At 67.9% G+C, this 56855-nt stretch carries 52 protein-coding genes (1 of these 52 only partly in view); 12 read left to right on the top strand and 40 right to left on the bottom strand.

What is annotated here, in order from left to right:
• The 9 genes from AAF604_03085 to AAF604_03045 all read right to left on the bottom strand — a co-directional run.
• Window positions 1–313: the 5' portion of a hypothetical protein gene (locus AAF604_03085; GenBank protein ID MEM7048612.1), read on the bottom strand. It extends 218 nt beyond the left edge of the window; 313 of the gene's 531 nt are visible here — the first part of the coding sequence; the start codon lies at window positions 311–313; its stop codon lies off the left edge, out of view.
• Window positions 313–750, bottom strand: a complete 438-nt coding sequence (locus AAF604_03080; GenBank protein MEM7048611.1) for a DNA cytosine methyltransferase — start codon at window positions 748–750, stop codon at window positions 313–315. The genes AAF604_03085 and AAF604_03080 overlap by 1 nt, the downstream gene beginning before the upstream one ends.
• Window positions 751–979: 229 nt before the next feature.
• Window positions 980–1906, bottom strand: a complete 927-nt coding sequence (locus tag AAF604_03075) for a PDZ domain-containing protein (GenBank protein ID MEM7048610.1) — start codon at window positions 1904–1906, stop codon at window positions 980–982.
• 30 nt (window positions 1907–1936) lie between these two features.
• Entirely contained in the window at window positions 1937–2404 is a 468-nt protein-coding gene (locus AAF604_03070) for a hypothetical protein (protein ID MEM7048609.1), read from the bottom strand.
• Entirely contained in the window at window positions 2401–2931 is a 531-nt protein-coding gene (locus AAF604_03065) for a sigma-70 family RNA polymerase sigma factor (protein ID MEM7048608.1), read from the bottom strand. Before AAF604_03065 ends, AAF604_03070 begins: the two co-directional genes overlap by 4 nt.
• Before the next feature lie 92 nt (window positions 2932–3023).
• Complete coding sequence (locus AAF604_03060) at window positions 3024–3752, bottom strand: ZIP family metal transporter (GenBank protein ID MEM7048607.1); 729 nt, start codon at window positions 3750–3752, stop codon at window positions 3024–3026.
• Window positions 3749–4483 (bottom strand): ZIP family metal transporter, encoded by a 735-nt coding sequence (locus tag AAF604_03055; protein ID MEM7048606.1) that lies wholly within the window; start codon window positions 4481–4483, stop codon window positions 3749–3751. The genes AAF604_03060 and AAF604_03055 overlap by 4 nt, the downstream gene beginning before the upstream one ends.
• Before the next feature lie 21 nt (window positions 4484–4504).
• On the bottom strand, window positions 4505–5059 hold the full coding sequence (locus AAF604_03050; GenBank protein MEM7048605.1) for a hypothetical protein: 555 nt from the start codon (window positions 5057–5059) through the stop codon (window positions 4505–4507).
• 30 nt (window positions 5060–5089) lie between these two features.
• Window positions 5090–6106 carry a D-glycerate dehydrogenase gene (locus AAF604_03045; GenBank protein MEM7048604.1) on the bottom strand — a complete coding sequence of 339 codons (1017 nt, stop codon included), beginning with the start codon at window positions 6104–6106 and terminating at the stop codon, window positions 5090–5092.
• Between the two features lie 161 nt (window positions 6107–6267).
• On the opposite strand from AAF604_03045, the gene AAF604_03040 reads away from it, so the two are divergent.
• The 5 genes from AAF604_03040 to AAF604_03020 all read left to right on the top strand — a co-directional run bounded on the left by AAF604_03040 (window position 6268) and on the right by AAF604_03020 (window position 10457).
• Window positions 6268–6642 carry a VOC family protein gene (locus AAF604_03040; protein MEM7048603.1) on the top strand — a complete coding sequence of 125 codons (375 nt, stop codon included), beginning with the start codon at window positions 6268–6270 and terminating at the stop codon, window positions 6640–6642.
• 235 nt (window positions 6643–6877) lie between these two features.
• A complete protein-coding gene (locus AAF604_03035; GenBank protein ID MEM7048602.1) occupies window positions 6878–7636 on the top strand; it encodes a hypothetical protein in 759 nt (252 codons plus the stop codon).
• Window positions 7637–8019: 383 nt separating this feature from the next.
• On the top strand, window positions 8020–8781 hold the full coding sequence (locus AAF604_03030; protein MEM7048601.1) for a hypothetical protein: 762 nt from the start codon (window positions 8020–8022) through the stop codon (window positions 8779–8781).
• A 70-nt stretch (window positions 8782–8851) separates the two neighbouring features.
• Window positions 8852–9610 (top strand): hypothetical protein, encoded by a 759-nt coding sequence (locus AAF604_03025; protein MEM7048600.1) that lies wholly within the window; start codon window positions 8852–8854, stop codon window positions 9608–9610.
• A gap of 88 nt (window positions 9611–9698) precedes the next feature.
• Window positions 9699–10457 carry a hypothetical protein gene (locus tag AAF604_03020; protein ID MEM7048599.1) on the top strand — a complete coding sequence of 253 codons (759 nt, stop codon included), beginning with the start codon at window positions 9699–9701 and terminating at the stop codon, window positions 10455–10457.
• A 320-nt stretch (window positions 10458–10777) separates the two neighbouring features.
• On the opposite strand, the gene AAF604_03015 is transcribed toward AAF604_03020, so the two are convergent.
• Complete coding sequence (locus tag AAF604_03015) at window positions 10778–11881, bottom strand: zinc metalloprotease (protein MEM7048598.1); 1104 nt, start codon at window positions 11879–11881, stop codon at window positions 10778–10780.
• Window positions 11882–11992: 111 nt separating this feature from the next.
• Here AAF604_03015 and AAF604_03010 point away from each other — a divergent pair, with 111 nt between their 5' ends.
• On the top strand, window positions 11993–13054 hold the full coding sequence (locus tag AAF604_03010) for a N(4)-(beta-N-acetylglucosaminyl)-L-asparaginase (protein ID MEM7048597.1): 1062 nt from the start codon (window positions 11993–11995) through the stop codon (window positions 13052–13054).
• 26 nt (window positions 13055–13080) lie between these two features.
• On the opposite strand, the gene AAF604_03005 is transcribed toward AAF604_03010, so the two are convergent.
• Genes AAF604_03005 through AAF604_02985 form a run of 5 tightly spaced genes read right to left on the bottom strand, consistent with a single transcriptional unit; the run spans window position 13081 to window position 20357 of the window.
• On the bottom strand, window positions 13081–14151 hold the full coding sequence (locus tag AAF604_03005) for a peptidyl-prolyl cis-trans isomerase (GenBank protein MEM7048596.1): 1071 nt from the start codon (window positions 14149–14151) through the stop codon (window positions 13081–13083).
• Window positions 14141–14977, bottom strand: a complete 837-nt coding sequence (locus AAF604_03000) for a peptidylprolyl isomerase (GenBank protein MEM7048595.1) — start codon at window positions 14975–14977, stop codon at window positions 14141–14143. The genes AAF604_03005 and AAF604_03000 overlap by 11 nt, the downstream gene beginning before the upstream one ends.
• Window positions 14974–18420: a transcription-repair coupling factor gene (gene mfd / locus AAF604_02995; GenBank protein MEM7048594.1), complete on the bottom strand. Its 3447-nt coding sequence runs from the start codon at window positions 18418–18420 to the stop codon at window positions 14974–14976. Before mfd ends, AAF604_03000 begins: the two co-directional genes overlap by 4 nt.
• Before the next feature lie 12 nt (window positions 18421–18432).
• Window positions 18433–20040, bottom strand: a complete 1608-nt coding sequence (locus AAF604_02990; protein MEM7048593.1) for a glycosyltransferase family 39 protein — start codon at window positions 20038–20040, stop codon at window positions 18433–18435.
• An 11-nt stretch (window positions 20041–20051) separates the two neighbouring features.
• Window positions 20052–20357: a septum formation initiator family protein gene (locus tag AAF604_02985; protein MEM7048592.1), complete on the bottom strand. Its 306-nt coding sequence runs from the start codon at window positions 20355–20357 to the stop codon at window positions 20052–20054.
• 135 nt (window positions 20358–20492) lie between these two features.
• Here AAF604_02985 and AAF604_02980 point away from each other — a divergent pair, with 135 nt between their 5' ends.
• Together AAF604_02980 and AAF604_02975 are read left to right on the top strand one after the other, a co-directional pair.
• Window positions 20493–21650: an aminotransferase class I/II-fold pyridoxal phosphate-dependent enzyme gene (locus AAF604_02980; GenBank protein MEM7048591.1), complete on the top strand. Its 1158-nt coding sequence runs from the start codon at window positions 20493–20495 to the stop codon at window positions 21648–21650.
• A 38-nt stretch (window positions 21651–21688) separates the two neighbouring features.
• A complete protein-coding gene (locus tag AAF604_02975; protein MEM7048590.1) occupies window positions 21689–22279 on the top strand; it encodes a hypothetical protein in 591 nt (196 codons plus the stop codon).
• On the opposite strand, the gene AAF604_02970 is transcribed toward AAF604_02975, so the two are convergent.
• From AAF604_02970 to AAF604_02915, 12 genes are all read right to left on the bottom strand, one after another.
• Window positions 22276–24339, bottom strand: a complete 2064-nt coding sequence (locus AAF604_02970) for a dehydrogenase E1 component subunit alpha/beta (GenBank protein ID MEM7048589.1) — start codon at window positions 24337–24339, stop codon at window positions 22276–22278. The genes AAF604_02975 and AAF604_02970 overlap by 4 nt on opposite strands.
• Before the next feature lie 48 nt (window positions 24340–24387).
• Complete coding sequence (locus AAF604_02965) at window positions 24388–26388, bottom strand: protein kinase (protein ID MEM7048588.1); 2001 nt, start codon at window positions 26386–26388, stop codon at window positions 24388–24390.
• 61 nt (window positions 26389–26449) lie between these two features.
• Complete coding sequence (locus tag AAF604_02960; GenBank protein ID MEM7048587.1) at window positions 26450–27043, bottom strand: hypothetical protein; 594 nt, start codon at window positions 27041–27043, stop codon at window positions 26450–26452.
• Entirely contained in the window at window positions 27040–28047 is a 1008-nt protein-coding gene (locus AAF604_02955; GenBank protein MEM7048586.1) for a hypothetical protein, read from the bottom strand. The genes AAF604_02960 and AAF604_02955 overlap by 4 nt, the downstream gene beginning before the upstream one ends.
• Entirely contained in the window at window positions 28047–28802 is a 756-nt protein-coding gene (locus AAF604_02950; protein MEM7048585.1) for a hypothetical protein, read from the bottom strand. The genes AAF604_02955 and AAF604_02950 overlap by 1 nt, the downstream gene beginning before the upstream one ends.
• Window positions 28803–28874: 72 nt before the next feature.
• A complete protein-coding gene (locus AAF604_02945; protein MEM7048584.1) occupies window positions 28875–29936 on the bottom strand; it encodes an SPFH domain-containing protein in 1062 nt (353 codons plus the stop codon).
• 94 nt (window positions 29937–30030) lie between these two features.
• Window positions 30031–30558: a hypothetical protein gene (locus AAF604_02940; GenBank protein MEM7048583.1), complete on the bottom strand. Its 528-nt coding sequence runs from the start codon at window positions 30556–30558 to the stop codon at window positions 30031–30033.
• Between the two features lie 200 nt (window positions 30559–30758).
• The gene (locus tag AAF604_02935) at window positions 30759–31727 is read right to left on the bottom strand and encodes a hypothetical protein (protein MEM7048582.1); all 969 of its coding nucleotides are present in this window, start codon (window positions 31725–31727) and stop codon (window positions 30759–30761) included.
• Window positions 31728–31955: 228 nt separating this feature from the next.
• Window positions 31956–32363, bottom strand: coding sequence for a DUF4332 domain-containing protein (locus tag AAF604_02930; protein MEM7048581.1), 408 nt, complete (start codon window positions 32361–32363; stop codon window positions 31956–31958).
• A gap of 46 nt (window positions 32364–32409) precedes the next feature.
• Window positions 32410–32883, bottom strand: a complete 474-nt coding sequence (lysM, locus tag AAF604_02925) for a peptidoglycan-binding protein LysM (GenBank protein MEM7048580.1) — start codon at window positions 32881–32883, stop codon at window positions 32410–32412.
• 71 nt (window positions 32884–32954) lie between these two features.
• Complete coding sequence (locus tag AAF604_02920; GenBank protein MEM7048579.1) at window positions 32955–33560, bottom strand: DUF937 domain-containing protein; 606 nt, start codon at window positions 33558–33560, stop codon at window positions 32955–32957.
• Between the two features lie 248 nt (window positions 33561–33808).
• Complete coding sequence (locus AAF604_02915) at window positions 33809–35116, bottom strand: sigma-54 dependent transcriptional regulator (protein ID MEM7048578.1); 1308 nt, start codon at window positions 35114–35116, stop codon at window positions 33809–33811.
• A 94-nt stretch (window positions 35117–35210) separates the two neighbouring features.
• Here AAF604_02915 and AAF604_02910 point away from each other — a divergent pair, with 94 nt between their 5' ends.
• From AAF604_02910 to AAF604_02900, 3 genes are read left to right on the top strand one after another with little or no spacing between them, the layout of a single operon-like run.
• Window positions 35211–37145 (top strand): serine/threonine protein kinase, encoded by a 1935-nt coding sequence (locus AAF604_02910; GenBank protein ID MEM7048577.1) that lies wholly within the window; start codon window positions 35211–35213, stop codon window positions 37143–37145.
• Window positions 37084–38196 carry a hypothetical protein gene (locus AAF604_02905; protein ID MEM7048576.1) on the top strand — a complete coding sequence of 371 codons (1113 nt, stop codon included), beginning with the start codon at window positions 37084–37086 and terminating at the stop codon, window positions 38194–38196. The genes AAF604_02910 and AAF604_02905 overlap by 62 nt, the downstream gene beginning before the upstream one ends.
• Window positions 38193–39590: a hypothetical protein gene (locus AAF604_02900; GenBank protein ID MEM7048575.1), complete on the top strand. Its 1398-nt coding sequence runs from the start codon at window positions 38193–38195 to the stop codon at window positions 39588–39590. The genes AAF604_02905 and AAF604_02900 overlap by 4 nt, the downstream gene beginning before the upstream one ends.
• A 77-nt stretch (window positions 39591–39667) precedes the next feature.
• Here AAF604_02900 and AAF604_02895 read toward each other — a convergent pair whose 3' ends face one another.
• The 10 genes from AAF604_02895 to AAF604_02850 all read right to left on the bottom strand — a co-directional run bounded on the left by AAF604_02895 (window position 39668) and on the right by AAF604_02850 (window position 52499).
• Complete coding sequence (locus AAF604_02895) at window positions 39668–40195, bottom strand: hypothetical protein (GenBank protein ID MEM7048574.1); 528 nt, start codon at window positions 40193–40195, stop codon at window positions 39668–39670.
• Window positions 40196–40221: 26 nt separating this feature from the next.
• Window positions 40222–40761: a hypothetical protein gene (locus AAF604_02890; protein ID MEM7048573.1), complete on the bottom strand. Its 540-nt coding sequence runs from the start codon at window positions 40759–40761 to the stop codon at window positions 40222–40224.
• 115 nt (window positions 40762–40876) lie between these two features.
• Window positions 40877–43705 carry a S8 family serine peptidase gene (locus tag AAF604_02885; protein ID MEM7048572.1) on the bottom strand — a complete coding sequence of 943 codons (2829 nt, stop codon included), beginning with the start codon at window positions 43703–43705 and terminating at the stop codon, window positions 40877–40879.
• A gap of 582 nt (window positions 43706–44287) precedes the next feature.
• The gene (locus tag AAF604_02880) at window positions 44288–47182 is read right to left on the bottom strand and encodes a CHAT domain-containing tetratricopeptide repeat protein (protein ID MEM7048571.1); all 2895 of its coding nucleotides are present in this window, start codon (window positions 47180–47182) and stop codon (window positions 44288–44290) included.
• 36 nt (window positions 47183–47218) lie between these two features.
• Window positions 47219–48019 carry a hypothetical protein gene (locus AAF604_02875; GenBank protein ID MEM7048570.1) on the bottom strand — a complete coding sequence of 267 codons (801 nt, stop codon included), beginning with the start codon at window positions 48017–48019 and terminating at the stop codon, window positions 47219–47221.
• The gene (locus AAF604_02870) at window positions 48016–48645 is read right to left on the bottom strand and encodes a sigma-70 family RNA polymerase sigma factor (protein MEM7048569.1); all 630 of its coding nucleotides are present in this window, start codon (window positions 48643–48645) and stop codon (window positions 48016–48018) included. The genes AAF604_02875 and AAF604_02870 overlap by 4 nt, the downstream gene beginning before the upstream one ends.
• A 91-nt stretch (window positions 48646–48736) precedes the next feature.
• Entirely contained in the window at window positions 48737–50827 is a 2091-nt protein-coding gene (locus AAF604_02865; GenBank protein ID MEM7048568.1) for a hypothetical protein, read from the bottom strand.
• A 58-nt stretch (window positions 50828–50885) separates the two neighbouring features.
• Window positions 50886–51278, bottom strand: a complete 393-nt coding sequence (locus AAF604_02860; protein MEM7048567.1) for a RidA family protein — start codon at window positions 51276–51278, stop codon at window positions 50886–50888.
• A 193-nt stretch (window positions 51279–51471) separates the two neighbouring features.
• The gene (locus AAF604_02855) at window positions 51472–51909 is read right to left on the bottom strand and encodes a hypothetical protein (GenBank protein MEM7048566.1); all 438 of its coding nucleotides are present in this window, start codon (window positions 51907–51909) and stop codon (window positions 51472–51474) included.
• Window positions 51910–51914: 5 nt separating this feature from the next.
• Window positions 51915–52499 carry a TetR/AcrR family transcriptional regulator gene (locus AAF604_02850; protein ID MEM7048565.1) on the bottom strand — a complete coding sequence of 195 codons (585 nt, stop codon included), beginning with the start codon at window positions 52497–52499 and terminating at the stop codon, window positions 51915–51917.
• Between the two features lie 79 nt (window positions 52500–52578).
• Here AAF604_02850 and AAF604_02845 point away from each other — a divergent pair, with 79 nt between their 5' ends.
• Window positions 52579–54906 (top strand): S8 family serine peptidase, encoded by a 2328-nt coding sequence (locus AAF604_02845; GenBank protein ID MEM7048564.1) that lies wholly within the window; start codon window positions 52579–52581, stop codon window positions 54904–54906.
• A 207-nt stretch (window positions 54907–55113) separates the two neighbouring features.
• On the opposite strand, the gene AAF604_02840 is transcribed toward AAF604_02845, so the two are convergent.
• The 3 genes from AAF604_02840 to AAF604_02830 all read right to left on the bottom strand — a co-directional run bounded on the left by AAF604_02840 (window position 55114) and on the right by AAF604_02830 (window position 56779).
• A complete protein-coding gene (locus AAF604_02840) occupies window positions 55114–55659 on the bottom strand; it encodes a L,D-transpeptidase family protein (protein ID MEM7048563.1) in 546 nt (181 codons plus the stop codon).
• A 44-nt stretch (window positions 55660–55703) separates the two neighbouring features.
• The gene (locus tag AAF604_02835) at window positions 55704–56132 is read right to left on the bottom strand and encodes a hypothetical protein (protein MEM7048562.1); all 429 of its coding nucleotides are present in this window, start codon (window positions 56130–56132) and stop codon (window positions 55704–55706) included.
• A 74-nt stretch (window positions 56133–56206) separates the two neighbouring features.
• On the bottom strand, window positions 56207–56779 hold the full coding sequence (locus AAF604_02830) for a hypothetical protein (protein MEM7048561.1): 573 nt from the start codon (window positions 56777–56779) through the stop codon (window positions 56207–56209).
• Between the last annotated feature and the right edge of the window lie 76 nt (window positions 56780–56855).

Below are 56855 nucleotides of genomic sequence, written 5' to 3'. Positions count from 1 at the left end.
TCTCGTCGTCGGCGAAGGCCGGGTTGACGATCTCGACGGCGAGGGTCTTGCCGGACTCGTTGGACCAGTTCCAGTTGACCCCCAGGTCCTCCGCTGGATAGATCGAGAGCAGCTCTTCGCGCAGCGTGAGGGCGAACTGCATGGCGCCTTTGCCCTCGGCGGCGAGCTCTTCGGCCTTTTGGTACCAGGCGGTCGATTTGAGCAGGTCGGGATTGAGGGCGAGGGTCAAGCCGCTCACCAACAGCAGAATCAGGACTAGACAGCCACACCCCAGGAAGAGCTTGCCGCAACCGATACCACCACGATCACCCATCAATCCGCCTCCTTGCCGATTTCGTCCTCGACCGGAGCCACCACCTCACCCTCGGCAGGCGAAGCCGGCTCTTCTTCCTTTACGCCCAGCAGGCGATCGATCTTCCCGTGGAGCTGTTCGAGCTCGATATCGAGCTGATCGCGGAGCTCGCGAATGCGTGATTCCTCGGCCTGCTCGGCGACCTTGCGGGCCTTCTCGAGGTCCTTGAGGGTGCGCCGGCTTTCGATCAGCGCCGCCGCCTCGCTCTTCGACAGCAGGAGCAAATAGACCAAGGTCAGGATGCCCATCGCACCGAGGAGAAGCAACCCCAGCGGCGCGTCGACCCGACCGATCAGGATGTTGAGGCTCGCCGGCGCGGCGAACTGCTCCCAGTTGAGAGCGGTGAACAGCAACGCCAGCAGGAAGACCAGAATGAGCAGGAAAGTGCGAATCTTCATCAGTCCCTCCGTGAACGACCGTTCGGGAGGGACCCGGCGAATAGCCCCCACCCATTCCACTCCCTGGGCGCATCGGTCGGTCCTCGGGCTTCCCGAAAACCGACCAGCGAGTCAAACAGGAACGGAACGGGCTGATTCTCTCATCTCGCCGCTCAGCCACGAGGGCGGGTCGCGGCGCAAGCCGCTTCCCGACCAGCGAGCGCCGCGCCGCCGTCTCACGGCCGCGGCATCAGCGGCCTTCGAGCCGCTGCGAGAGCTCGAGGATTTTCTTTTCGAGCTCCTCGAGACGCTTCTCCAGGGGTCCGCAAGACGGCTGCGGGAAGAGGCCCTCGCCACGTTCGAGGGTCTTCTGGAGATCGACGATGGCCGCAGCGGCACCGCCCGAGTCGAGGCGGTAGGTGAAGGCGTTGCCGCTGGCGTCCCCGGCATCCTGCTGTGATCGCCAGAGGAACTGCCGAATGTCGGCTTCGGGCACGGCCCGCAGAGTGATCTCGGCGGTGACCTTCTGGAGGCGCCGGTCGCGGTAGATCTCGAGCACCACCGGATCCCCTTCCTGATAGGCCCGCACCAGGCGACGCAGGTCGCGGCTCGCCACCACATCCTTGCCGTCGAGGGCCGTCAGCACGTCTCCCACGCGCACGCCGGCGCGATCGGCGGGCCCGCCGGGCGTCACCTGGGCGACCAGAACCCCGGCGGTCTCGGCGACTCCGAAGAAGCGTCGCAGCTCCGGCGTCAGGTCGGTGAGACGCAGGCCGAGGAAGCCCCGCGGCTTGCCGGGCTCGTCGAGCCCGAAAATCTGCAGGTCGAAGCGCTGATCGTGGCTCGAGTGATCGCCGAGAATCAGCGGCCGATTGCGCAGGCTCTGGGTCAGCCAGTTGAGCTTGGACTCACCCTCGATCTCGACCTCTTCGCCCTGAGCATTGAAGAACACCGCGCGGGTCAGGCCATCGCTGCCCTCGCGCAGCTCGCAGCGCAGCTCCTGCTCGGCGCCGTCGCTGACGGAGATCGCCCGGCAGTCGATCACGCCCTCGTCGTCTTCGGTGATCTCGACGTTCTGGCTGATCACCACCACCCGGTGCTCATCATCCTGCGCCCAAACCGCTCCGCCCATAGCGAGGCCGGCGAGTATCAACGTGGATAGCGCGATGCGTTTCATGGGGCTGTTCTCCCTTGCTACCGATAGGTCTCAGTAGGTGGTCATGCGGGCGGGTCGATACTCGCCGCCGGCCGGCGCCCGGCGCGCCGACGGTCGCAGATCCTCGCGGCCGAGATCGAGCACGATGTCGAGGCCTTCGTCTCCGCCCAGGTAGAGCACTGGAGCCTGCTGGTGCTCGCGCAGGGAGCGCACCTCGGCGGTCAGACGACGGTGGTCCTGGCGCAGCTCCTCGAGGAGAGCACGGGCTTCCTCGCGATCCACTGCCGCCGAGTCGTCACCCCCACCGCGCGGCGCCAACAAGACGCCGGCGAAGGCCAGCAACAGCATCGCCGCGGCCGCCAAACCGGCCCAGCTCGCCGGGCGATTCCAGGGATTCCCGGGCCCTTGCTCGGTCCCCGCATCGGCCGGCAGCCGGCGCAGCACCTGGGCGGTGAATTCATCGCTGGCTCGTGCCGTCGGCAGCGAGCGTAGGGCCTCGTCGAGACGTCGGTCGCTCATCGAGCTTCTCCGTTCCAATAGGGCTCCAGCCGCCGCCGGAGCCGTTCGCGAGCTCGAAAGATCCGCGACTTCACGGTCCCGACTCGACAACCGAGCTGGTCCGCGATGGCGTCATAGGGCCAATCCTCGAGCTCGTGCAAAACGAGGGGAATCCGAAACTTCAGGGGCAGGTCGGCGATCGCCCCCTGCACCTGGTGTTGGAGCTCGTCCCGCAGCAGATCGCCGGCCTCCGGCGTGTGCCCGTTGGCGCTCGCCCCGTACATTGGCTCGATTCCCCGCCAGCGGCGGAAGCGGCGTTCCTCGGAGCGCAGACGATTCACCGCAATGCGATACAGCAAGGCCTTGAGACAGCCCCGCTCCTCGTAGCGCCGTGCGCTCTCGAAGAGTCGGAGGAAGCTGTCTTGCGCCAGGTCCTCGGCCCGCTGGCGACAGCCTGCCAGGCGGGTGAGATAGTTGACCAGCGGGTCCTTGTAGCGATCGACGATGCTGCCAAAGGCCTCGAGGTCACCCCGGCGTGTCGCGGCCATCAAATCGGCATCGCTCCGTTCGCCCATGCGCTCCTCTCGCATCCCCCACAACGCACCGTCCGGCGCAGGGTTCCGCAGCCGGTCGAAAAAGATCATAGGAAGCGCTGGAAGAGGATCATGGCCACCAGCGTCAGAGTGGCGAGAAGACCGACCCGCGGCTGCGGCGCCTGGTCGAAGGCTTCCGGCAGGAGCTCGACGAAGACCATGTAAACCATCGCCCCGGCGGCGAATCCGACACCGTAAGGCAAGGCCGAGCGGAAGGTGTCGACGAAGAGAAAGGCGGGGACCGCCATCACCGGTTGCGGCAATGACGAAAAGATGCTCCAGCCGGCACAGGCGAGTACGCTCACCCCTTGGGGTCGCAACACGGCACTGATCGCCAATCCCTCGGGGACGTTGTGCACCGCGATGGCGACGGTGATCACCGTCGCCAAGGTCATGCCGCCGCCAAAGGACGACCCCACCGCCACCCCTTCGGCGAAGGAGTGGGCCGTCATCACCACCAGCATCAAGAGGATCCTGCGCGCCCCGGCACCGCTCAGCCGACCGAACCGGACATCGTGCTCCCCCAGAAATCTCTGGATCAGCAGGATGAAAGCGATGCCCAGGTGGACCCCGGCAATGGTCTGCCAGCGCCCGGTGCGGGTACCCTCGGCAACCAGCCCGAAGCTCGCGCCTAGCATGAGACCGGCGGCCACGGCATTGGCGTAAGCGACGGCGCGCGCCGAGACCCGACGCACGAAGACAAAAGGCAAAGCTCCCAGCCCGGTCGCCAAGGCAGTCAGGAGACCGTAGAGGAAAACCAGCAGCACCGGGCTCACGGCACCAGTCCCCGCAGCAGCACCACCAGGCTCATCGCCACGCTGGTCACCAGGGCGATGCGGCTGGCGCCGGCTTCGCGATAGGCCTCCGGCAAGAGCTCCGTCAGGATCAGGAAGACCAGAGCACCCACCGCGAAGCCGAGTATCCAGGGGAGGATGGCCGGCGCCGCCGAGATCACCGCAAAGGTCGAGACCGCGAATAGCACCTGACTGATGTTGGCGGCGACCGCCAGCGCTCCGGCCTGCAGAGACGTGACGCCGTGTCCCCGCAGCACCGCCCCGAGAACGAGTCCTTCCGGCACGTTGTGCACCGCGATCGCCAGGGCGGTGAAAATGCCGAGGGAGAGGTCCGCCGCCATCGCGGCGCCGATGGCGATACCCTCGGACGCGGAGTGCAAGGTCGCCACCAGCAGGGCCTGGTAGCCCTGCGCCGGCTCACAGAGGGATGGTTCTGGAATCGGCCCGCCGGAGACGGACCGCGCCCAGGCGCTGTAACAGGTCCCAAGGGCCGCCCCGAGGGCACTAGCCCAGGGAGCGGCGGCACCGACCGTTTCGGAGAGCACGAAGGCCGATCCCAACATGAGACCGGCAGCGAGGGCATTCGACCAGCCGAGCAAGGCCTGCGGCGCTTGCGCTCTCCGCCCGAGCAGCGGCAGGGCACCGAGGAAGGCGCTCGCCGCCGCCAGGCTGGCGAAGAGTAGGACCGCGAGGGTCGGATCCGACGGGATCACCCCATCAAGGCGTGCTTGTCATCAGGGCGAGCTCGTCGAGGGCGCCGAGGCCGCGGGCTCCTGAGCCGCCGGTGGAGGTGCCGGCCCCGGCTTGTAGAGGGTCACCAGACAGCCTCCGATGGCGGCCATCAGAATGCCGGCGAAGAAGGGCCAGCGAATCGACTGCAGTCCCCCTGCCGGCGGGTGGAGGGCGAGGGCGACGACGGCGTTGACGATCGGCGCGCCGGCGAAAATGATCGACATCACCACCGCCGGACTACCCTTGGCACCGAAGGCCAGCAGAACACCGAAGGCACCGATCGCTCCGACCACACCGGCGAGCAGCGACCAGAGCGCGCCCTTGGCCGGGAAGGTCAAGCTGGCACCGTTGAGCAGCAACAGCGCCAGGGGCGCCAACACGGCGGTCAGGAAGTACGCCAGGCCGACGAACAGGAACGCCTTGTAGCGCCCGTTGACCGGATCCGCCATGCCCATCTGACCGGTGTGAAGAAAGATCCCGTAAAGGCCCCAGGACCCGACCGTCATCAGAGCCCAAACCAACCAGGTGAGTCCCGCTCCTTGTGCTTCGGCAGCCATCGTTCCGCCCTCCTCTCGTGGCCGCCCAGCTTACCCCAGACGCCGCCCCCAGGCGGGCCCTTCATAAACCCTCGGATCGACCGTATGGGGCGCCCGTTGGCCGGCCAGCAGGGCGAGGGCGTTGTCGACCGCCAAGGTCGCCATGCGACCGCGGGTGGCAACGCTGGCGCTTGCGATGTGAGGCGCCAGCACGACCTGGTCGAGGTCGGCGAGGCCCGCCGTCAGCCGCGGCTCGTTCTCGAAGACGTCGAGGCCGGCACCGGCCAGGCGACCTTCGCGCAGAGCGACGAGCAGGGCCGGCTCATCGACCACCGGACCGCGGGCGGTGTTGATCAAGTAGGCGGTGGGCTTCATGCGGGCGAGCTCGGCGGCACCGATCAGATGATGGGTCTCGGCCGTCAGGGGCGGATGGAGCGAAACGAAGTCGCTCTGCTCGAGGAGCGGCGCCAGCTCGACCCAACGCACTCCCGGATGGGCCTCGACACGCTCGCGATGGCGCGGATCGTAGACCAGAACTTCCATTTCGAAGCCCTGGGCGCGCCGCGCTACGGCAGCTCCGATCCGGCCGAAGCCGACGATGCCGAGGCACTTGCGCCGACCGTCGGCACCGGGGCCGACATCACCGCCGAGGAAGAGGTTGGGGCCCCAGATCTTCCAGCGCCCGTCCCGGGTGTAGCGGTCCGCCTCCGGCAGCCGCCGCGCCACCGCCATCAGCAACGCCCAGGCGAAATCGGCGGTGGTTTCGGTGAGCACTCCCGGTGTGTTGGTCACCGCCACCCCGAGCTCCGTCGCCGTCGCGACGTCGACGTTGTCGAAACCGACGGCCATGTTGCAGACTCCGCGCAGGCCGAGCTCGAGAACCTCGCGATCGATGGTCTCGGTGAGCTGGCAGATCAACACCTCGGCGCCGGCGGCACCGGCGAGCAAAGCGTCGCGCGGCAGCCCTGCCTCCTCGTCCTCCTGGCCGATCCGAAAGGGAACGTCGGCGGCTTCCAATCGGGCGATGCCGGCGGCCGGCAAACGCCGAGTGACGAAGATCTTCTCCATGGCGCCATGGTAACGCCGCCGAAGCCCGGCGCGAGGGCGAAGAAGGGGGCCGCAGCTCTGTCAAGGCCGGAGAAGGATTGGCTCGGTCGTCGGCTTATACTCGGGGCCTTCATCGAGGCAACGAAACGCGGTCCGCAAACAGAATTCGGGAGGAGAAGGCGATGAGCGACATCGGCAAGATCGGTTGGATCGACCTGACGATCGACAACACCGAAGAGGTTCGGGACTTCTACCAGGCGGTGGTGGGCTGGGAGCCCAGCGATGTCGACATGGGCGAGTACTGCGACTTCAACATGAACGCCAGCGGCGAGCCGGTGGCCGGAGTCTGCCACGCCCGCGGCGGCAACACCGGACTGCCGGCCGCCTGGCTGATCTACATCAACGTCGCCGACCTCGATGCCAGCCTCGCCGCCTGCCGGGCGCGCGGCGGCGAGATCGTCGCCGGCCCCAAGGACATGGGCGAGCACGGCCGCTATTGCGTCGTCAAGGACCCCGCCGGGGCGCCCTTCGCACTCTTCCAGCCGCCGGCTGGCTGACCGCCGAGCCCCTCTCAGCAGGTAGCTTCGTCCAGGGGGGTTCCCCACCCCCCTGCCCAGTTCCGGCGCATCGTATCCAGTAACGCACCGGCAGCCTCGACGACCGTCCCCAAAAGCGTTCTGCTCTTCCAGCTCACCGGTGGTCGCCTGGTCAGGCGATGCGGCGCTGCGCCGAAAGAGACAGATTCCCGATCCAATAGATCCGCCGAGCGGACGCGATCCCGAAGGAGCCCCCATGTCTCGTGGAAACCTGCTTGCACTCTCAGCTCTCGCCCTGAGCCTTACCGCCCCGGCCTGCTTTCTCGCCCCACCCTCGCCACCGAATACCTGGCAATCCGAGGTCGAACCGACTCTGATCTGCCCAGGGGATGAGGTCACGGTCACCTGGAATGCTGGACCGTGGAGCGGCTGTCGCCGCAACGCAGCGGGCGAATTCGTCGGCGGTCCCGCCAATTGCGGCCATCCGACCCGCATCGCCGTTCGCTCCACCCCAGATGTCTTCACAGCCGATCCGATCGACCCGCGCGAAACGGCCGGCAGTCGCACCATCCGGCCGGTCGAGAACACCTCGATCAGCTTCACCGCCAGCGGACGCAACGACACCGTCGGGCCGCTCAACCACGTCGTGTCGGTGATGACCGAAGCGAACATCGACAGCGGCTGGTTCTATGGCATTTGCGATGGCCGGCGGCCAAGCTGGCAACAGCTCGACCTCGACAAATCCTGGATTCCTGAGACCGCCGAGCTCATCGAGCTGTGCAATCCCAACGACTTTCGGGTCACCGTATCGGTCGCGACGGACGGTGGCATTCGCACCTTCGACCTCGGCGCCGCCGGCGACGAATCGGCCTGCACAGGAGCGCTCGATGGGGTCGTGCGCCAGGTCTCCGGGAGCACGCGCTCCGCAACCGTCACCGCGGGTTCCGGATGCTCCGGCGTGCTCGCCGTTCCCCCGCGGCCGTTCCGAGTTCTCGAAACCTGGTCCTGCTCCTAACAGGTTACTGAAAAACCCATCGGCAACCTGCTCCCGGGCCCGAGAGGGCTGGGCGCCCCCGGCCCGGCGGCGAAGCCGTGAGACGGGGCCGCCCTGGACGGGGTGAGCCCCTACGCGGGCCGCCGAAGATCGCACTTTTTCGGGCCGGGCCGCGCAGGCGAGGAGGCGCTCAGCCCCCTCGCCGGGCGCCCCTGAAACAAACAGCTAGCAGCGTTGGAAAAGTCGCGAAGCGGGCTTTTTTCAGCAGCCTGCTAGCCGCCTCGCTCCCTAGGCAAGTTCAACCTCCTTGGAAAGGCCTGGTAAGATATTGCTACACAGCTATCAAATCCTTCCGTCCGAGCGAGATCTCGCTCGTCCTCCGCCCAACATCCAGGAGGCCAATCATGCGAACTATCACCCTGCGCGCCTCGACGGCCTTCGCCGCCATCTCCATCGCCCTACTCGCCCCGGCCTGCCTCCTCAACCGCACCGGAATCGGCTGGTCGACCTCCGTCGAGCCGACCATCATCTGTCCCGGCGATTCGGTGACGGTGACCTGGAACGCCGGCCCGGACGGCGGCTGCGAACGCAATGCCGAGGGGGTCTTGATGGGCAGCGGCTGCAGCGACCCGACCCGCGTCACCATCACCTCGACACCGGACGTTTTCGCCGCCGACCCGATCGCCTCGGCCGAAACCGCCGGCACTCGGGTGGTCAATCCGAGCGCCGACACCACCTTCGACTTCATGGCCTCGGACCGCGACGACACCCTGCCGAGCTACAGTCACTCGGTCGACGTCATCACCGAAGATCAGGTGCTGAACGACGGCTTCGGTGGCGCCTGCTGCGGCTCGACCCTGTGCTGGATTCCCATTTCCGGCAGCAATCCCACCCTGCCGGCCACCATCCGACTGGTCGAGGTCTGCAACCCCAACTCTTTCGGAATCCGTCTGGTCGTGGAAGCCAACGACGGTGGCATCTCGAACTTCGATCTCCAGGCCGCCGGCGGCGATCCCGACTGCACCGGCGAGTTGCGCAACGTCTCGCAGATCACCGCCAGTGCATCAGACCCCTCGCTCACCGCCGGCGCGATCTGCAGTCCGACGATCCAGAACCCACCGGCCCCGATTCCGGTGATCTCCACCTGGAGATGCCCGAGTCCCTAGCAGTGGCCTTCGCCGAAGCCGGCCGACCCGTTCTCGGCCCCTGATCTTCAACTCACGGAGATTTCACCCCTTGTCCACCTCTTTTCGTCGCTGCGCTCCAGTCCTCGTCGTCCTTTTCGCCCTCATCGCCCCAGCCTGCGACGTCGACCGTCGCGGCACCGCCTGGCGCCAATCGGTCGAGCCGACCACCATCTGCCCTGGCGACCCGGTCACCGTGACTTGGGATGCCGGTCCCGAAGATGGCTGCGAGCGCAATGAGGACGGCGTCTTCATGGGTAGCGGCTGCGGCGACCCGACGCGGGTGGTGATCACCGCCACTCCGGATGTCTTCGCCAGCGATCCGATCAACGAGCGAGAGACCCGAGGCACCCGCGTCGTCAACCCGACCGAGGACACCACCATCGACTTCAGCGCCTTCGACACCGACGACGCCCTGTTCCCATTCGACCGCACCATCGAGGTGATCACCGACGAGGTTCCTGGCCAAGGCACCTTCCAGGGCGCCTGCTGCGGTCGCCGACCGTGCTGGAGCGACCTGCAGCAAACTTCGAGCGGCGACCTGCCGGAGACCCTCGAGCCAAGCGAGATCTGCAACAACAACCGTTTCGCGATTCGTCTCACGGTCGAGCAGAGCGACGGCACGCGGTCGACCTTCGGGCTCGAGCCGGAGGGATCGGGAGCCAACTGCACGCCCCCCTTGAGCGGCGTCACCCGGGTCACCGGCGAAGCCGACGACCCGGCGATCACCGGCGGTGCCGACTGCAGCCCAACGGTCTCGAACCCTCCGGGGTCCTTCGTCGTCGACGTCGTCTGGCGCTGCCCTGCCTGACGGCGAGGAAACGAAATCGCCGCCTGCCTCGACCTGAGAGAGGAGGAGCGTGCCCCCAGCCGCTCCTCCGATTCCAAAGGAGGCAGTCATGACCCAGCGAGCAACCCCAGGTCTCGCCCTCGCCGTTCTACTGATCACCCTTCTCGCCCCGGCCTGCTCGGTGCCCCGGGGCGGCCTGCCCTGGCCGGCAAGGGTCGAGCCGACGGAAACCTGTCCTGCGGACCCGGTCACCGTCACTTGGGACCTGGGCCCCAACGGCGGTTGTGAACGCAACCCCGATGGCGTCTTGGTGGGCAGCGGTTGTCGTGACCCGATCCGGGTCGACATCACCTCGTCGCCGGATGTCTTCGCCGGTGACCCGATCGCCGCCGAGGAGACCCGCGGCAGCCGAGTGGTTCGACCGACCGAGGACACCACCTTTCAGTTCAACGCTCGCGACCGCGACGACACCATGGAGAGCTACACCCGTGCCGTCGATGTCTTCACCGAAGACGCCGAGGTCAACGGAGTCTTCGGCGGCGCCTGCTGTGGCTCTCGCATCTGCTGGAGCGAGCTGACCACCATCGATGCCCGCCTCCCGGCGACCATCCGTCTGGTCGAAGTGTGCAACCCCAATCCCTACGCTATTCGAGTCAACGTCGAGAACGGCAGCGGCGAGATCTCGAGCTTCGAGCTCGCCCCGGCGACCGGCGAGGCCGCCTGCACCGACGAGCTGCGCAACGTCGTGCGGGCCACCGCCAGCACCACCGACCCGACGGTGATCGCCGGAGCCCTTTGCGGCCCCACGGCGGAGCGGCCACCGGGCTCCATCCCGGTACAGACCACCTGGCGCTGTCCAGCGGTCTGAACGGGCCGATCCCGGCAAAGCGACGGTTCCCAAAACGCAACGAGCCCTCCCGCAGGAGGGCTCGTCCAGAAAACACGATCGAGAAATCCGCGAAGCGGACTCTTTGGACGGTCTGCTAGCAGGCCACTGAAAAACTCGTCAGCAGCCTGCTACCGGGCCCGAGAGGGCCCGGCGGCGGCGCAGCCGCCGCGACGGGAGAGGAGGCCCAAGAACCGCGCTTCTTGGGCCGGAGCGGGACGCGCAGTCAGGGGCGCGGAGCCCCTCTCGAAAAAACCTAGCAGCGCTGGAAAAGCCGCAATGCGGGCTTTTTCAGCCGCCTGCTAGATGCCGCTCACCGAGGAGGTCCAGCGAGTGAGGTCGCCGGTCTCGAAGTTGTCACCGAAGATCGGCAGCAGGTTGCCGATCTCCTGGCGATAGTTCTCGAAGGAGCAACGCATTCGGTTGGTCTGCTCCGCCGTGAAGGCGCTCATGCAGGTGTCCTGGGTGTAGTTCATGTAGTTGTCGATGTCGTCCGTCGAGCCGCAGGTCGCGGAGCCCGCCGGGCAGTTGAACAACGGGAACTCCTGCGGCGCCGTGTCGCCCACCAGGTCACCGGAAGTGTAGGGCTGGCCCGGCATGCCGCAGCTACCCGAGAAGTTGTGGAAGATCCCCAACCAGTGGCCGATCTCGTGGGTGCCGGTACGGCCCTGGTCGTAGATGCCGCCGTTGGGTGCATCGCGACCGACGGAGGACCACAGCAGAACCACACCATCGTTGATTGTGCCGCCCTCGTTCTGTGGGAAGGTGGCGTAGCCGAGGGCACCGGCCGAATCGTTGGAGTAGATGTTCAGGTAGCGGGTGGTGTCCCAGGCCAGCGCGCTCTTCATGCTGTTGAAGACCTGCGGGCCGGGATCCGAGAACCAGTCATCGTTGTTGTAGAAGTAGATGCCGGTGGTCGGGAATCCGTCCGGATCGGTGTCCGGCAGGTAGAACTCGAAGCCGGTGTCGACGCCCGGCGCACCGGGCGTGCCGGTGAGGGCACGGAAGTCCTCATTGATGATGTCGAGCTGGCTAAGCACCAAAGCCTCCGAAACATCACCGAAACCGTTGTCCCGGCGCACGATGTGGAACACCACCGGAACACGGTAGATGGTGCCACCCTTGACATCGAACTCGTACTGCGGGCGAATGGTGGTCGAGGTAAAGCTGCAGTCGGCTCCTCCGGCGGCTCCGAGCAGCGGGCTGATATCGACCTGGGCAGGCGTCTTGGTGGCGCAGCGGTGTCCGCCGGTGCGGAACTGCTCCGACATCTGGAACTCTTCGATGGTGGCGTAGCGCTGGCCTTCGACCACCACGCTACCGTCGTCGTGCATCTCGACGGAGACGCTGGCGGTAGCGGGCACGGCCAAGGACAGGATAGCGAGGCATCCGATCATCACTCGCATGGCGGGTTCCTTTCTCGATTTCGGAAAATCAACGTTGGAGTGGCCCCTGCGATTAAACAGAACGGATATCCTCTCATTGATCGTTCAAATTTTCATCCCGATGGAGGAGTCATGAAGGACAAAGCCCTCAGTCGACGCACCTTCCTCGCCGCCACCGGTGGCGCCGCTCTGAGCCTGGGATGGAACCGGACGACCTCCGGCACTTCCCCACCGACTGGCCGCTTTCCGGTCAAGGCAGTGTCGTCGGCCAATGGCCTCGAAGCCACCCGGCGTGCCTACGAGGGCATGGTGGCCGGCGAGGACACACTGGATGCGGTGGTCGCCGGCGTCAACCTGGTGGAGGACGACCCCGACGACCTGACCGTCGGCCTGGGCGGTTTACCCAACGAAGAAGGTGTGGTCGAGCTCGACGCGGCGGTGATGCACGGCCCCAGCCATCGCGCCGGCGCCGTCGCCTCGTTGCGCAACATCCGCAACCCCTCGCGAGTCGCCCTCGAGGTGGCGCGCGACACCGACCACGTCCTGTTGGTTGGCGAGGGGGCGCTGCGTTTCGCCCGCGCCCAGGGCTTCGAGGAAGAGAATCTCCTCACCGACAAGACGCGCGAAATCTGGCTCTATTGGAAGAAAACCCTCTCCGATCGCGACGACTGGCTGACTCCGCCGCTCGACGAGGTCGACCCGGAGGTGCGCAAGTTCTTCCGCCTGGACCGCCCCACCGGAACCATTCACTGCGGCGCTGTCGATGCCCAGGGCAATCGCTCCTGTGTCACCACCACCAGCGGTCTGGCCTTCAAGATTCCCGGCCGCGTGGGCGACTCGCCGATCATCGGCGCCGGCCTCTACTGCGACAACACCATCGGCTCCTGCGGCAGCACCGGCCGCGGCGAAGCCAACCTTCAGAACCTCTGCAGCTTCGCCGCTGTCGAGCTGATGCGCCAGGGCAAGGCACCGGCGGATGCTGGCCTGGAGGTCCTGCGGCGGGTCGCCGCCACCAGCGAGAAGCGCCTTCTCGACGACCAGGGGCGGCCGGCCTTCGGCCTCAAGTTCTACCTCATCGGACCGAACGGGGATCATGCCGGAGTCAGCATGTGGGGACCGGCGAAATTCGCCGTGACGGACGCCCAGGGAACTCGGCACGAGGACTGCGCCGTGCTGTGGGAGAAATCGGACTAGCCCGACCTGCTAGCCCGCGGGCCGGGCTAGGTCGAGGGGTCGGCGGCGTCTTCGTCGCTCGCCTCGGCGGGCGGCGGAGGGGGCGTCTTTTCGTCGGCGGTGCCAGAGCCGAGGTCGCGGAAACCGACCGCCTCCGGCGGCGGATCGAGCTCGACCCAGGCCTCGCTTTCGAGGCGCTCCATGAACTCGCCGACGGCTTTGCCATAGCGAAGGTTCTCTTCCCGCCGGCGAATCCGGTCGGAGACCTCGGTGTAGGGCAGCACTACGGCTTCCTCGCGCTCGAGCACCTGCACCAGGTGAAGGCCTCCACGAGCCGCGACGGGGGCGCTGATCTGGTCCACTTCGAGATCCCACACCGCCTCTTCGAGATCCTTCGACAGGTCCCCGGACGAGATCCACCCGAGCTCGATCAGAGCGCTGGTCTCGCCAGAGGAGGAGCGGGTTTCGGCGATCTTGGCGAGGTCACCACCGGCCGCCACCGCGGCGCGCACCTCGTCGGCAATCCGCGCGAGCTCATCCTCCGACAAGCCACTGTCTTCCAGTACCACGATCTCTTGCAGCCGCAGCTTCTCGGACTGGGTGAACTGGTCCGGATTCTCGCGGTAGTAGCGCCGCAGCACCTCTTCCGGAACCTCGATCTTGGACGACACCTCTTGGAACAGTAGGTTGTCGATCATCATCTGGCGGCGGGTCTGCTCGCGCAGATCCTCGATGCGCATACCGTTCTGCGCCAGCGCCAGCTGGAACTCCTCCTCGTTCTCGATTCCGAAGCGATCCTGGATGCGACCGATCTGCTTGTCGACATCCTCTTCGCTGACGAAAACTCCCGCGCGGCGAGCCCGCGACAGCAGGAGAAGCTCTTCGTACATCTGCCGGAAGACCTGCTTCGGCAAGTTGTCCAGCAGCTCCTGCCGGCGCGCCGGAGAAATGTTGGTCTGCGCTTGGATCGAGCGCTCGAGCTCCGTCTTGCGCTGCTGATATTCGTACAGGCTGTGAATCTCGTCATTGACGTTCATCACCACCTTGAACACGGTGTCCGCGGACACCGGCAGCGCCAGCAGGGAGAGAAAGATCACCGGGAGAAAACTACGATTCATCACGCGAGGAGCTCTGGTAGTTGAACGGGAGGTTCCTGACAAAGACCTCCAGAGTGTATCGGTTCCGCGCTTCTGCAGCCAATTGGGCGACCCGTTCTGCGGTCGCGGCCTGCAGCAAGCGACGCTCGATCTCGCTGCGCACGGCGGCCTGCGACACCTCCTCGGCCGGTAGCCGGGCCACCACCTGGAAGAGGTGGAATCCGTACTCGGCCTCGATGATCGCGCTCACCTCACCCGGCTCGAGGGCGAAGATCGGAGCCGCAAAGGCGGGCGGCAGCTCATCCCGCGCCAGCTCCCCCTGGAAGCCGCCCGAGGAGGCATTGAGGTCGCCCGACAAGCCCTGCGCCACGGCACCGAAATCCTCACCGCGACCAAGGCGTCGCAGGGCTTCCTCGGCCGTTTCTCGCTCGGCGACCAGGATCTGCCGCAAGCGCACCCGCTCGGGGCGAACGAAATCTTCGCGGTGGGCCTGGTAGTAGGCCTCGACGGCCTCCTCCCCGGGGACGCGCGGCGGGTCTTCCGCCAACAGTCGCTCGACCGCCTGCCGCGGCGCCGCGCCTTGCGGCACCAGCACCCGGTCGACCGCCAGCTTGACCAGTAGCCGCTCCTCCAAGAAGCCATCGAAGAGGCGCGACAGCACGGTGCTCTCGAGGCTGCTCCCGGATTCCCCGAGGAGCTCTTCGAGGTAGAGCTCGAACTCGCGATAGCGCACCGCCTCGTCGTCGATGCGCGCCGCCAGGTCCGGCGCCGGCTGCGGCCCACCGATCGGGCAGCCGAACAGAACGGCCAGCGCGACCAGCAGGAGCAGAGCCCGATGACCCCTCATGCCGCCAGCTCCTCGAGGGTGGCGAGGGCGAGACCGAGGGGCGGCTGCGAGGCGACCGCCAGGGTGAGCACGCCACTGGGCGAAAAACTGGCGTCGCCGCGGCTCGAGACCATCGCGATCAGACGGTCGACGTCGATGCGGGCGTCGCGCCGCAGGCGCATGGTGAGCTGTCCCTTCTGATAGGAGATGGACTGCACCCGCAGCGCCTCGGCGGCGCGCTTCAGGCGACCCACCGAAAGCAGCGTCCGCACCTCCGGCGGCGGCGGCCCGAAGCGATCCTCCATCTCCGCCAGCAGCTCCTTCTCCTGCACCTCGGCGGCGGCGATCTTGCGATAGACCTCCATGCGGAGATTGGAGTCCTCGATGTAGCTCTCCGGAATCGACGACGACACCGGCAGGTCGAGGGCCACCGAGGGAGCCTCTTCGACCGCTTCACCGCGCAGCTCGCGGACCGCCTCTTCGAGCATCTTGAGGTAGGTCTCGATACCGACCGCGGCGATGTGGCCGCTCTGCTCCGCCCCCAGCAGGTTGCCGGCGCCGCGAATCTCGAGATCGCGCGCCGCGATGCGGAAGCCGGCCCCGAGATCGGTGAACTCACGAATCGCCGACAGTCGCTTGCGGGCCTGCTCCGAGAGCACCCGATCGCCGTCTACCAGTAGATAGCAGTAGGCGAGCTGATCGCTGCGCCCCACCCGGCCCCTCAGCTGATAGAGCTGAGCCAGCCCGAAGCGGTCGGCGCGATGCACGATCATGGTGTTGACGTTGGGGATGTCGATGCCGTTTTCGATGATGGTGGTGGCCAGCAGGACATCGAACTCGCGGTTGGTGAAGGCGTGCATGCGCCGCCACAGCTCGCGCTCGTCGAGCTGACCGTGCCCCACCGTCACCCGCACGCCGGGGATGGTCTCGCGCAGGAAAGTGAGCATGCGCTCGATGGTCTCGACCCGGTTGTAGACGTAGTACACCTGCCCACCACGGTCGATCTCGGCCTCCACCGCCTCGCGGATGAAGCGCGCATCGAAAGGCAGGATCGCCGTCTCGACGGCCATGCGGTCCTTCGGCGGAGTCTCGATCACCGACATATCGCGCACCCCGGCGAGGGAGAGCTGGAGGGTGCGCGGCACCGGCGTCGCCGACATGGCGAGCACGTGGACGTTCTGCTTGAGCTGCTTGACCTTCTCCTTCTGGGCGACGCCGAAGCGCTGCTCCTCGTCGACGATCAGCAGGCCGAGGCGCTGAAACTCGATGTCCTTGGAGAGCAGTCGGTGGGTGCCGACCAGAATGTCGATCTTGCCCGCCTCGAGGCGCTGTCGCACATCCCGCACCTCCTCCCGGGAACGGAAGCGGGAGATCATCGAGATATTGACCGGGAAGCCGGCGAAGCGCTTGCGGAAGGTCTCGAGGTGTTGGTCCGCCAGGATGGTGGTGGGCGCCAGCACGGCCACCTGATAGCCGCCATCGACGACCTTGAAGGCGGCCCGCATGGCGACCTCCGTCTTGCCGTAACCGACGTCACCGCAGAGCAGACGATCCATCGGGCGCGAGCGTTCGAGGTCCTCGCCGATGGCGAGGATGGCCTCGAGCTGATCGGGGGTTTCCTCGTAGGCGAAGGCGGCGCCGAACTGGCGGATCATGTCGCTGTCCGGCGGCATCACCGGAGCCTCCGCCACCTGCCGCTGGGCATACAGCTTGAGCAGCTCCTGGGCCATGTCCCGAAGGCTCTTGCGCACCTTCGCCTTGGTCTTGTTCCAGGAAGTGCCGCCGAGCTTGTCGAGGCGCGGCCGGACCCCCTCCATACCGCTGAACTTCTGCACCAGATCGAGACGCGACAGGGGCAGCAGCAGGCTCTTGCCGGCGGCGTAGGCGATCTCCATCACCTCCGCCTCGCCGCCCTGGCCACTCGACATGTCGCTCAAGGAAGGCGGCAGATCCGGGGTGGCGGTGCCGCCGCCGAGACGACGCAGCGCCACGAACTGACCGATGCCGTGATCGGCGTGGACCACGAAGTCCCCCACCTTGAGGTCGCGCAGCCCCGAAACGAAGGGACCGAAGCCCTTTTTGGGCGCCCGCCGTTGCGGCTTGGCGCGCGGCAGGAGCTGCGCCTCGCCATAGACCGAAAGGCCTGCCGCCGGTAGGCGAAAGCCGCGCTGCAGCTCACCCTCCACGATCTCGCAACCGGTCGAGCCGAGGGCGATCTCGCGCCCTTCGAGGAGATCTTCGATGCGCCGCCGGTGGCCCGCCGGCACCACCACCAAGCAGCGATCACCGCGCGCCCGAGCCGCCGCCACCTCCTGCGGGAAGCGCGGTAGCTGACCCTGGAAGAGATCCGTCGTGGTGCCCTCGAAGTCGATCTGCGAGCCGCCCTCGCCGCCGCCCAGGACGAGGTCACGAATCCGCAGCGGCGCACCCGCGATCAACTCCAGAACCTCGTCCACCGGCCGCTCCACGACCTCCGGCGGCAGCGCCAACCGACCGCCATCGCGGCGCGCTCCGTAGTCCGCCGTCAGCAGGTCGGCGTGGTGCTCCACTTCGCCGACCAGGGCCGGGGGATCGACCGCCACCACCAGGGGATTCGCCAGCAGCCCTTCGAGCGCCGTGGTCTCGGGCTCGAGCAGCGGCAGATAGCTCTCCCAGCCACCGAATCCTCCCCGCTCGAGGAGATCCTCGAGCTGGCCGGCGCCCTCCGGACCGAGCTCGTAGTCGAGCTGCTGCGGCAGCAAGGCCGCCAGCCGTCGCGCCTCTTCGGATCCCGCCGGAACCAGCGACAGGGGCAGGATCTCGAGGCTGTCGAGGGACTCCTCGGAGCGCTGGCTGGCGGCATCGAAGCGGCGAATGGAATCGACCGTGTCGCCGAAGAAGTCGAGGCGGATCGGCGACTCTTCGCCGGGCGGAAAGAAATCGAAGATGCCGCCGCGAACGGCCAGCTCGCCGATCTCCGAGACCAGGTCGACGCGGTGAAAGCCGAAGCGCACCAGGTGCGCCAGCAGATCATCGCGCGAGATCTCGTCACCGGCGGTGATCGCCACCCTTGCGGAATGCACCTCGGAGGGCAGCGGCAGGCGGCGGAAGAGGGCGCGCGGCGTCGCCACCACGGTCCGCACCCGCCCCGAAACCAGGCGGTCGATGGCCACCGACTCCTGGGCCCGCACCAACAGCGACACCTCGGTCTCCTGGTAGGGCGACAGGGACGGCGCCGGAAAGTAAACGGCGCTCTCGGACTCGCCGACCAACTGAGCCCCCTCCAGCCAGGCGATGGCATCGCCCTCGCGCGGCACCAGCACGAGCAACGGTCGGTCGTGCTCGCGGGCCAGCAGCTCGGCCACCCAAGCCGCCGCCGGCACCGGCAGACGCACCACGTCCCCAAGGCTCTCGGCGAGCCGGCGAAAGGGCACACTGCGACGCAGCGTCCGGGAAAAGTCGTCCCACACGCGGGCTTCCATCATGGGCGCAGGAGTCTACAGGAGATCGTCGCCGGACGCCCGGGGAGGGTCGATTTTCTCCTCGGACGCCCCCTCGGGGTCATCCCCGGCGCTCTCGGTCTCCACCGGCGTTCGGCGCACCCGCCAGGCGGCCACCCCGTCGGTGATCTGCACCGCTTCCAGCCAGCTCACCGGCGCCGGCTCGGAGAGCAGCGCCGCCGGACGCTGCCGCAGCTCGAGGGCGCTGATCACCAGATAGTCCACCGCTTCGCGGTCGCAGAGCTCGGCCAAAGACTGGTAATACGCCGGCGACGCAGCCCACTGGCCGAGGGCATCCGGCAAGGCCACATAGGGCACCGTGAGATCGCGTCCGGCAAAAGGCATGGTGCCGGCTAGGGAACGCCCCGGCTCGACCTCCAGGGCAAGACGCTGCAGCATGGCGAGCTCGGCCGCCGGATGACGCTCGACGAAGGCCGGCAGGCGGAAAGCGAAGGTCTTGATCGCCAGCAGGAGCACCAGGGCGACCCCGACCGCCTGCGGCCAACGGCGGCCCCCGGGAGCCAGCCACCAAGCGCAGGCCGACAGGGTGACCAGGATCGGCAACAGGGGCAGCACCAACCGCCCCCAAGCGAAGAAGGTGAAACACAGGCCGGCGAGGAAGATCCCGATGGCGAAGAGCAGCCAGAGCAGTACCGGGCGATCCTTCGAGCGCCTCCAGGCAGCCCACATCCCGAGACCGAGGAGCAGGCCGTGGAGCGGAGTTCCCAGGAGATGCTTCAGCCCTCCCACCAGGAAGCGCGCCGCCTCCCGCATTCCTCCCCACAGCACCGCCAGCGGATCGGCCAGCAAGACCTCGCCGAGGCCCGAGAAGGGCACCCGCTCGAGATAGGACCAGTCCGGGTAGCCATAGAGCTTGAAGGCCAGGTTCTTCCAGTTCTCGTCGTGGAAGGGATCTCCGAAGGCGACGAAGCGCAGACCGAAGTGCGGTGCCAAGGTGATCCCGAAGGCGAGGCACGCCCAGCCCCAGAGGGCCGGCCGGTGACGACCGGACCACAGGGCCCAAAGCACCGGCGGCACCAGAAAGAGGGCACTGCCGCGGCTGAAGGCGGCGAGCCCCAGGCCGGCACCCAGGGCGAGGGCCATCGCCACCGTCGGCTGCTGGCGAAAGCGCAAGGCCAGCAGCAGGCTGGCCGCGCCCAGGGCGGCGAAGAACATGTCCGTCGAGACGTGCTGGCCGAGGATCCAGAGGTTGGGATTGACCGCCAGCAGGGCGAGCGCCCACCAGGCCACCGCCGGGCGCTCGGGAACGAGCTGGCGAGCGAAGGCGAAGGCGAGCAGCACCAAGGCCACCGCCGCCAGGTTCGAGCACAGCCGGGCCGCGGTGAAGGTATCGCCGACCAGCGGCGCCAGCGCGGCCACCGTCAACGGATAGAGCAGCGGCCGGAAGGCATCCCGCGGCACCTCGCCGGCGAGCAGGAGATCGGCCTGGGCGACGAAGCCGTCGCGCTCGGCGGTCCCGGCCTCCTCGATCGGATGGAAACGCGCTCCGAAGGCGATCAGAGCCAGCCCCAGCGCTCCGAGCACCAGGAGCAGCCAGAGCCGTCGGCGGGCATCGCCGCGGCGCGCGGAAGATTCGGAATCCACAGCCGTCCGCTTCAGGGGGAGCCGGCGTCCTCGGGCAGCAGAATGACCACCTCGCCGGGCTTCATCATGCCGAGCTCCTCGCGCGCCAGCCGTTCGAGGATCGCCGGATCTTCGCGCAAACCGACGATGCGCTCCTCGAGGTCGAGGATCGCGTCCTCGGTGGCGGCCAGCTCGTCCTGGAGCTCGGCTTCCCGCGCCTGCACCATGGTCAGGTCACGATAGCTCTCGAAGGCGGCCACCACCATCAGGGTGAGAAACAGCACCAGGGCGCCGATCAACAGCGAGCGCATCGGACGGAGGGGAGCGTTTTCCTGCATGATTCGAAGTTCTGGCCGAGTCGGCGACCGTCCGTGAGTTTACCGCGCCGTCCGCCTCCATGATGGATCGCCGTGACGCTATGCTTACGGCCCCGACCTCACCGGCCATCGATTCACCCCCGAAAGGACCCTGCCATGAGCCGTTCGCGCGACCACCTCGACACCCGCGTCGTCCATGCCGGAGAAGCCGCGAACCGAGTCGCCGGCTCGGCGATCACGCCGGTTTTCCAGTCCACCGTCTACGAGATCCCCGCCGGTCGGGAAGACCAGGAGCTGACCTATATTCGCTACAACAACCTGCCGAACCATCAGGTCCTGGCGGACAAGCTGGCCGACCTCGAGAACGCCGAAGCGGCGCTGGTCACCAGCAGCGGCATGGCGGCGATCTCGGCGGCGCTGCTGAGCGTTCTCTCGCAGGGCGACCACCTGCTGGCCTGCGGCGGCCTCTATGGCGGCACCCATCAGTTCGTTCACCGCTTCTTGCCACGCTACGGCGTCGAGGTCTCGGTGATCGATGTCGAGGATCCCGCCAGCTGGTCCGGCGCGCTGCGTCCCAACAGCCGTGCCATCTATGTCGAAACGGTGAGCAACCCCACCCTCGCCGTGCCACCCCTCGACGAGGTCGGTCGCTTCGCCGGAAAGCACGGCCTGGCGGCGATGACCGACAACACTTTCGCCACGCCGATCAACTTTCGCCCCGCCGAGCACGGCTTCGATCTCTCCCTGCACAGCGCCACCAAGTACCTCAACGGCCACTCGGATCTGGTCGCCGGCGCCATCATCGGCCGCCGCGAGCGGGTCGAGGCCTGCGCCGACCTGATCCACCTCCTCGGCGGCTGCCTCGACCCCCATGCCTGCTACCTCTTGCAGCGCGGTCTCAAGACCCTCGGCGTCCGCATGGAGCGCCATCACCAGACCGCCCTCGCCCTCGCCCAGCGCCTCGAGCCGCACCCGGCGGTGGCGAAGGTGCTCTATCCGGGACTCGCCAGCCATCCCCACCACCAGCGCGCCAGCCGTCTCCTCGACGGCTTCGGCGGCATGCTGGCGGTCGAACTCGAGGGCGGTACCGAAGCGGCCCATCGCTGGCTCACCCGCACTCGCCTCGCCACCCACGCCCCCAGCCTCGGCGGCATCGAGACCCTGATCGTCTCGCCGGCGCGCTCATCGCACCGCTCCCTGAGCTCAGAAGAGCGCCGTCAGGCCGGCATCAGCGACGGACTGGTGCGCATTTCCACCGGCATCGAGGCTGCCGACGACCTCCTCGCCGACCTCGAAGCCGCGCTGGCGGAGTAAACTTCCGGCCATCGGCATTCGATCAAGGGGAGAAAATTATGAAGAGGATCGCCTTCGAGGCTTTGCTCGTGGCGCTGATTTTCCTGACCGGCTGGGGAATCTGGACGATCAAGGAGCGGCAGCGCACTTCCGAGCTCGAGATACAGGACAATCGCTGGAACTCGCGCCTGATGACCTTTCAGACGGAGGCGGAGCGGCTGCAGGCGGAGGCCGGGCGCAAGGAAGGCCGGGCGGTCTTTGCGGCCCTCGCCTCGGGCGTGCTGCCGCTGGCGCGGGCGAAGAATCGTAGCGGTCTCGACCAAGCCGTGTCGGCGGCCCTCGAGGTACCGGGCATCGAAGCCCTCCACGTCCTCGGTGCGGACGGCACCGTGCTCGCCGGCAGCGACCGCAAGCTGCTCACCACCGGCCGCCTCGACCCGCGCGATGGCTGGGTGCTCGAAACCCTCGAGCTGACCGAGAAACCGGGCGAGGGTCTCGAGCTGGCGGCGCCGCTACGCTCTCCGAGCGCCCTCGAAGGCGCACCGCCGACGGGCTTTCTGTGGTTGATCTACCGCAGCGATCCACCGCCCACCGAGCCAGCGACCCCGGACGCCGCGGAAGACAGCACCGAAACGGAAGAAGAGGACTAAAACGCCGCGAGGTCGCGGGCGGCCTCGACGACCTTCTCCACCGTCGGCAGAAGGACTCGCTCCAAGCTCTTGACGTAGGGGCTCGGCCGATCCTCCGTCGCCACCCGCCGCACCGGAGCGTCGAGCCACAGGAAGGCCTCGTCCGCCAAGCGGGTCGCCACTTCGGCCCCGAAGCCGCCGGTGACATGGTCCTCGTGCACCACCAAGGCACGGGAGGTCTGGCGCAGCGACTCGAGCGCCGGCTCGAGGTCGAGGGGCACCAGAGTACGGAGGTCGATCACCGTCGCCTCGATGCCTTCTCCGGAGAGCTTCTCCGCCGCTTCGAGGCAGGTCCAGGTCGAGGCGCCGTAGGCCACCAGGGTGAGGTCCGAGCCCTCCCGCAGCCGTTGCGAGCGACCGATTTCGGCAGCCTCCAGGGCGGTGCTCGGGAGCTGGCTCTTCTTGCGCCGATAGAGGAACTTGTGCTCGAAGAAGAGCACCGGATTGGGGTCCCGAATGGCGGCCACCAACAGCCGCCCGGCGTCCTCCGCGGTGGCCGGGCAAACCACCTTCAAGCCGGGCACGTGGGCGAACCAGCCCTCCGGGTTCTGGGAGTGGAAGGGCCCCGCCCCCACTCCGCCGCCGGAGGGTAGGCGCACCACCAGCGGGCAAGGCACCTGCCAGCGGTAGAAGAGCTTGGCGGCGACGTTGACGATCTGGTTGTAGCCGCAGGAAATGAAGTCGGCGAACTGCATTTCGACCACCGGCCGGAATCCCGACAGCGCCGCGCCGATGGCGATGCCGAGGGTGCCGGACTCGGCGATGGGGGTATCGAAGACGCGTTCGGGCCAGGTGGCGTGGAGCTTCTTGGTGGCCCGAAAGGCACCCTCGAAGGCGGCAATGTCCTGGCCCATCAGCACCACCTGCGTATCGCGCTCCATCTCCTCCGCCAGGGCACGATTGATGGCGTCGACGTAGCTGGTCTCGGTGTCCGTCGGAGCCGCCCAGCGCGATGGCGCCAGGGAGCCGACGGGAGCGCCGTCGCCCACCGCGAAGAGCGGCCGGCGAGCCGTCTCCGGAGTCGGCGGCTCGGCCTCGAGGGCCCGCCCCAGGCTGTCTTCCACCAAAGCGCCAATGGCGTCGTCGAGCCGCTGCCAGGTCGCTTCGTCGAGCACCCCGTCGGCGGCGAGGCGTTTGCCATAGGTCGGCACCGGATCGGCGGCGAGATAGGTCTCGAGCTCGTCCGGCGGCACCACCTTGAGGGAATCGTCCCCTTCGCTGTGGCCGCGCATGCGCCCCAGCATGGCCTCGATCAAGGTCGGACCTTCGCCGCCGCGGGCGCGGGCGATGGCGCCTTCGAAGGCCGCCGCCATGGCGTCCGGATCGTTGCCATCGACGCTCTCGGCGGCCACCCCGTAGCCGACGCCACGGTCGCTCAGCCGCTCGCAGGCATACTGCAGGCGAGTCGGGGTCGAGAAGGCGTAGCGGTTGTTCTCGACCACCAGGATGAGCGGCAGCTTCCACACCGCGGCCATGTTGAGCCCCTCGTGGAAATCACCGGTCGAGGTGCCACCGTCGCCGATGAAGTTGATCGCCACCCGGTCACTACCCCGCTGTCGATGCGCGAAGGCACAGCCCGCGGCCACCGGAATCATCGCCCCGAGGTGGCTGATCATGCCGACGTGATGGATACCGGCCGCCGGATCGAGATAGCCGTAATGGAAGGAGCGCTCGACACCCTGGGAAAAGCCGTCGCCCTTGCCCAGAAGCTGGCAGCAGAGGCGATAGAGCACCTCTTCCGGCGCCGGCCGGCGACCGTCCGGCTCGCCGAATCCGAAGCCGGGAAAAATGCGCGCCGGATCGAGATAGACGGCGAGGATGGCGCCGAGATCGCGATGCAGGGTGCAGAGCGAGTCACCGGCCTCGAGAGCCAGGCCAGCCGGCACGGTGGTGGCCTCGTTGCCGACCTCGCTATACCACTTGGTCACCCGACCGGTCTTGAGCAGGTTTTCGAAGCGCGCGTCGAGATCACGCGCCAGCTTCATGAAGGCGTATCGCCGCAAACGTTCCAGAGAGGACATGGGAGGTCTTCCGTGAGGTGAGGGGGTGGCTGGAGAAGAGCCGGGATCTTATCGCTCGCCCTCGAGGGCCGCAATGCGCGCTTCGAAGTCGGCCCGCCGGCGATTCTCCGGATCCAAGCGCAGCAAAATCCCCAAGGCGAGGCGCGCCTTCTCGGCCTCGCCGCCGGCGATCAGATCGGCCACCTGACGCTCGCCTTGAACCACCGAGGCGCGCCGACCAGCATCGGCCTCGAGACGCGCCACCTCGGCCAGCATGGCGCCACGCCGCGAATCTCCGCCAGGCAAGAGGTTCTCGACCTCGAGGGCGATCTCGCGGGCGCCGCGGTAGTCGTCCACCGCCAAGCGCTCGCGGTAACGATGCTCGAGACTGGTGACCTGGTCGGCCACCGCCTGCTGCCGCCGCAGGTCTTCGAGGCGCCCGCGGGCGAAGTCGAGGCTGACCTTGGTCGCGCCGAGGGCGGTCAAGGCCTCGAGGGCCTTCTCCGCCTCGGCCAGGTTGCCGGCTTCGAGATGAAGCTCGAACTCGCTGCGCCGTTTCTCCAGGGCCTCGTCTTCCTGCTCCCGCTGAGCCGCCTCGGTCATCTCCTGCTCGAAGCTCGCGGCGACGTCGGAGTCGAGCTTGCGCAGCGTCTCGAGGCGCCGGCGGGCGGTGCGGCGACGCCCCTTGGCGAGCGCCTCGCGGGCCGACTGCAAGGTCTTCACCACCTTGTCGTCCTGCGCCAGCTCCTGCCGCAGCAGCGTCATCCAGCCCGCGAACTCCTCCCGCTTGGGGTGCTCGGGATCCATCTCGACCAGCGAATCGAAGGCCAGCTCAGCGAGCGGAAGCTGCTTGTTCTTGATGTAGTTGGAGAGCATCTGCTCGAGCTCCCGCCGACCCCGCCGCCGCGCCTCGCTCTGCTCCGCCTCCTCGAGGCGGGCGCGCAGGTCCGGCAGGCCGCGGGCGTTGGGATTGGTCGCCTCGAGGGACTCGATGGCCTCGCGCGCCTCGCCGAGCTCGCCCGCCTCGATCAACATCGACAGGCGATCGAGCACCTTGGTGGTTTCCCGCACGCGATGGGCGGCAGCATCGATACGTCGCATCAGGCTCTCCCGCTCGACGGAGGACAGCTCCGACGTCGAGCGCGGAATCGGCTCGGCCGGTGGCCGAGCGTCGAGGGTGATCGGCATCTCGCGGGTCGCCAGGTCGTTCATCGACCGCCCCACCCGCTCGAGCGCCTCGATGAAACGAATGGCGTTGGGGAAGCGATCCTCGCGGTCCGGCCGCAGCGCCGTCTGCAGCACCTGGTCGAGGGAGCGCGGCACCGAAACCCGGGGATTGCGCCCAACCATCGACAGCGGATTCTGGGTCAGCCGCTGGAAAACGAAGGCGGGCCGGTCGCCCTGCTCGAAGGCCGGCATGCCGCAGATCATTTCGTAGAGCACCAGCGCCAGGGAGTAGAGATCGCTGCGCGGGTCGAGGGCGACCTTGCCAGAGTCGGCCTGCTCCGGCGAGCAGTAGCGCAGCTTCCCCATGAAGGTCCCGACCTGGGTGATCTCGAAGTTGGGATCCGGCGCCAGCCCCTTGGCGAGACCGAGGTCGATGATCTTGACCCGTTCCTTGCCGCGCACGTCGCGGGTGATCATCAGGTTGTCGGGACTGATATCGCGATGGATCACCCCGACCGAATGAATCGTCTCGAGGCCGCGCAAGGCCTGGATCCCGAGGTCGATGGCGAGAGGAATCGGAAAGACCCCACGAGTGTCGAGCTCGCGTCCGATCTCGGCACCGTCGACATACTCCCAGACCATGTAGAAGCTGCCTTCCGGGAGCTGCGCGAAATCGTAGAGGATGGCGACGTTGGCATGCTTGACCTGGGTCGCCAGGCGCGCCTCGCGCTGGAAGCGCTTGTTGTGATCCGGATCCGTGGCGACATCCTGACGCAGCACCTTGACCACCCGCTTCTCGTCGAGATGGAGATGGCGCACCAGGTACACGTCTCCCATGCCGCCCGCTCCGAGCGAGCTGTCGATCTCATACTTGCCGTCGAGAACGGTTCCCGGTTCGTACATCAGCGTCCCCCGTAAGGGGCAGTATTGTAGCGGGGCGCTAGCCCCCTGGAAAGACAGCCTGCTAAATGGCGTGCCGGGTCAGGACGTCGACCCGGCGCCCATCCTTCGTCTGGTAAGGGATGCCGAGCAGCCGGACTTTCCCGAACTCGACGTGGAAGTCGAACTCGCGCAGGGTGTCCGGCTGGCGAGCCTCGGCCGCGATGACGCAGTAGCGGGCCATCTTCTGAGCATCGACCACCTCCACGGAGCCCCCGGTGAGCCCCTCCCCGAGACGCTCGGCAGCCGGCGGCAGATGACGGCTGAGGGCAAGGGTGGCGTTGACCGCCTCGGCGAGAGCCAGGGGATAGGCGGGCACCAGGAAGCGCTCGAGGGGCGCCTCGCCACCACCGCTCAGAAATCGTCGGATATGTCCGCCGGAGGCCTTGCGTTGGCGAATCTCGACCTTGGCATCGAGACTCCAGAAGGGCAGGTAGCCTTCCGCCGCGCCCTGCGGCCACGACGCGAAGCTCACCTCCACCGGCTCCAAGCGATCCTCCACCACCCGGTGACCGGACCGGCAGGCGACGCAGTAGAACACCACGTCGACGGCGTCGCCACCGAGGGTTTCGCCGCAGCTCGGGCACTCGAGGGGCAAGAGCTCGAAACCGCGACTCATCGCCGGGACCTCCGGCGCCGCCGGGTGGAGACCTTGCCGGACCCCTCTTCCACCACCGCGCCGTAGCGGAAGCGCCTCCAGCCCCAGGCGAAGATTCCAAAGAAGAAGACTCCGCCGACGACCAAGGACCAGATGCCCGCCTCGCTCTGCAAGGCGGTGGTGCCGGCGAAGCAGGCAGCGGCCTGCGAGCCGACCAGGGTCAGGGCACGGTAGAGATCGTTGCCGGGGGCCTTGCCGTAGGCCAGCGTGCCGTCCTCGCCATCGATCACCGCCTGGTAGGACCGACCGCGGAAGCGGTAGCGGATCACCCACAGCGGGTAGTGAATGGTGCTCATCCGCTCGCGCAGCGTGTCGAGAAAGCGGAAGCGCACCTTGTGCATGCCGGAGGCGGGGTCGGACGCGGCGGCGAAATCCGCCAGCGCCGCCTCGCGCACTGCCGTCTCCGACACCGTCGGCGTGAAGACCATGCCGCGGCGCTCGAGGGCGGCACCGTCGAAGGGCACCAGCGGGTCACCGGTCAGATCGACTCGCTGCACTCCCCATTCGGCGACGTTGACGGCGGCGAAGGTGCGATCCAGGTGGCGCTCGACGGGACGTTCGACGTCGACCTCGACGGTGCGCGTCTTGCCGTTCGAGGTGCGGCGCTTGCGCACCGTCCCGAAGGCGTAGCCGACGGCATCCGCCTGAACTCGGAAGAAGGGTAGGAAGCAGAGAAACGCCTCACCGATCTCGGCCTCACGATCGAGCGCCGAGTGCTTGTTCCAGCCGGCTTTCAGCCAGCGCCGCAGGGCCTGGCGGGCAGCGTTGGCATCGACCCGTGGCTCGACCGCGAAGCGCCGCAGCCCGCGATCGCCGACGGCGAGGGAGCGCATGCCACAGAAGGGACACTCGACCACCCGGACGCCGGTCTCGACCTCGAGGGCGCCGCCGCAGCGACCGCAGGAGAGACCCGCTACCCGCAGCCCGAGACGGGACTCAACCTCCGCCGGAGCCGGTTCCGCCATCAGACCTTGCGCGCCACCAGGTAAGCGATCGCCACCATCGGCACAGCGGTGATCCCGTAAACCACGGCCTTGAGGGCGAGATTCGAGATCAACAACCCCTCGGCGCCGAAGAGGAAGAGGCCGAGGCCGGCGACCAGGTAGAAGGGCGACTCCGCCTTGGCCGGGAAAATCGACGCCAACACGGTGCCGGTCGAACCCTCGACCAGGGCGACGTAGGACTGATCGTCATAGCGATAGCGAAAGCGCCACAGGGGAACGTGGACCAGCGCGGTTTCAGCGACCTCCTCACGGCCGCCCTCGGGGATCCAGCTGCGCGCCGTTTCGAGGGGCACTGTGGCGTCGACGGTCTCGACCCCTTCTTCCGGCACCCAGGTCTCGAGCTTGCCCACCGGCACCTCGATCTCCGCCAGCTGGCTGATCGGGGTCGGTGCCGCCGGCTCGACCAGGGTCGACTCCCCCGCCGCCGACCGGCGGCGGAAGAACCACATCGGGAAGCGCACCGCGGCCTGCTCCTCGACCTTGGCCAGCCGATCGAGGTTCTTCACCGTCTCGTTGCCTGCCATCCAGCGGCGCAGCGACTGCTCCGCCGAGCGTTGGTCGATCAAGCGCGGCAGGCCGTAGTGCAGCACCAGGCCGGAGCGATCGACGAACAGCGTGGCGTCGCAGTAGGCACAGACCGCCAGCGCGACGCCCGACAGCAGGTCGTTGTCGCCGCCGCACTGCGGGCAGGTGAGGTGGGCCGAAGGCGCCGTCATCGCGTGCCGGTTGCCGGAGTGTCCTTGCGCAAGCTAGTGGCCCAGACGTCTCAGCAGAGAGCTCCCGCCGGGCTATTCGGCGACCCGGTTGCCGCAGGCGGGACAGAAGCGCGCCCCCGCCGGCAGCTTCTGGCCGCACTGGTGGCAGAAGGCGGCGGAACCTTCGGCCGCCTCGTCGGTGGGCGGACCGGCGGCTGGAGGCGGTGTCGCCGCTGGTGGATCGGCGGCGCCAGGGGCCGCTGCGGCGGGGGCTGCCGGCGGCGTCGGCGGCGCCGTGCCGCCCCCCTGCATGGCGTCCTTCATCATCCCCGGCAGCATCATGCCGAGGCCGGCGCCGACACCGACCCCCATGCCCGAGGCCACGGCACCACCGCCCTCACCACCGCCGCCCTGGACGGCGGCATCGCCCATCGCCTGGGCGGCCTTGAACTTGAGGTAGGCGTTCATGTCACCGAGGGCGGCCATGCCGGCGCGCTCGTCGATCATCTTCTGGACTTCCTCCGGAGGCGTGATCGCGCCGAGGAAGAGGTCGACCAGCTCGATGCCGTATTTTCCGAAGTCGTCGGCCACCCGCGCCTTGAGGCCGACGCCGAGCTCGTCGTAGACCTTCGGCAGGTCGAAGATGGAGGTCAGGTTCTCGCCCAACAGATCGTTGAGACGAGCCACGATGACGTCCTTGAAGTAGTCCTCGACGCCGTCGGTGGTGTACACCCCCATGGTGCCCACCACCCCGTTGACGAACAGCTGGGCGTCGCGCACCCGCACCGCGAACTTGCCGAAGGCGCGCAGGCGCACCATCGCCAGCTCGGCATCGCGGAACATCACCGGTTCCTTGGTGCCCCACTTGAGGTCGAGGAAGGTCTTCGCCGAAACGAAGACCACCGCCGCCTGGAAGGGCGACTTGCCGCCGAAAGGCAGACCGAGGAGCTCGGTCAGAAAGGGCAGGTTCTGGGTCGCCAGGGTATGGCGCCCGGGACCGAAGGTATCGAGGGCTTTGCCGTCGCGGAAGAACACCGCCTGCTGGCTTTCCTCGACGACCAACTGGCTACCGATCTTGATCGCCGAGGTCCCCGACTGGGGCCACCGAGCAACCATCGTCTGGCCCGTCGGGTCCTGATGCTGAATGACGTCCATGGTGTTCTCCTTATGTCAATGCCGCGCCGGACTTTCCCAGCGGCGCAAGCCCCGAGGATCGACGCGCTTCCCTCGGCGCCGATCCGCCGGCGAGCTATCTCGAGGTCTGGACGATGTCGCTAATCACGGTGCTGCGTTGGGACCAGCGATCCTCGATCGCCTGGACCGTCTCGAGCAGGACATCGAGCTCGCCGGTGGGGTCCGTATCCCCCGGCGCCGGCAGCGTCCGGATCCGACCTTCGAGATCCCGCAGCTCGTCGAGCAGCTCGAGATCGAAGGTGTAGAGAGCTTCGAGATCGCCTTCGTCGACCTTCTCCGGATCGAAGAAGCCGGTCGCCCCGTAGTCACAGAATCGCACCGTCTGGGCGAGGCCATCGAGGCGTCGATCGAGACGTCCGAAGCGATCCAGCCAACCGATCTTGCCGGCATCCGTATAGCGTCGCGCCACGTCCCGCAGCACCGCGTTCAGACGTCCCAGCTCGGTCGCCATCGACTCGCGCTGCATCTTGTCGACATCGCGTCGCAGCTCGCGATCCTGAAAGCCCCGGAAGCCGGGGATGCGCTCGATCAGACGCTCGAGGGCGTTGCGCTCTTGCTTCGCTTCTTGGTAGCCATCGGTCATGCCAACCCTCCTGGGATAAACATCGTCGGCATCCTAGCAGGGCGCTGGTCTCATTCCGGAGTCGGTCCATCGCGATTCCGACCCGGTTCGGACACCGTCGATCATCCTACGAACGAACGAGATGGAAGATTCCCACGAAAGCAGAAACGACAAAGCCCGGAGCCGCCGCCGGCTCCGGGCCTCGGGGGGAACGATCGGCGCTACTGAACCGACAGAGAGGCGGGTACCGGCGAGCAGTCGTCGAGGAGCTGGGCCAACCGCGCCGTCAGCTCGCTTCGCCCCGGACAGGTGAGCAACAGCAGGTGATCCTCCGGGAATCCGGCATGGCCATCACCGAGGAGCTGGTGGCTCGGCACTTCTTCGCACAGCACCCGTTCGCCGGGCGAACCGACGAACAGGCAGCGGTCCTCACGACCGCCGTTCCAGGGCTCCATCGGGGTGCGCTCGATCTCGAACACGTGGCCCGACCACAGCGGCTCCAGCCAGCGCCGATGGTGATCGGTCAGGGCCAGTCGATCGCCACGCCGTGCCACCAGGTCGGCCGCCAGCATCTGCTCGACGAGGGAGGCGCTCTGGCCCGGCGCCCGCGCCTCGATGTCGTCGATCGAGATCTCGGCGCGGGGCTCGCGGCCACAGCTCGGCCACAGCGCCGTGGTCAGGCGATAGAGCATCGGCCACAGGCAGAAGGCGTCGCTGTCACCACTCGCCGCCAACTCGTCGACCAGGTAGTCGATCAGCCGGTCCCGGGGAATGGTGGCCCCGAGGTAGAGGGCCTCGTCGTCGAGGGCTCCGAGCACGGCCTCGCCACCGGCCAGGTAGAGGTCGGTAATGCGCACCGGAGATTCGGGAGCTCCGATGCCGATGCGCAGCCGAGCTTCAGGCCGCTCGAGAATTTTCAAGGAGGCACCCAGCGGTCCGCTGTCGAGCAATCGCCGACGGCGGACTTCCGGAGACCAGCTCGCCGAGACCAAACCTCGGCGCAGCAGATCGGCGCCGGCGGCGTGTCGGTCGGGGCTACCGATTCGGCTTTCCTGTTGGCGCAGAAAGGCGAGCGGCGATTGCGGCTCGGGAGACAGGAACCCCTGCTCTCCCAACCACTCGAGGGCCGCCACGGAAAGGGACCGCGGCTCGACCTCGAAGGGCGTTGTCGAAGAAGCGATGATCGTCAAGTTGTCGTTCTCTCGGGAGTTGGTCGCGGGCTTGGCGCCCCGGCCGCTCCAGCGACCGGACCGCTATCAGGGAGTCGTACTCCCATCAGTGCAGCTCACGGCAGCAGGCGGGACGATGCCCCGACCGCGACAGGAGAATCCCGTCCCGAGGTGACACAGAAAGGTAACTTGTTGTCGCTAGGCGAGAAAACGGCGGGACCCGAACGGGCCCCGCCGATCATCAAAGGCTCAGTGCGCGACCGCCGGCTCGAGCTGCTTCGCCTGGGCGATCCAGCGCCGAACCCGCGTTCCCGGCGGCGCCGTGCGCGCGATGCGGTACTTCCGCTGGACCTGCGCCAGGGTCGTCGCCAGACTCTCCGGGTTACGGTTCCGCAACTCCTTCACGGTATCGACCCCGGAGGCTTCGAGAAGCTCGCTGAACTGCGGGCCGACGCCGGTGATTCGCATCAGGTCAGCGAGGTTGACCCACTTCAGAATCTGCTTCTCCGACAGGCCAGAGCTCTGGGCCAAGGCCTTCCGACCCGTCCGCGTTCCGGCCCGCCGCAGGAGATCCTCGGTGGTCTCGATTCCCGCCGCCATCAGCGTGGCACCGTGCACTTCGCCGATTCCTTCGATTTTTTCGATTCGATACGTCATCAGTCGCCCCTCATGCTTGCCCCGGGACGACAGGCCTCGAACACCCTCAGCCGTCGATCGGCGGAATGCGAAGAACCTGACCCGGGTAGATCTTGTCCGGATCGGTCAGCATGGGCTTGTTGGCTTCGAAGATGACCGGGTACTTGCCGGCGTTGCCGTAGTGATCCCGCGCGATCTTCGAGAGCGAGTCGCCACTCTTGACCGTGTAGAACACCGCCTCCGGCTCCGGCACCTCGACCACCATGCGGTCGTCGACGCGCGCCACCCCGTCCACGTTTCCGGCCGCGAGAACGATCTTCTCGCGCTCGGCCTGGCTCGGGGTCGAGCCTTCGATGGTCGCCACATCACCCACCACGCTGACCTTCAGATCCTCCACCTCCAGGCCGAGATCACCGATGAACTTCACCAGCGCACCAGCGAGCTCGGGATTCGGCTGCGGAGTCTCGGGGGTCGCCTCGGCCTTGCTACCGCCACCGAGGAGCTTCTTACCGGCGTTTACGACGAAATCAAAAATACCCATAGCAAAATCCTCCTTAGGGAAAATCCAACGTCTAGAACTTCTAAGGCGTGAAAGAAACGCTTCGACGCGCTCTACTTCTTGAAGAGATTGCCGAGCAGCTTGCCACCCATCTTGACGGCGTCATCCATCACGTCGCCGTCGCCGTCGGCATCGAGGAACGAGGAGAGCATACCGCCCACGCCGGAAGGCGCCGCGGCTTCAGCCCGCCGACGCTCACCGCTCAGCATGCCGGCGAGATCGGAAATGTCGACACCGCCCGAGCGCTGGCTGCGACCGAGGGCACCCATCACCAGCGGCGCCAGCATCGAGAGCAGCTTGCCGGTGCTGGCACTGTCGAGGCCACTGACCTGCGAGAGCTGGCCTTCGGCGACACCGCGCCGACCGCCGAGAACGTGCTTGAGAATTCCGTCCCCCATCGAGGCGCTCGCCTGACCGCCGCCGAGGAAGCCACCGAGGTCGTCCAGCACGCTGCCGTCATGATCGCGATCGAGGGCGCCGGCCAGGGCACCGGCGCCGTTCGACGAGGAAGCGTTCTTGGCCAGAGCGCCCATCAACATCGGCAGAGCCGCGGACACCGCCTTGCTGGTGGCGCCGCTGTCGGCACCGAGGGCGCCACTCAACTGAGAAAGGGCGTCACCGCCCAGAGCCTGCGTCAAAAGATCCATCGGTGAAGACACACTGACCTCCTTGCATACGAGTGAACAGCGGAGCAATTTCCTGTTCGAGTTCGAGCTCGCCTCAGGTTAGAGCAAAGGCCTTGCCATCCTGCCGAAACGGGCGTCGAAGCGAAGCTGGCACCCGCCAAACCCAAGATTCGAAAAAACTTCAAGACTGCGCTAAAAAGCTAACACTGCTCGTGCCGCGCCGCAACCGTCCGCTGCGGCGAGGGAATTCGTGGAGGGGCACGGAGTTTTTCCCAGGAGTCTCAGATCTCGATTCCGTAGTTTCGGATCTTGTTGTTGAGAGTCTTGACGTCGATGCCGAGCAAGCGCGCCGCCGGCGCCTTGCTGCCCTTGGTGTAGCGCAGAGCCCGAGCCACGTGCAGGCGCTCGACCTCGGACATGGGCAAGGGCGCCTCGACATCCGGCAGGTCGAGCTGGGTCGACGGTCGCAGGCTGGGGGGCAGATCCTGGGCCCCGATCTCGTCCTCCGGCGACAGCAGGATCAACCCCTCGATGGTGTTCATCAGCTCGCGAACATTGCCCGGCCAGGCATACTCCTGCAGCAGCTTGAGGGCCCCCGGAGCGATGCTCTTCGGGCGCCGGCCGGGCAGTTGATAGCGGGTCAAGAAAGTCGCCACCAGCAAGGGAATGTCCTCCTTGCGTTCGCGGAGCGCCGGCACTTCGAGGGTGATGACGCGCAACCGGAAGAGCAGGTCCTGGCGGAAATTCCCGGCCTTGACTTCGGCCTTGAGGTCTTTGTTGGAAGCCGCCACGATGCGAACATCGACCTTGCGGGTCTTGGTGCCACCGACCCGACGCAGCTCGCCGTTGTCGAGGGTCTGCAGCAACTTGGCCTGCATCGCCGAAGTCATCTCGGCGACTTCGTCGAGGAACAGGGTCCCCCCGTTGGCGACCTCGAAGAGGCCCGGCTTGGCCGCCGTCGCGCCGGTGAAGGATCCCTTCTCGTGACCGAACAGCTCGCTCTCGAGGAGCTGATCCTGAAAGGCGCTGCAGTTGACCACCACGAAGGGCTTGTCGCGACGATCGCTGGCTTCGTGGATCGCCCGCGCCGCCAGCGTCTTGCCGGTGCCGGTCTCGCCGTGGATCAGCACCGATGCCGGCGAGGCGGCGATGCGATCGATGGTGTCGAGCAGCTTGAGCACGGCAGCGCTCTGCCCCAGGATCGGGCTCGAAGGCCGCGCCGAAGCCGCCGCCTGGGTCAGCTCCTTGAGCTCGGAGCGTGTCAGGGGACGGGTCAGGAAGTCGTAGGGCCCCTCTTCGGAGGGCTTCGGGAGGCGCCCTTCGGAGGTCGCCGAGAGCATGATCACCTCGCCATAGCGGGAAGTGCCCTGGGCCAGGCGGATCGCCCCGGTGCCGTCTTCGGTCTCGGCGATCTGGACGTCCTGCTCGACCTCGGCGATGCCGCCATCGACCCAAGCCGCCGGCAGTTTGTCGCCATCGTGGATCGCGACCGCCAAGCGACCGTCCGCCGGGAGCGGGCGCTCCAGCAAGATCCGCCTGGGCCGACCATCCTCCGTCAGCAGGACCTGAATCGTTCTTCGTGGCTCCATGAGCTACTGATAGTTATACTGCAAGTTACTCTCGATTCCATACCGAAGAGCAAATTTTTCGCACCGAAACGTCGAATTACCTCGAGCCCCCGGATTGCGCCTCGGCCTACTGACCCGCATCGCCCTCGCCCTCGCCACCGTCGGCCTGGTGCCCCTGCTGCTGACTTCCCTGCGGCTGGTGGGGATCAACCGCGAAAGCATGAGCGAGCAGGTTCTGCGCACCAACGTGGTAGCCACCAACACGGTGGCCGCCAACATCAGCGACCAGGTCGAGAGCCGCCGCTCCCTGGCCCGCGCCGCGGCCAACAATCCGGCCGTTTACAACAACCCTCTGGCCCCCGAAGCCACCGGCTTCCTGAGCTCGTTCTTGGCCGCTCGGCCGGATCTCGGCAGCCTCGCCCTCTACGATTCCGCGGGCACCGAGATCGTGCGCGCCCAGCGCAAGGAGGATGCCGAGCTGATGGGCAGGATCCTGGCCGATCCGGCGACCGACTCGCCGCTCTTGATCGTTCAGGAGGGCCTCTGGTTACGCCTCGAGGTGGCGATGCCGGAGGATCGCGGCACCCTTCGCCTGGTGGCCGACGCCGCCCCGATCACGGAGGCCGTCAACGACAGCTTGATCGGCGATCAGGCCTCCCTCTCCCTGATCGACGCCCAGGGCGGAGTGCTCGCCGGCACTCCCCTGCGCCGCAACGACCTGCCGCAGGAAATCCTCGAAGGCACAGCGCGTGGCTACATCCAGGGCATCCACCGCGAAACGGACGAAGCCGGGCGCGAGATCTTGGCGGCCTTCAACCCGGTACCGAGCACCCCGTGGATGGTGCTCTCGCGACAGCCCGCCGCCGCCGCCGAAGCGGTCTCCCAGACCATGCTGCGCGATTCCCTCACCTCCCTCGGCTTCGCGCTGCTGCTGACCGGCCTGCTGTCGAGCGCCGCCTATGTTTCGATCGTCCGGCCGATCCGCGACCTGACCCGGGTCCAGCGGCGCCTGGCGGGCCTCAGCACGCAACCGTCGCGCGGTAACGAGATCGAAGATCTGCGCGCCTCCTTCGAGCGCCTCGAGCAGCGCATCAAGGACCGCGACGCCCTCGAGCGCATCTTCCTCGGCCGCTACCAGATCCTCGGCATCCTCGGGCAGGGCGCGATGGGCATGGTGTTCCGCGCCTGGGACCCCAAGCTGCAACGCCCGCTCGCCATCAAGACCGTCCACCTCGGCCCGGAGCAAGGAGAGTCGCGTAACGACCACCTCGCCCGCCTGCTCCAGGAGGCGGTGACGGTGGCGCGCTTCCAGCACCCCAACATCGTCGCCGTCTACGACATGGAAGACACCGAGGACATGGCCTACATCGTCATGGAGTTGGTCGATGGGGTCAGCCTCGAGCGTTATCTCGCGGAGCACAAGGTGCTAGCGCCGGGCCCGGCAGCGCTGCTCGGTCAAGCGATGGCCGCCGGCCTCGCCGAGGCCCATCGCGCCGACATCGTCCACCACGACGTCAAGCCGGCCAACATCCTGCTCGGCGCCGATCGCTCGATCAAGGTGGCCGATTTCGGCATCGCCCAGGCCATCTCGACCCTCAACGAAGCCTCCGATCTGGTCTTCGGCACCCCGGGGTATCTACCTCCGGAAGCCCTTCAAGGCATGGGCTATACTCCCGCCGGTGATCTTTTTTCCCTGGGCGTTGTTCTGTATGAAGCGGTGACGGGTCTGAAGCCTTTCGGCGCCGGGACACTCAAACAAATCATCTCGGGAACTCTCCACACGGTCGCAACGCCGGCCCACCAGCTCGATCCTGGAATTCCCCAGGTCTTCGGTGAGCTGCTGGACCGTCTGATGAGCAAGAGTCCCGAGGCTCGCCCGAGCGACGCCGAAAAGGTGGCGAGCTCTTTCGCCGCCATCGCCGAGACCCTCGGGGCCCGCTGGGACGTCGAGATCGAATCCCAGCTCGAAACGGAGCAACTGCGAGACGATGAATCTCCGAAGAGCCTTCTGGTCCACACTCTTCCTGCCGGCGACGCTGTTCGCGGCTGAGCCCGACGCCCTCGTCGTCGCTCCCGGCGACCAAATCCGACTCCAACATTCGCAGCCCGGCCTGGCCGTCGAGGCGGCGATCGATGGCGGCCTCCTGGCTGAGGCAGAGGACGCTTTGGTGACCGCCCCTGCCGAGGAAGGCCTGCACTGGCTGACCTCCGCCAGTCGCGATGCGGCGGGCAATCGCTCGGCGCTGCGCTGGACCCGGCTGCGGGTCGACGCCACACCGCCGGAGGTCACTTTGACGGTCGAGCCCGAGGTGGTCGAAGACACCGCCGGTCAACGCTGGACCTCCCCGACGGCCGCCGTCGTCGCCCGGGGCCGCGATGACTACGCCGGCGTCGCCCGGGTCGAGGTCGACGGCGGTGGCGGCAAGGTCACGGCCGCTGGCGACCAGGCGCGGGGCTCCATCGCAGGCGCCGGAGGCACCGTCATCCTGCAGGGCTGGGCGACGGACGGCGTCGGCAACCGATCCGAGGCCGAGCGACTCGAGCTGCGCCTCGACGCCACCCCCCCGTCGGCGAAGATCTATGTCGAAGGCCCCTGGGCCCGCCTCGGCGAGGTGCTGTTCCTGGGACCCGGCAGCCGCCTGGCGCCCCGCGGCAGCGATAGCGAAAGCGGCTTCGGCGAGTTTCGCGACTATCGCCTCGACGGCGCGGCGGTCCGTGCCGATAGGTGGTCGCCGCCCTGGACCGCCGGCCCCCACCGGGCGACGGTCACGGCAGCCGACCGAGTGGGCAACAGCACCACCACCGAGACCCTCGAGTTCAGCATCGATCTCGAGCCGCCGGCGATCGTCTGGAACCTGGTGGATGTCGATGAGATCAATCAGCTCCACATCGTGGCGGCGCGGGCGGAAGACGCCGGTGCCGGCCTGCAACGGCTCGAATGGTCCGAGGACGGCGCCACCTGGCGCCCTGCCGACGAACCCTTCGCCACCGTTGGTCACCGGATCACTCTGCGGGCGACCGACCGGGTCGGTAATCAAGCCAGCGAAGTGGCCGATATCGCGGCCACCGTGGCCGCGATCAACGCCGGGGGTGCGCCATGAGACGCTCGCTGCTGACGCTGATGTTCGCCCTCGTGCTGGCTCCCATCGCCAGCGCTCAGGGCGGCCCCGAGCCGCGCCCCGGTGACGAGGTCGGCAACCACACGGTGCGCCCCGGCGAGACCCTGCGCGGCATCACCAAGCTCTACCTCGGCACCGAAGATCTGTGGCGCGAAAACTACCGCCTCAATCCGGACCTGGCGGATCCCGATCTGCTCAGCATCGGACGCCAGCTGCGGGTGATCATCAACCGCGAGCTCCCGCCGCGGGTCGCACGGGTGATCGAGGTCTCTCGCAAGGTCAACAAGAAACCCCAACCGGCGCCCTGGACCGCCGCCCGGCGCGGCGACCTGCTGCGCGAGCAGGATGGCATTCGGACCTTCCGCAAGGCCTCGACCAACATCGAGTTCGACGACGGCACCCGCCTCTCGATGACCGAGGACTCGCTCATCTTTCTGCGCCGCGTCGGCGCCACCCTCACCGGAATCAAGCAGGAGACGATCGAAATCGTCACCGGCCAGGCAGACCTGGTGGCGCGACCGGAGCGACCGGGAGCATCGGACATCGAAATTCTCATCGGCGGCACCACCGCCCGCCCGAAGGCCGGCGCCGGCGGCGTCGCCGAAGGTCGCCTGCGCAAGGACGAGTCGGGCGGCGCTCAGTTGATGGTTTACGCCGGCGAGAGCCAGGTGGAATCGGGCGGCGCCGAGGTCTCGGTGCCCAAGGGCATGGGAACAACCGTCGAGGAAGGCAAGGCGCCGAATCCGCCGGAACGCCTGCTGCCGGCACCGCGGTTGACCGATGACGGCGACTCGTGGCCTTATCCCAATCCGCGCTTCCGCTGGCAGGAAGTGAAGGGCGCCGAGGCCTACGTGGTCGAGGTCTGTCCCGACCGTGACTGCAACCTCCGCCTCGAGCAGGCGAAGGTGACGACCACCGCCTGGAGCGCCACGGCGCTGCCCGTGGGCGAGCACCACTGGCGCGTGACGGCGGTCTCCGCCAGCGGCCTCGACGGTTTCCCGGCGGCCACCCGCCCGGTCGCCATCCTGGGCGACAAGGAGGATCTGGAAGCGCCGGTGGTGGCGGTTCAGATCGAGGGCCTGGGGCGCTCCGCCAGCGCCGACACGGTGGTCCTCGGCGCCGGCGGCCGACTGCGCCTCGAAGCCCACGACGACGTCGCCGGTGTCGCCGAGGTGACCTATCGCTGGGGCGACGGCGGCTGGCAGACCTGGCAGGATCGCAGCCTCGACCCACCGAACGGCGACGGCCCGCACCGCCTCGACTTCCAGGCGACGGACAACATCGGCCGTGAATCCCAGATGTGGAGCGTCGAGGTCACCAGCGATCGCCAGGGCGCCGAGCCGCCGACCCCGGTACGGGTCGAGACCACTCCCTGATCTCACCGATCGGAAGCGCACCGGTCTTCAATCCGTTCCCCGCGCGATGACCCCATGAGCCGCGTCAAGCCGGGTAGTTATTCAGCTTCGTCAATACACAAAACTCCTGGACTGAACGTTCCGCAAACGCACTTGTAACCACCCCCGGCACTCGGACAGTTGGGGTCTTCAAGAAGATCGCACTCAAGAGCCACACACTCATCTTTGGTGAGAAGAGCCGGTCCCAGCCCGGCGCAAAAACCCTTGTCCACCGTCGCTGAGTCACACACGACATCGGCCCGAATCACCAGGGTCTCTCCATTCGGCCCCTGAATAGTCTGGAAGCGCAGCAGGGAGCCAACGCCCAGTCCGGAGAACTTGCGTCGCACACTCAAGCTGACCCGGAGGGGAGAGAAGTCTCCGCACTGAGCAACAACGATTTCGTCTCCCTCATCCGCCATCAGCCAGGAAATCCGCTCGTCGCCTGCTGTCGCCCGGGACGCCGTTGTCGGTTCCCGCCCGACCTCTTGCAGCGAACCTAAATCCTGCGAGCGAGCCTCGACTCCAAGGGTCAGCAGGCTGACGACCAGAAACATCAGGGAATTCCAACGAGTTGACAGAACCATAAGTCGGTCTCCTTAGTTTCTCTCTATCAGCCCAGCGCCGTGGCCGGACGGCCGAGGTCTTCGTGGGGCAGGCCACCGAAGATCTTGTCGATGATCTTGAGAAGCTCGGAGATGACGCCCTTGAGCAAGTCCCCGACCGGCAGGAATTCGAGCAACACGCCGACGATCTCCTTGACCAGCTCGAGCCAGGGAATGCGGCGCGCGCCGTTTTCCATTCGAATACTGACCGCCGGCCCGGCATCGGCTCCGGTCGGTACCTGCGTCGCTGCCACGGCAGCCTTCAAGAGGTCTCGACTACCGGTGCTTTCGAGCTTCTCCTGCAACGCACCGCGACCTTCGGCGGTCATCTCCTCGATCTCGCGGCGCAAGGCCGTCACATAGCTCTGGCGCACGCTGCCGAGGGCGTCGAGGGTCGGTCCGACGGCGGCTGCGAGATCGGCCGAGAAGGGATCCTCGACCCGCGACCGACGCTCGAGGCCGGCAAGGCTCTGCTCGAGCAATTCGACACAGTCCTGGAGATAGCTCTTCGACGGCCTTCCTGCATCAGATTTCTTTTCGTTCGGCACCACAGACCTCCTTTGCGTTCGGCGAGCCCCGCATCCTGTGAGGCTCGCCAGTGAGTGTTCAGGGAGGAGTAATCCGATGCACCAAGGGAAGGGTTACTGCGGGCAGAACCTTGCGCTACGCAGAGCGCACTCGCCAGGTGATCCGACCGACCTCGCGACCGCGCCAGAGCTGGCGAATCGCCACTTCGTGTCCGACCTCGAGATCGCCAGCGGGCAAGACCAGCTTGGCCGGCAGACAGGCCGCCACCGGCAGGCGCAGGTCGCGGAAGCGCAGCCGCGGCCAGGCGGGCAGCTCGAGGGACGAGCCGCTCACCGAGATCCACGGACGCCGCTGGCGCAATGACTGAATCAGCGCCGCCGGCCCTGCGAGACGCACCGCCGCCGCCGAAGGCAGGCGGCGGATCACCTCGAGATCGAAGCGCCGGGACTGGTCCGGCGCTCCGGTCACCTCGAAGGAGAGCTCGACTTCCTGGGGGCCCGAGACATCGATCGCGTGGAGATTGCGAATCGCGTAGCCATGGCCGCCGATCACGTACCGCCACCAGCGCGAGCGGTCGAAGTCGCGGCTGGTCAGGGGCGGCGGTGGGGCGTCGTCCGAGTTGCGCAGGTAGGAGACCCACGCCATCCCAGCCGCGGCGTCCGGACCGACCTGCCAGCGAAAACCCGCCACCGGGGCGAGCTGATCACCGGCCGGCACCACCGCTCCCGGCGAGGTGATCAGGGTCTCGAGGTCGAGACCGACCTGGCCAGGCCAATGCAGCGCTGGATACCAACGATCCGGCGTCAGCAAGGTGGCCACCGGCGCCGGCCAGACGGAGACCCGGACCGAGTCGCCAGACAGGGCACCCCGATTGCGGGCGCGCACCAGCACCCGGAGATCGTCGCCCGGCTTCAGCTCGACGGCACCGCCCGGCGTCGCATCGTCGACCCACGGGCCGAGCTCGCCGCTGGCTTCGTCCTGGGCCTGCTCCGCGGCAGAATCTACCGGTAGCGGAAGGACCAAGACGTCGGGGCACGAGCTGGCGCCCTGTGGCAAGCTCGAGCCGAAACCGTCGTCGCCCACGAAGCGCCGCTGGTAGACCTCGGCGGCGAGCCCGAGGCCGCGCCCGACAACCCGCCGGAGATCGGGCATGACGCCAATGAAGCCGCCAACACCGGGCCCCTGAGGCGTTCCCCAATCAGGCTCCGAGAGCAGGCGCCGCAGCATCAGCGGCGACAGCCAAGCCGCCATCTCCGCATAGTGCAGGCACTGCACCAGGGCCGCCGCCGTGGCGATGATGGGAGCGGCGCTGCTGGTGCCGTTGAAGGTGTTGGTGTAGAAATCATCGAGGTCGGCGGCGGTGGCTCCGGCATCGAAGTCACCGTAGCCGCCACTGGTGACCCCCTCTCCCCAGGCGAAGCAGTCGACTCGCGATCCATAGTTCGAGAAGGAGGCGCGATCGTGGGGTAATGCCGCCTCGGCCGCCCCCACCAAAATGGCGCCGGAGTCGACAAAGGCAGACCCCCGACGATCGAGGGAACGCCGGCCCTCGGGATCCCGCAGGCGATCGAGGTCGTAGCCACCGTTGCCGGCCGCTTCGACCACCACCACGCCACAGGACACCGCCAGCCGGATGGCATCGCGGTCCGCCGGATCGAGCTCGGTGGGCCGGCGGCCGCGCTGGACCTCGAGCAGAAGAAGGTCGCCGACACCGGCGCGACGCTGCCCCAGGGCCGTCAGCAGGCAGCCGACGATGGCCTCGGCGACATTGCCATTGAAGTCTCCGAAGGGAGTGCTCTCGGCGCGCCGGAAGTGGCTGGCGGTGGCGAATCGGCAGGCTTTGCGCAGGGGCCCGCGAAGGCGAGAGCTGCCCACCATCTCTCCCAGCACCGCGGTGCCGTGGTGACCGAGATAGCCGCCGTGACCGTGTCGGTTGTGGTTGACCAGCGGCGCCGCCACCGAGCCCGCGAGCTCGTGATGACTGAGAATCCAGCCCTGCTCGCAGTCGTAGAGGGTCGCACTCTTGGTGGTCGACAAGGCCTCCACCTGGGCCTGCGCCCAGGTGCCGGAGATTCCCACCGGAGCGTCGTCGAGGAAATCCTGCAGGCCCGTGAAGCCGGCGCCGCCGGCGTTGGTTTCGGTCGCCTGGAGCTCGGCATAGGCGAGATCGACCTCCGGCAGGGCATTGAAGCGCTCCACCAAGTCGTCGAGGCGGTGCGCCGCCGGCCGAGCATCCACCCGCCAGTAGGAGGTCAGGCTGTGGAGCGGCGGCAGCGCACCGGTCGCGGCCTCCTTCTCGAGTCTGGTCAGGCCGTCCAGAAAGGTCTCGCGATTGCCGCGAGGGACCGTCGGAGAGGTTCGTTCCTGCGAAAAACCAGACGGCAGATCGATCAACGGCCGAGTGGTGAGCTGGCAATCGCCGTCGCTGTCGAGCTGCTCGGCGGCCCAGGCCAATGCCTGTCGCAGGCCGGTCGCTCCCCAGCGCCGGGCATGCTCGTCGAGGTCGGCCTCGGCGTCGGGGCGCGGCACCAACCCCGGCACCAGGCGGAGGATGACAAAGCCACTGCGCGTACCAGACGCCCAATCTTCAGCGTCGGCCTCGGCGCCTGCCGTCGGGACCGAGGACGGCAGGGCCAAGGCCGGTAGCGCCAGCACCGGCAGCCCCACCAGCGGGCCGCCACAGACACTGCAGACGCCCGGGGCGCTGCCAGCGCCAGGCCCATCGAACGGCCCCGCCGACGAGTCCTCGAGGGGGGGACGAACGTTGTCCCGGCCCGGGTCGCCGGGAGTCCAAGAAGAATCTTCGAGGGGAGGGCGAACATTGTCCCGGCCCGGATCCCCCGGCGACGTCGAGGCCTGCGGCCAGCCCCCGCCGCCCCCCGAAAGGTGATGAAAATAGGCTCCCGAAGACCGGCAGCAGAGACAGAGGTTCGCGACGGAGGGCTGAGAGAAATCTCGATTCATAGCGACATCCTCCCGGGCCGGCCTCGCGGACGACCCAATGAAATCAAGGTCAAGAGCCCGGGCCTCTCATCCACCGACGGCGGCGCAGGGAGGACGCGCCGCGCAGCGCTGAGACACCCGGACCAGGGTGGGAGAGCACTCTCCCCGAAAGGTCTAATCCCAGACGAGAGAAAACGGGGGACTCGGGCTAGCAGGCTGCTGAAAAAGTCCGCTTCGCGACTTTTCCAGCGCTGCTAGCTGTTTTTTCCGAGAGGGGCTACGCGCCCCTGACTGCGCGTCCCGCTCCGGCTCAAGAAGCGTGGTTCTTGGGCCTCCTCTCCCGTCGCGGCGGCTACGCCACCGCCGGGCCCTTCCGGGCCCGGAAGCAGGTTGCTGAAAAAGTTCAGTTTCGAGGACTTCCTGCCCGGGTGGGACCCCGAGACCAGCGGGCGAGGCAGCGGCAAAGCCGCTGAGGACGGGGGTGAAGGCGCACGACATGCGCGAAGCCGGGCCGCGTAGGCCTTTGGGGGGGCGCCTCGTAGCCCCCCTGAAATAAACAGCAGGCGCTTGAATAAGTCGCCACGCGACTATTTCAGCAGCCTGCTAGCGCCAGTCGCCCTGCAGCACTAGCGGCGCCCAGCGATGCGGCGGGGCCCCGGACCGCAGGGCACGCACCTGGGCCTGCTGCAGCGCCCGGGCCGGGGCGGCCCCCGCCGACAGGCTGGCGAAAAGATCCGCCACCAGGTCGGCGGTGCCCTCGTCTTCGACCTGCCAGAGGGAGGCGATCACCCGCGGGCTTCCGGCGACGAAAAATCCCCGCACCAGGCCGTTCACCAGCCCCTCGCCGAGGACCTGCCGCCCTTGCCCGGACTCGCAGGCGCTCAGGACGGTGAGATCGGCGCCCAACCGCAGGCCTGCCAACTGATAGGCGAAGAGACTGCCGGTAACCGCTCGGCAGTCGCCGTCGCGCTGCGTGAAGACCAGCCGCGACCGCCCCGGGTGGGCCTCGTCGGATCGCCCGTGGACGGCGAGCAGAAGCCATCGATAGTCGGCCAAGGTGCCGTCGAGGAGGAGCTCCTTTGAAGCCTCGGCACCGACGAAGCAGTCACCACCGTTGGCGCGACAGACCGTCGCCACCTCTCGCCCGGAGCCCGGCAGCCGCGGCAGAACCGAGGCGCTACCGGCGCCGGAGGGACAGCGCTCGTCGTCGCGCGAGTAGATGGCGTCCCCCACCGCCGCCAGGGCTTGGCCAGCCGGCGCCCGCTCGGCCGACAAGGAGCGCATCTGGGCGACGACCGAGAGCGACGGCACCGACGACACCGGATGGCTTTCGATCAACCAGGGCGAAGACTCACAATTGCCTTGCGCCGGGTGTGGCAGGGCGCCGAAGGGCACCGTTTGCAGGGCACCATCAGCCGAGATCGCCAGATGCTCGTCGGAACGCTCGGCGAGGCGCCGAGCCAGGGGGCCGAGGAGCTCGCCGGCGAGGCGGCAAACGGCCGGTGAACGGCTCCCCCGGCGGTCCCGTCGTCGCAGATCATCGACCGCGGCCCGGGCGAGGAGCTCGAGGGTCGAGCGGTCTGCGAGCTGGTGGAGGGCGAGCTTCCGGGAGTCGACCTCCCAGAGATAGCTGCGCTCCTCTCCCAGGTGATAAACCAGCAGGACCTCACCAGGCTGCAGCAGGGCCTGCATCTGGGCGGCGGACCGGATGCGTGGCCGCAGCGCCGGCGGGCCACCTCCCGGGCCGGCGCCGATCTCCGTCAGGCGATCGTGGAAGGACCGTGCCCGGCCCGCCTCCACGGCCTCGAGGGCGACCTCGGAACGGCCTGATCCCACCAGGAGATCGACGTAGGTTTGGCGATGGCTATGGGCCGCCGCGATCAGATCGCTGCGGCGCTCCTCTCCGGCCACCTCGAGGCGCATTCGCGAGAACAGATTCATCGCCCGCGCCGCCGTCGACAAGGCTTCCGGCTCACGGCCGAGGGCCACCAGGGCCCGAGCCCGCACCGCCAATGCGACGGCCAGCGCCGGCGAATCGCCCTCCTCCTCGGCCCAGCGTCGCGCCGCCGCCGAAAGCTCGAGGGCCCGCTGCGCCTCACCGGCGCGCAGGTATATCTCCCCGAGAAGACGAAACCCATGGTCACGGCGCCCCTTGCAAACCTCCTCGGCGAGCAACCTCTCGGCCCGCTCCGCCCGCTGCCAAGGGGACCCCTCGACCCCCAGCCTGCCCTCGACCACCGCCAGCCGCGCCAAGTCCCGGGGCTCGCTGCAGTCTCCCGTCGAGCTGCCCAGCCGAAGGGCCTCGGTCAGATCCTCCGCCGCCGCCTCGAGAGCCGAGCGCTCGCCCGCCGTCAGGGCTTCGGCCTCGGGATCGACGGCGGCGATCTCGACCAAGGCGAGAGCGCTCAACGAATCGCGCAGCTCAGGGGCATAACCTCGAGCCCGCGAGATGGCGGCGGCCCGCTGCAGGTGATCACGGGCGAGGTCGAAGTTGCGGAAGGGGCGCAGGAACAGCATGCCCAGGTTGTGCAGCGTGTAGGCCCGGTCGACCTCGTGGTACGGCTCTTCCCAGAAGGCGAGCGCGCCGCGGTACCACTCGAGCGCCTGCTGCAGCTCCCCAAGGCGCTGATGGCACTGACCCAAGCCATGATGGGCCTTGCCGAGAACGACCGGGTTCTCGAGGCGGCGAGCCAGGTCGAGGCTACGGTGGTAGACCGGCAGCGCCGCCCGCGGCCGATTGTCGTGGATCAGCACAGCCCCCTGGCGGTTGCCGGCATAGGCGGCGAGAACGGTTTCGGAGGCACCCTCGAAGAGGGACGCCGCGCGGCCATAGGCGGAAGCGGCGCGCCGCCACTGACGCTGGCGCCCGAACCAATCACCGATGGCGTCGAGGGCTTCACCTTCGCCCACCGGCTCCCCGAGATCGCGAAATCGCTGGGCGATCCGGCGCAGCTCCGGCAGGGTCTCCGCTTCGGCAATCGTCGCTCGGGCGGCGGCCAGATCTCGGTAGGCCGCCACCAAGGCGCGATCTCGCTCCGATGCTGCTCGCAGCGCCCCGAGCTCGACCCGATAGTGCCCGCCCCCAACCCGCGCCAGCGGCGTGATCACGAGGTGGTGTCGGCCAGCCGTCTGGCTCACCGCCAGAAGGTGCTCCGGCCCCCGGTAGTCGATCAGCCGGTCTTGCACCGCCAGAGGTTCTCCGGCGGGGGTCAGTAGACGCAGCTCGACATCGACACCGCGCTGCTCGACAACCACCTCGAGGCGCTGGCTCGCCGCCGCCTCGAAGGCCAAGCAGACGATGGACTCGGACTGCGCCGGGGAAATCTCCACGGCCTGGCCGGCGGTCAGATCGAGGGCCCGGCGACAGGCCTCCCGGACCGCCGAGTCGCGATCTCCAGCGGGCGAGCAGGCAGCCAGCAGGGAGGCGGCGCCAAGGCACCAGCCGGCGCCGACTCTGCGCCAGCCAACGGCTGCTCCAGGTATCAAGTTCGGAGACATAGGCCCTCGCAGCGGAGGTTCGGTGAGAAAGGCGGGCTAGTCCCCGACCACCCGAAAGCGATAGGAGAAGGGCGCCACGGCTCCGTCGCAGCGCAACTCGACACGATAGCTGCCGACCTCAGGGCGGAGAGCGAAGTAGACCTTGCCGGCCATCAGTCGCAACTCCGCGAGGGAACGCCCCTCCGCGCCCTCCTGAAGCAGCTCGCCGGAGCAGACCTCACCCCGCGCCTGGGCGAGGGCTTCGACATAGAGCCAGTCGGCCCCGGCAGCACCGACGGTGGCCTCGCCGGGATCGTCGTGCACGAGCTGCAGCACCGGCCCCGGCCCTCGGGTGCCAAACTGCGCCGTGTCTTCGCCGCGCACCACCCCCTGCTCCTCGGGCGGCCTGACGTTGGCCACCAGCATCTCCCCGCCGTTGCCGGGAGCGCGCAGCAGCGCCGCCCCGACCGCCAGCACCAACGATGCCGCGGCAATCCATGACACCAGCACCCGGCCCGACGGCCCGGCGGCTCCTGCGATGGGCGGACTGCCAGCGGTCGGGCCCTCGGCTCGCTCGAGGCGCTCGCGAAAGTCGTCGAAGTCGGCGGTGACCGCCCGCTGGTCCGCCCCGTCCCTCGGCGGCGCTGCCTCCAAGAGCGCCGCGAGGTCGACCAGGCGCGCGGCGAGCGCGGGATCCGCCGTCGCGGCCTCCCGCATCTGGTCCTCGGCCGCCTCCGGCAGGGTCCCTTCGAGGTAAGCGCAAAGGGTGTCGTCGGAGAGCTCCGCACCATCCACGGCGTCCACCGCCGCTCGCCGCAGCTCCTGCACCAATTCGTTGCGCAGCGTCTCGTCGTTCATGGATCCTCCGGCCCGTCGAGGTCGAGCGAGCCCAACTCTTGCTTCAAGCGCTGGCGAGCCCGGCTCAGATGCACCTTGACCGTCTCGGGGCTCAAGCGCAGAACCACCGCGATCTCACGATAGCTCAGCTCCTGCTGCAGCCGCAGCGTCAAGCAGCGCCGCATCTGGCCCGGCAGGTTGCGAACCGCGGCTCGCACCCGCTCCCGCCGCTCACCCGCGAGGGCGCGGTGGAGCTGCTGCTCCGCAGTCCCTTCTCCGCGCCCCAGGGCGTCCAAAGAGGTCTCGACCGCAGAACGCTTCGCCGTCGCCGACGCCCGCAGCTTCTTCAGCCAGCAGGTCTCGGCGATGCGGAAGATCCAGCCCTCGAAGCGGTCCGAGTGTCGATAGCCCTCCAATCCCTTGTAAATCCCGAGAAAGGTCTCTTGGGTTAGGTCGAGGGTTTCTTCGGCCGGCACCCCACGACGCCGGAAGAAGCCCAGCAGCGCTCGGTGATAGGTCTCGTAGACGAGACGGAAGCTGGCCTCGCGATCACGACCCGCGCAGAAATCCTCGATGGCACGGGCCACCCGCCGCCGGCGCAGACTCCGGTCGGTCCCGGCGGAGCGAGGGGACGAGGTTGGTTCCATACACCTATCAATCGAGAGGTCGAAAGATTTCGTAAGTCTCTCACAGCTAACAACCGGCCATTTCCACGACCACGGGGATCACCGTGAGCGACTAGAGACCGTCGTCGACGAAGCGTGCCGGAAAGATCTCGAGACCGCTGGGCAAGAAGAAGCGCAGACCGCGCAGGGCGACGAAGCCGGGGTGGTCGGGCTGCTCGGCAGCGGTCGGCGTGCGCAGGGCGACTTTCCAGGTGCGCGCCCGGCGACTCGCAAAGCTCACCAGCTCGTCGGCCCCGGAGGGAGTCCGCCGCAGGAACTCGAAGACCGCGCTGCCGACCGGCTGACCGCTACAGGCGACGGTGCTCGCGGCGCAAGCGGCGGCATCGGCGACGCCGCAGAAGCAGCGCCGCTCGACCTGCACCTCGCGCGCCCGGTGAACGCCGCCGGAGTGGCCGGTGTGGACCTTCACCAGGCCGAGCTCCACCTCCTGCGGGAACTCCACCGTCAGGGACACCCAGGCGCCCGGGGTCACCGCCTGGGGGTGCCAGGAGCTGGCGGCCTCGAAAGCCTTACTGCCCAGACGCACCGACTGGTCCGAGCCCACCACGTTTTCGACGCCACCACCCCAAGTGCCGACGGAGGTCGCCACCACCCGCGGCTCGGCGGCCGGGTAGATCTCGCGCACGGTGCCCTCGACTTCGCCGAAGAGGCGCACACCGCGCAGCACCACATGGCCCGAATCGCCGGCTTGCAGCCAGAGATGAAACACCCGGGCGCGATGCTTGAAGGGAATCGTCTGGTTGGCGCTGGCGAAAAAGGCGGCGGTCTCGAAGCTGGAGCCGGCGCGAACCCGCACTCGTTTTGCCCGGTGAGTGCCGCTGCCATAGCCCGAATAGACGTCGATACGACGCAGGTCCACCTCCTCCGGAAAGGCGATCGACACCACCGCCCAGCCCTGCGGTCCGAGGTCCTTCGAATGCCACATGTGGATGCCGTCGAAGGGATCGAAGAACTGCGGCATGGGATTGTCGTCACCACCGAGCAGCACCGAAGGCGGCGTCCAGAACCCCTCGTGGGTCCAGGCCGACAACAGCTCAAGGGTCTGGTGACCGGGAATCGGCGTATCGCCGAGGCCACTGAGCTCGAAGACCTCGAGGCCCGGCGCGTCCACCGGCCGTTCCACAACCAGCCCCGGGAAAACACGATCGTTCTGGCTCAGGATGCGCAGATCCTCGGCGATCAGGCTCCCGGGCAGGGCGTCGATGACGGCGTCGCCGGGATAGGTACAGGCGCCGTCGCTCGGATTCGACGACGACTGAGCATGGCCGCAGCCGTAGATCCAGTTGGCGGAGTTGTAGCTCATCACCGAAGGGCTGCCGTTGATCGACAGCCGCGCCGGGCAGGCCGCCGTATCGCCGCAGAAGTCGCTGACGTGGGGCAGGCCGAAGGCATGGCCGAGCTCGTGCAGCAGGGTGGAAAAGAAATGCACCGGCGATCCGGCACGGTCGACCTCCACCAGCTCCCTGCGAAAGTTGAAGATGGCGAAACCGCCACCGGAGTCGTAGCCGTGGTTGAGCTTGCGGCCGCCGGCGATGTGGATCGGCTCGCCGACGGCGGCGATGGCGAAGACGAAGGGACAGCTTCCCTGACGACAGTCGACCGCCGCCAAGACTTCGGCGAGGAAGGGATACTCGCCGGCAGCGTAGGCGTTCGCCATCTCGGCCCGGCTGAGGGCCGAGCGCACCACCAGCGGCTGCAGCACCGACCGCCGCTCCCGCACCTCCACGGCGCGGCCCTGCCAGCTAGCCAGCCGGAAGGTGCCGCGGTCGGTTCCGAGGGTGGGATGGCGCAGCATGGCGCGGTACTTGCGCTGCGCCATGCGGAGGAAGATGCCGAGATTCTGGCGCCCGCGGCGGAACTCGTCGCGGTGGGACGACCTCATCGGCCGACGCACCAAATCCCGGCCGCTGGTCCCGGCCTCGACCAGATGAAGCTGGTCCGCCGGCACCAGCACCACCGGCAGCACGAAGACTCGCGCCGGCGGTAAGAGGGCACTCGACGGCACCGCCACCGGCGACATGGCCGCCGCTGGCGACCCCCACCCCCGCGACGGCGACAGACCAAGCACCGTCACGGCGGCGAGGGCCCAGAGCAGCGCTGCCCGAACACCGGGACAACGGTTCGCAGTCTTCCCATCCCTCATCGCGGACCACCTCCTGAACGGGCCTTCCCCGTTTCAGGCGTGGCGATCGCGAGGGTCGTTACGCCGCGGCGATGGCCTCGACCTCCACCAGCCAGTCGGGCGACACCAGGCCGGCGACGTAGACGGTGGTGATCGCCGGACGGACGCCGTCGAGGAGGTCGCGGCGCACCTCGAGCAGCGGCTCCATGTCCTCGCGCCGCACCAGGAAGAAGGACATCTTGACGATGTTCGAGAGCTCCATGTCGGCGGCACCGAGCACGGCCTCGAGGTTGGCCAAGGCCTGGCGGCACTGACCGTCGAAGTCCCGCGCCAGGGAGCCATCGGGAGCCACTCCGATCTGCCCGGAGATGTGGAGCAATCGCGCCCCGGCGCGGGTCTCGACGCCGTGGGCGTAAATGCCGTGGTAAGGCTCTCCGACGGGAAAGGGATCGTGGCGGATCGAGACGGACATGGCAGTTCCTCCGAGGGGATTGATGGTTGACAGCCGAGCCGCGATGGCATCGGCCGCTCGCTTCCACGCCCAAGAAGAACGACTACATCCGAAAATAAATTCCAGTCAATTCGAAAACAAATAAAAGCATTAACGAACAAACAGCGCGATCGAACCCACAGCGTGATCGCAGGCGCTATGCGCCCCGCCGGGATCACAACCAGCGGCGGTAACAGCGCCGCGCCAGCCAACAGGCGACCACCATCTCGAGCCAGGCCAGCGAGAGCACGACGGGCAGCAGCGCTGCCGGCGCCAATCCCATATTGACCATCGCGATCCAGAACAGCAGGAAGAGCATCCAAGCCAGGGTGGCGGCCGACAACAAACCGGTGAGCCCGGGTCCGAAGCGCTCCCAGGTCAGCCAGTCGAGCAGGACCACGAAGATCACCAGCAGGGTGTCCCACAGCGCCCAGACGAGAAAGATCGGAACGCTCATCGCCGCCGCCCCCGGCAGCTCGGCCAGGTGATCGCGTATCGCCGGCAGGACGATCACGAAGTAGCGCAATACTTCCGAGAGGTTGATCCAGAGGCTGACCACCAGGACCGTGAGGGCGAGGGCTTTCCAGGGCATCGTGCGGTCAGCTCGCGCCATCGGGTTCATGCGCCCACCCCACGCTCGACCGCCAGCAGGAGCTGCTCAACATAAGCCCGGAGCGGCTCGGCACGCGCCGTCGTGCGCGAATAGGACCACAGGCCCTGGGTCGAGACCACCAGAAACGCCGCCCAACGCTCAGCGTCGGCGGGCGACGCCGCGACCCCGGCGAGGGCCTGCCGAAAACCCCGCTCGAGGCGCTCGAGGTGAGCTTCGACCAGGGCCTGGAAGAGCGCCTCGTGGGGGCCGCTCTCCACCATCGTGTTGGCGAGCAAGCACCCCGGCCCCGGCAGACCGACGCTCTCGGCGAGGGCGATCTGATGCTCGAAGTAGGCCCGGATCTCCTTCCAGCCCGCCCCCGGCGCTTCGACGGCGGCGAAGGCCGGCGTCACCACGGCTTCGCAGTAGGCCTCGACGGCGGCGACGAACAACCCGCGCTTGTCGCCAAACTCGCCGTAGAGGCCGTGACGGTTCACCCCGGTGGCGGCGACGAGGTCGCGAATCGAGCTGGCGTAGTAGCCGTGCTGCCAGAAGCGCTGCATGGCGCGCAAAGCGACATCGGAACGGTCGTATTGCTTGGGTCGTGCCATGACAGAAGAATAACAGAATGATCATTCTGCAAAATATCGAAACAGGACAGTTCGGACGATTGCTAGAGTTCCTTCTGCCATGACCTACCGATGGATCCTTCTGCTGGCCCTGTTCGCGGTGCCGGCGAATGCCCTACCGGAGGTCTACATCGTCCTCTTTCCGGAAGCCCCTCTCGCCGAGCAGTGGGCCGCGCTGCGAGCGAGCTCCGGAGATGCCGCGACCCGCGTGGATCGGCGCCTCGATCCCCACTCGACCTTCAGCCGCGGGCGCCTGGCCGCCCTCGACCGGCAGCAAGCGGATCACCAACGTCACCTCGAGTCCCTCGTCGGGCGCCCGCTGGAGCCGCTGTTCCGCTACCGCGCCGCGGGCAACGGCCTGGCCTTGCGGCTGAGCCCGGAAGAAGCCCGCAAGATCGCCGGCTCGCCGCGGATCCGGCGCATCGCACGGGATGTCGAGCACACGGCGGCGACGGACCGAACGCCGGCCTTCCTCGGCGCCCCCGCGGTGTGGGACGGCACTGCCGTGACGACCGGCACCGGCTTCCGCGGTGAGGGAGTGGTGGTGGGCGTGCTCGACAGCGGCATCAACTTCGACCACCCCTCCTTCACCGCCGTGGCGGAGGACGGCTACGTCCACAGCAACCCCCTCGGCAGCGGTACCTTCCTCGGCTTCTGCGATCCCGGCCATCCGCGCTTCGACCCCGCCTTCGCCTGCAACGCCAAACTGATCGGCGCCTGGGACTTCGAGGATCCGATCAGCGGCGGCGACGGCCCTGAAGACGACGCCGGCCACGGCAGCCACGTCGCCGGCACGGCAGTCGGAAATCAGCTCGGCAACGGCAAGACGGCGGGTATCGCGCCGCGCGCCAACCTGGTGGTCTACGACGTCTGTCGCCCCGCCGGCCCGAGCCTGAGCTGCCCGACCTCGGCGACCTTCGCCGCCATCGACCAGGCGATCTTGGACGGCATCGTCGATGTGCTCAATTTCTCGGTCACCGGAGGCACCTCTCCCTGGGGCATCGACGCCGATCGCTTCTTCCTCAACGCCGTCGCCGCCGGCATGGTGGTGGTCGCCGCCGGCGGCAACACCGGCACTCCCGGCACGGTGCAGCACCTGGGACCGTGGATGACCACCGTCGCCTCCACCACCCACGACCGCGTCGCCGTCGAGAACCGGCTCGAAGGCTTTCTCGGCGGGCTGTCGCCGCCGGACGAACCGATCACCGGCGCCAGCCGCACCGCCGGCTACGGCCCGGCCCCGATGGTGCGCGCCGCCGACAGCTCCAACGGTGAGCCTCAGCCGCGCTTTTGCGAGGCGCCCTTCCCGGCCGCCACCTGGAGCGGCGAGATCGTGCTCTGCGAGCGCGGCCAGGTGGACCGCACCCTGGCCTGTGCCCACGCCCTCGCCGGCGGCGCCGGCGCCTGCGTTTTCGGCAACTCTGGCTTCACCGACGCCCGGCCGGTACCGGAAGCGCACGTCCTGCCGGCCACCCACGTCATCTGGGCCGACCGCAACACCCTCAACACCTGGCTCATCGGCGGCATGGGCCACCGCGCCACCCTGACCGCCGCGGCGCCGCGCCTCGACGGTGCCGCCGCCGACCGCATGGCGTCCTCCAGCTCGGCCGGCCCCAACCCGGCCTTCGATGGCCTCAAGCCAGACCTCGCCGCGCCCGGCGTCGAGATTTTCGCCCCCCGCCACACCACTTCACCGCTCACCGCTCCAGAGTTCGGCACCATGAGCGGCACCTCGATGGCGAGTCCCCACGTCGCCGGCGCCGCCGCCCTGTTGCGCGGCCTCCATCCCACCTGGACGCCGGACGAGATCCGCTCCGCCCTGATGACCACCGCCAATCCCAGCCTCGCCGACGGTCCCGGCGATGCCGACGCCCACGACGCCGGCGCCGGTCGCCTCGACCTGTCCCGCGCCGCGCTGGCCGGCCTGGTGCTCGACGAGACCGCCGCCAAATACCTCGCCGCCAACCCGGATCAGGGCGGCGACCCACGGAGCCTCAACTTGCCGAGCCTGGAGAACAGCGACTGCGACGGCCGCTGTAGCTGGCAGCGCAGCGTGCGCAGCACGCGCAGCGCCGCCGTCACGTGGATCGCCACCGGAACCGCCATTGGCGCGAGCTCCGCAGCGCTGCGCATCGAGGTCTCGCCGCCGAGCTTCGAGATGGACGACCCCACCGACCTGCAGGCGCTCACCGTCACCACCCAGGTGCTGCCCGGCGCGCCGGTCGACTTTCGCTGGATCTTCGGCGAAATCCTGCTCACCCCGAACGACGCCACCATCCCGACGGCCCGGCTGCCGGTCGCGATCTTCCCCACCGGCGTCGACCGCACGATCTTCACGGACGGCTTCGAGTCCGGGAACGTCAGCCGCTGGAGCCAGGCGGTGCCGTAGGGGCCCTCAGAGAGATCAGAGAGCAAGGCTAGCCCGGCCTTCTCACGAGTTTTCCTCGCGAGAGGCCGTAGGTTCATGAAGATGCAAGGCATCCGTCGCTGCCACGACGCAGCCGTACTCGACGTACTGCGAGGAGAGCAGGCGACGGATAACGCAGCAGATTCGGGGACCTACGGACGCGCAGCGGAAGCTCGTGAGAAGGGCGGGCTAAGGCTTGATCTCGACCGCCGTGCCCACCGGGACGAGGTCGAAGAGGCGTTTCATGTCGGCGTCGTCGAGAGCGACGCAGCCGAGGGTCCAGTCGCTCCCGGCACCGCGACCGTGAATGAAGATCTCGCCGCCGAGGGCGGTGTCCCAAGGCGGACAGTGGCCGCGCTCGAGGGCTGCCAGGATGCGTCGATGGTCTGCCTCGTCGATCAGCCCGGTGCGCAGGCCGCGCGCGGCATCTTCGGCGTTGGGATAGGTCAGACCGAGGGAGAGGTAGTACTGGCTCTGGGGATTCTTGATGCAGACCTCGAAACGGCCTTCCGGAGTGGCACCGTCCCCCTCGCGCAGCTTGTCGGCTCGCGGCTCGAAGCCGAGGCCGATCGGCACCCGCGCCACCAGCTTCTCACCGCGCCACAGGCGCAAGTTGCGGTCAGTCTTATGAATCTCGAGACGCAGCTCATCGCTCGGCGCGGCCAGCCCGCAAGGAATGCAGAACCAGAGCGAGCAGACTGCCAGCAGAAGTACCACGCAACGCATGCGATCCATACCCACTTCGACCGCCGAACCCGCGATCGAGTTCCCACGGCGGCCTAACGGTGCCAGCGAGCCCGGTGTCCGCGCAGATCGAAATGCACCATCTGGCGGCTGAAGAAATCGGCCTCGCCCTTGTAGGTGCCGACGCCACCGGCATCGCGGATCAACGAGCGATCGAGAATTCGGTAGACGATGTCGACGTCCCGGCCGTCGCTGCGACCATCGCCGTCGACATCGAGCACCAGTAGGTCGATGGCATCGCCGCGCAGATGAAGGCTGTTACGACTGGCGCCGCTCCATTGGGTGAGGAGCGCGTTGTCGAGGGCGAACCGCCGACCGCTCAGCACCCACAGCCGCGGCTGATGCCCGCGCTCCTCGAGCTCCGCCTTCAGAGCGCGATAGACACCGACGGTGGCGTCGTCGACTCCCGCCAACGAGCTGGTGTAGAACAGTCCTGCAGCCGCGAGGGCGAAGCCGGCGATCACCAGCCGAGTCGCCCAACGCAGAAAGCCGCGACTCTTTCGCCGCCCTGTCGCCGAGGAGGTTCCCTCCGCCCGCTTCAGGAGCTCCGCTCCGCCAGCAGCTCCCGCGCCAAGCCCGCCGCGGCCCCGAGGAAGCCGGCGGTGGCGTTGATCACCACGTCCCGCAGGTCGTAGTAGCGCTCCGGGAGAAAGTGCTGCAGGATTTCTTCGCCCCAACCGCCGATCAGGGTCAAGCCGACGGCACCAGCAAAGGCCAGCCAGAGGCGATTGCGGCGCGGCGTGGCCGGCCGGGTGCGGCGGAAGCGCCAACCGAGGGCCTCGAAGGCGAGGGCTCCGAAGAGGCCGTACTCGAGGTAGTGGAGGGCCTCTTCCGGGAGGTGCATACGCCAGACGATGAAGCCGTAGACCAGCGCCAGCAGGGCATAGACGATGACCTCGTGGCGGCGCGGTCGTACTCCACGACGCCACAGCCACAGCACCAGGGCGAGGCCGGTGGCGGCGAACAGACCCCCGACGGTGACCCGCAGCAGCCCTTGGTCACGCAGAAAGTTGGCGACCGGCCGGACGAAGCCGGCGCTGACGTAGACCGATCCCAAGACGGCGAACGCCACCATCCAGTAGCGGCGTTCTCGGCGCTGATTGTCGTCCATGACGGCGCTCCCGCGAGGCACGAGGGCTTGATCGGCCCGCTCGGCGGGAGGACGACCGGCAGGGAGCCGGCAGACC

The sequence above is a fragment of the Acidobacteriota bacterium genome (assembly GCA_039028635.1).
Lineage (GTDB): Bacteria > Acidobacteriota > Thermoanaerobaculia > Multivoradales > JBCCEF01 > JBCCEF01.
The sequence above is the reverse complement of the archived record's forward strand: the minus strand, read 5'-3'. Positions and strand labels throughout refer to the sequence as shown.

Bases quoted from the DNA above. Each gene is read 5' to 3' on its own strand.
- AAF604_03080 (MEM7048611.1), bottom strand. From the start codon at position 750: ATGAAGATTCGCACTTTCCTGCTCATTCTGGTCTTCCTGCTGGCGTTG.
- AAF604_03075 (MEM7048610.1), bottom strand. From the start codon at position 1,906: ATGAAACGCATCGCGCTATCCACGTTGATACTCGCCGGCCTCGCTATG.
- AAF604_03070 (MEM7048609.1), bottom strand. From the start codon at position 2,404: ATGAGCGACCGACGTCTCGACGAGGCCCTACGCTCGCTGCCGACGGCA.
- AAF604_03065 (MEM7048608.1), bottom strand. From the start codon at position 2,931: ATGGCCGCGACACGCCGGGGTGACCTCGAGGCCTTTGGCAGCATCGTC.
- AAF604_03050 (MEM7048605.1), bottom strand. From the start codon at position 5,059: ATGGCTGCCGAAGCACAAGGAGCGGGACTCACCTGGTTGGTTTGGGCT.
- AAF604_03045 (MEM7048604.1), bottom strand. From the start codon at position 6,106: ATGGAGAAGATCTTCGTCACTCGGCGTTTGCCGGCCGCCGGCATCGCC.
- AAF604_03040 (MEM7048603.1), top strand. From the start codon at position 6,268: ATGAGCGACATCGGCAAGATCGGTTGGATCGACCTGACGATCGACAAC.
- AAF604_03035 (MEM7048602.1), top strand. From the start codon at position 6,878: ATGTCTCGTGGAAACCTGCTTGCACTCTCAGCTCTCGCCCTGAGCCTT.
- AAF604_03030 (MEM7048601.1), top strand. From the start codon at position 8,020: ATGCGAACTATCACCCTGCGCGCCTCGACGGCCTTCGCCGCCATCTCC.
- AAF604_03020 (MEM7048599.1), top strand. From the start codon at position 9,699: ATGACCCAGCGAGCAACCCCAGGTCTCGCCCTCGCCGTTCTACTGATC.
- AAF604_03015 (MEM7048598.1), bottom strand. From the start codon at position 11,881: ATGCGAGTGATGATCGGATGCCTCGCTATCCTGTCCTTGGCCGTGCCC.
- AAF604_03010 (MEM7048597.1), top strand. From the start codon at position 11,993: ATGAAGGACAAAGCCCTCAGTCGACGCACCTTCCTCGCCGCCACCGGT.
- AAF604_03005 (MEM7048596.1), bottom strand. From the start codon at position 14,151: ATGAATCGTAGTTTTCTCCCGGTGATCTTTCTCTCCCTGCTGGCGCTG.
- AAF604_03000 (MEM7048595.1), bottom strand. From the start codon at position 14,977: ATGAGGGGTCATCGGGCTCTGCTCCTGCTGGTCGCGCTGGCCGTTCTG.
- mfd (MEM7048594.1), bottom strand. From the start codon at position 18,420: ATGATGGAAGCCCGCGTGTGGGACGACTTTTCCCGGACGCTGCGTCGC.
- AAF604_02985 (MEM7048592.1), bottom strand. From the start codon at position 20,357: ATGCAGGAAAACGCTCCCCTCCGTCCGATGCGCTCGCTGTTGATCGGC.
- AAF604_02980 (MEM7048591.1), top strand. From the start codon at position 20,493: ATGAGCCGTTCGCGCGACCACCTCGACACCCGCGTCGTCCATGCCGGA.
- AAF604_02975 (MEM7048590.1), top strand. From the start codon at position 21,689: ATGAAGAGGATCGCCTTCGAGGCTTTGCTCGTGGCGCTGATTTTCCTG.
- AAF604_02970 (MEM7048589.1), bottom strand. From the start codon at position 24,339: ATGTCCTCTCTGGAACGTTTGCGGCGATACGCCTTCATGAAGCTGGCG.
- AAF604_02965 (MEM7048588.1), bottom strand. From the start codon at position 26,388: ATGTACGAACCGGGAACCGTTCTCGACGGCAAGTATGAGATCGACAGC.
- AAF604_02960 (MEM7048587.1), bottom strand. From the start codon at position 27,043: ATGAGTCGCGGTTTCGAGCTCTTGCCCCTCGAGTGCCCGAGCTGCGGC.
- AAF604_02955 (MEM7048586.1), bottom strand. From the start codon at position 28,047: ATGGCGGAACCGGCTCCGGCGGAGGTTGAGTCCCGTCTCGGGCTGCGG.
- AAF604_02950 (MEM7048585.1), bottom strand. From the start codon at position 28,802: ATGACGGCGCCTTCGGCCCACCTCACCTGCCCGCAGTGCGGCGGCGAC.
- AAF604_02945 (MEM7048584.1), bottom strand. From the start codon at position 29,936: ATGGACGTCATTCAGCATCAGGACCCGACGGGCCAGACGATGGTTGCT.
- AAF604_02940 (MEM7048583.1), bottom strand. From the start codon at position 30,558: ATGACCGATGGCTACCAAGAAGCGAAGCAAGAGCGCAACGCCCTCGAG.
- AAF604_02930 (MEM7048581.1), bottom strand. From the start codon at position 32,363: ATGACGTATCGAATCGAAAAAATCGAAGGAATCGGCGAAGTGCACGGT.
- lysM (MEM7048580.1), bottom strand. From the start codon at position 32,883: ATGGGTATTTTTGATTTCGTCGTAAACGCCGGTAAGAAGCTCCTCGGT.
- AAF604_02915 (MEM7048578.1), bottom strand. From the start codon at position 35,116: ATGGAGCCACGAAGAACGATTCAGGTCCTGCTGACGGAGGATGGTCGG.
- AAF604_02905 (MEM7048576.1), top strand. From the start codon at position 37,084: ATGAATCTCCGAAGAGCCTTCTGGTCCACACTCTTCCTGCCGGCGACG.
- AAF604_02900 (MEM7048575.1), top strand. From the start codon at position 38,193: ATGAGACGCTCGCTGCTGACGCTGATGTTCGCCCTCGTGCTGGCTCCC.
- AAF604_02895 (MEM7048574.1), bottom strand. From the start codon at position 40,195: ATGGTTCTGTCAACTCGTTGGAATTCCCTGATGTTTCTGGTCGTCAGC.
- AAF604_02885 (MEM7048572.1), bottom strand. From the start codon at position 43,705: ATGAATCGAGATTTCTCTCAGCCCTCCGTCGCGAACCTCTGTCTCTGC.
- AAF604_02880 (MEM7048571.1), bottom strand. From the start codon at position 47,182: ATGTCTCCGAACTTGATACCTGGAGCAGCCGTTGGCTGGCGCAGAGTC.
- AAF604_02875 (MEM7048570.1), bottom strand. From the start codon at position 48,019: ATGAACGACGAGACGCTGCGCAACGAATTGGTGCAGGAGCTGCGGCGA.
- AAF604_02870 (MEM7048569.1), bottom strand. From the start codon at position 48,645: ATGGAACCAACCTCGTCCCCTCGCTCCGCCGGGACCGACCGGAGTCTG.
- AAF604_02865 (MEM7048568.1), bottom strand. From the start codon at position 50,827: ATGAGGGATGGGAAGACTGCGAACCGTTGTCCCGGTGTTCGGGCAGCG.
- AAF604_02860 (MEM7048567.1), bottom strand. From the start codon at position 51,278: ATGTCCGTCTCGATCCGCCACGATCCCTTTCCCGTCGGAGAGCCTTAC.
- AAF604_02855 (MEM7048566.1), bottom strand. From the start codon at position 51,909: ATGGCGCGAGCTGACCGCACGATGCCCTGGAAAGCCCTCGCCCTCACG.
- AAF604_02850 (MEM7048565.1), bottom strand. From the start codon at position 52,499: ATGGCACGACCCAAGCAATACGACCGTTCCGATGTCGCTTTGCGCGCC.
- AAF604_02845 (MEM7048564.1), top strand. From the start codon at position 52,579: ATGACCTACCGATGGATCCTTCTGCTGGCCCTGTTCGCGGTGCCGGCG.
- AAF604_02840 (MEM7048563.1), bottom strand. From the start codon at position 55,659: ATGGATCGCATGCGTTGCGTGGTACTTCTGCTGGCAGTCTGCTCGCTC.
- AAF604_02830 (MEM7048561.1), bottom strand. From the start codon at position 56,779: ATGGACGACAATCAGCGCCGAGAACGCCGCTACTGGATGGTGGCGTTC.